The sequence below is a fragment of the Bifidobacterium biavatii DSM 23969 genome (assembly GCF_000741165.1).
In the GTDB taxonomy this organism is placed as follows: Bacteria; Actinomycetota; Actinomycetes; order Actinomycetales; family Bifidobacteriaceae; genus Bifidobacterium; species Bifidobacterium biavatii.
This window is the reverse complement of the sequence record NZ_JGYN01000040.1, coordinates 1-45,841: the sequence shown is the minus strand read 5'-3', so window position 1 is coordinate 45,841 and position 45,841 is coordinate 1. Positions and strand designations below refer to the sequence as shown.

Annotated in this window: 38 protein-coding genes; 19 read left to right on the top strand and 19 right to left on the bottom strand. The window is 61.1% G+C overall.

Going from position 1 to position 45,841, the window contains the following annotated elements; all coding sequences use genetic code 11:
* The first annotated feature begins 325 nt into the window (after positions 1–325).
* The 9 genes from BBIA_RS12225 (at position 326) to BBIA_RS12185 (ending at position 5,898) form a co-directional block, all read left to right on the top strand.
* On the top strand, positions 326–1,201 hold the full coding sequence (locus BBIA_RS12225) for a B-box zinc finger protein (RefSeq protein WP_193786510.1): 876 nt from the start codon (positions 326–328) through the stop codon (positions 1,199–1,201).
* The gene (locus BBIA_RS12220; protein WP_051924056.1) at positions 1,192–1,836 is read left to right on the top strand and encodes a class II glutamine amidotransferase; all 645 of its coding nucleotides are present in this window, start codon (positions 1,192–1,194) and stop codon (positions 1,834–1,836) included. Before BBIA_RS12225 ends, BBIA_RS12220 begins: the two co-directional genes overlap by 10 nt.
* 699 nt (positions 1,837–2,535) lie before the next feature.
* Entirely contained in the window at positions 2,536–2,829 is a 294-nt protein-coding gene (locus BBIA_RS12215) for a hypothetical protein (RefSeq protein ID WP_033496004.1), read from the top strand.
* Positions 2,830–2,865: 36 nt separating this feature from the next.
* The gene (locus BBIA_RS12210) at positions 2,866–3,171 is read left to right on the top strand and encodes a hypothetical protein (RefSeq protein ID WP_033496006.1); all 306 of its coding nucleotides are present in this window, start codon (positions 2,866–2,868) and stop codon (positions 3,169–3,171) included.
* Positions 3,172–3,186: 15 nt separating this feature from the next.
* Complete coding sequence (locus BBIA_RS12205) at positions 3,187–3,450, top strand: hypothetical protein (RefSeq protein WP_033496007.1); 264 nt, start codon at positions 3,187–3,189, stop codon at positions 3,448–3,450.
* A gap of 48 nt (positions 3,451–3,498) precedes the next feature.
* On the top strand, positions 3,499–3,705 hold the full coding sequence (locus BBIA_RS12200) for a hypothetical protein (RefSeq protein WP_033496009.1): 207 nt from the start codon (positions 3,499–3,501) through the stop codon (positions 3,703–3,705).
* Positions 3,706–4,138: 433 nt separating this feature from the next.
* Positions 4,139–4,744, top strand: a complete 606-nt coding sequence (locus BBIA_RS12195) for a hypothetical protein (RefSeq protein ID WP_033496010.1) — start codon at positions 4,139–4,141, stop codon at positions 4,742–4,744.
* An 84-nt stretch (positions 4,745–4,828) separates the two neighbouring features.
* On the top strand, positions 4,829–5,008 hold the full coding sequence (locus BBIA_RS12190) for a hypothetical protein (RefSeq protein ID WP_033496012.1): 180 nt from the start codon (positions 4,829–4,831) through the stop codon (positions 5,006–5,008).
* Positions 5,009–5,385: 377 nt separating this feature from the next.
* Positions 5,386–5,898: a hypothetical protein gene (locus BBIA_RS12185; RefSeq protein ID WP_051924053.1), complete on the top strand. Its 513-nt coding sequence runs from the start codon at positions 5,386–5,388 to the stop codon at positions 5,896–5,898.
* Positions 5,899–5,977: 79 nt separating this feature from the next.
* Here BBIA_RS12185 and BBIA_RS12180 read toward each other — a convergent pair whose 3' ends face one another.
* Both BBIA_RS12180 and BBIA_RS12175 read right to left on the bottom strand, forming a co-directional pair.
* Positions 5,978–6,286 (bottom strand): helix-turn-helix domain-containing protein, encoded by a 309-nt coding sequence (locus BBIA_RS12180; protein WP_033496014.1) that lies wholly within the window; start codon positions 6,284–6,286, stop codon positions 5,978–5,980.
* A gap of 18 nt (positions 6,287–6,304) precedes the next feature.
* A complete protein-coding gene (locus BBIA_RS12175) occupies positions 6,305–6,835 on the bottom strand; it encodes a hypothetical protein (protein ID WP_033496016.1) in 531 nt (176 codons plus the stop codon).
* Positions 6,836–7,263: 428 nt separating this feature from the next.
* Here BBIA_RS12175 and BBIA_RS12170 point away from each other — a divergent pair, with 428 nt between their 5' ends.
* The 9 genes from BBIA_RS12170 to BBIA_RS12130 are packed head-to-tail and all read left to right on the top strand — an operon-like array spanning position 7,264 to position 19,536.
* Entirely contained in the window at positions 7,264–7,659 is a 396-nt protein-coding gene (locus BBIA_RS12170; RefSeq protein WP_033496018.1) for a plasmid mobilization relaxosome protein MobC, read from the top strand.
* A complete protein-coding gene (locus BBIA_RS12165) occupies positions 7,641–9,107 on the top strand; it encodes a relaxase/mobilization nuclease domain-containing protein (RefSeq protein WP_033496020.1) in 1,467 nt (488 codons plus the stop codon). Before BBIA_RS12170 ends, BBIA_RS12165 begins: the two co-directional genes overlap by 19 nt.
* 45 nt (positions 9,108–9,152) lie before the next feature.
* Positions 9,153–10,427, top strand: coding sequence for a PcfB family protein (locus tag BBIA_RS12160; protein ID WP_033496022.1), 1,275 nt, complete (start codon positions 9,153–9,155; stop codon positions 10,425–10,427).
* 3 nt (positions 10,428–10,430) lie between these two features.
* Positions 10,431–14,573, top strand: coding sequence for a hypothetical protein (locus BBIA_RS13565; protein WP_051924052.1), 4,143 nt, complete (start codon positions 10,431–10,433; stop codon positions 14,571–14,573).
* Positions 14,573–14,809, top strand: a complete 237-nt coding sequence (locus tag BBIA_RS12150) for a thioredoxin domain-containing protein (protein ID WP_033496024.1) — start codon at positions 14,573–14,575, stop codon at positions 14,807–14,809. Before BBIA_RS13565 ends, BBIA_RS12150 begins: the two co-directional genes overlap by 1 nt.
* Positions 14,806–15,117: a hypothetical protein gene (locus BBIA_RS12145; RefSeq protein ID WP_152600646.1), complete on the top strand. Its 312-nt coding sequence runs from the start codon at positions 14,806–14,808 to the stop codon at positions 15,115–15,117. The genes BBIA_RS12150 and BBIA_RS12145 overlap by 4 nt, the downstream gene beginning before the upstream one ends.
* Positions 15,114–15,554 (top strand): hypothetical protein, encoded by a 441-nt coding sequence (locus BBIA_RS12140; RefSeq protein ID WP_033496029.1) that lies wholly within the window; start codon positions 15,114–15,116, stop codon positions 15,552–15,554. Before BBIA_RS12145 ends, BBIA_RS12140 begins: the two co-directional genes overlap by 4 nt.
* Positions 15,551–17,749 carry a type IA DNA topoisomerase gene (locus BBIA_RS12135; protein ID WP_033496031.1) on the top strand — a complete coding sequence of 733 codons (2,199 nt, stop codon included), beginning with the start codon at positions 15,551–15,553 and terminating at the stop codon, positions 17,747–17,749. The genes BBIA_RS12140 and BBIA_RS12135 overlap by 4 nt, the downstream gene beginning before the upstream one ends.
* Positions 17,746–19,536, top strand: a complete 1,791-nt coding sequence (locus tag BBIA_RS12130; protein ID WP_051924051.1) for a VirD4-like conjugal transfer protein, CD1115 family — start codon at positions 17,746–17,748, stop codon at positions 19,534–19,536. Before BBIA_RS12135 ends, BBIA_RS12130 begins: the two co-directional genes overlap by 4 nt.
* A 45-nt stretch (positions 19,537–19,581) precedes the next feature.
* Here BBIA_RS12130 and BBIA_RS12125 read toward each other — a convergent pair whose 3' ends face one another.
* The 13 genes from BBIA_RS12125 to BBIA_RS12065 form a co-directional block, all read right to left on the bottom strand.
* Positions 19,582–20,883, bottom strand: a complete 1,302-nt coding sequence (locus BBIA_RS12125) for a hypothetical protein (RefSeq protein ID WP_238548522.1) — start codon at positions 20,881–20,883, stop codon at positions 19,582–19,584.
* Positions 20,884–21,005: 122 nt separating this feature from the next.
* Positions 21,006–22,367: a hypothetical protein gene (locus BBIA_RS12120; protein WP_033496033.1), complete on the bottom strand. Its 1,362-nt coding sequence runs from the start codon at positions 22,365–22,367 to the stop codon at positions 21,006–21,008.
* On the bottom strand, positions 22,364–22,966 hold the full coding sequence (locus tag BBIA_RS12115; RefSeq protein ID WP_033496035.1) for a hypothetical protein: 603 nt from the start codon (positions 22,964–22,966) through the stop codon (positions 22,364–22,366). Before BBIA_RS12115 ends, BBIA_RS12120 begins: the two co-directional genes overlap by 4 nt.
* A gap of 18 nt (positions 22,967–22,984) precedes the next feature.
* Positions 22,985–25,015, bottom strand: coding sequence for a lytic transglycosylase domain-containing protein (locus BBIA_RS14485; RefSeq protein WP_160268266.1), 2,031 nt, complete (start codon positions 25,013–25,015; stop codon positions 22,985–22,987).
* 1,344 nt (positions 25,016–26,359) lie between these two features.
* Positions 26,360–28,810, bottom strand: coding sequence for a VirB4-like conjugal transfer ATPase, CD1110 family (locus tag BBIA_RS12105; RefSeq protein WP_081892398.1), 2,451 nt, complete (start codon positions 28,808–28,810; stop codon positions 26,360–26,362).
* Positions 28,811–28,815: 5 nt separating this feature from the next.
* A complete protein-coding gene (locus tag BBIA_RS12100; protein ID WP_033496037.1) occupies positions 28,816–29,163 on the bottom strand; it encodes a PrgI family protein in 348 nt (115 codons plus the stop codon).
* 22 nt (positions 29,164–29,185) lie between these two features.
* Entirely contained in the window at positions 29,186–30,034 is an 849-nt protein-coding gene (locus tag BBIA_RS12095) for a VirB6/TrbL-like conjugal transfer protein, CD1112 family (protein WP_152600647.1), read from the bottom strand.
* A gap of 13 nt (positions 30,035–30,047) precedes the next feature.
* The gene (locus BBIA_RS12090; protein WP_033496086.1) at positions 30,048–30,248 is read right to left on the bottom strand and encodes a hypothetical protein; all 201 of its coding nucleotides are present in this window, start codon (positions 30,246–30,248) and stop codon (positions 30,048–30,050) included.
* Positions 30,249–30,509: 261 nt separating this feature from the next.
* On the bottom strand, positions 30,510–33,254 hold the full coding sequence (locus tag BBIA_RS12085; protein WP_033496039.1) for an N-6 DNA methylase: 2,745 nt from the start codon (positions 33,252–33,254) through the stop codon (positions 30,510–30,512).
* 28 nt (positions 33,255–33,282) lie between these two features.
* Positions 33,283–33,468, bottom strand: a complete 186-nt coding sequence (locus tag BBIA_RS12080) for a type II toxin-antitoxin system RelB/DinJ family antitoxin (protein WP_033496041.1) — start codon at positions 33,466–33,468, stop codon at positions 33,283–33,285.
* Between the two features lie 54 nt (positions 33,469–33,522).
* A complete protein-coding gene (locus BBIA_RS13965; protein ID WP_033496043.1) occupies positions 33,523–34,581 on the bottom strand; it encodes an IS1595 family transposase in 1,059 nt (352 codons plus the stop codon).
* 120 nt (positions 34,582–34,701) lie between these two features.
* Positions 34,702–35,721, bottom strand: a complete 1,020-nt coding sequence (locus BBIA_RS12070; RefSeq protein ID WP_051924048.1) for a sortase — start codon at positions 35,719–35,721, stop codon at positions 34,702–34,704.
* A gap of 88 nt (positions 35,722–35,809) precedes the next feature.
* On the bottom strand, positions 35,810–36,109 hold the full coding sequence (locus BBIA_RS12065) for a type II toxin-antitoxin system RelB/DinJ family antitoxin (protein WP_033496045.1): 300 nt from the start codon (positions 36,107–36,109) through the stop codon (positions 35,810–35,812).
* Between the two features lie 211 nt (positions 36,110–36,320).
* Between BBIA_RS12065 and BBIA_RS12060 the strand changes: the two genes are divergently transcribed.
* Positions 36,321–39,560, top strand: coding sequence for a CAP domain-containing protein (locus BBIA_RS12060; protein WP_152600648.1), 3,240 nt, complete (start codon positions 36,321–36,323; stop codon positions 39,558–39,560).
* Positions 39,561–39,798: 238 nt separating this feature from the next.
* Here BBIA_RS12060 and BBIA_RS12055 read toward each other — a convergent pair whose 3' ends face one another.
* From BBIA_RS12055 to BBIA_RS12040, 4 genes are all read right to left on the bottom strand, one after another.
* The gene (locus BBIA_RS12055; RefSeq protein ID WP_033496049.1) at positions 39,799–41,448 is read right to left on the bottom strand and encodes a SpaA isopeptide-forming pilin-related protein; all 1,650 of its coding nucleotides are present in this window, start codon (positions 41,446–41,448) and stop codon (positions 39,799–39,801) included.
* 106 nt (positions 41,449–41,554) lie between these two features.
* The gene (locus tag BBIA_RS12050; RefSeq protein WP_152600649.1) at positions 41,555–44,347 is read right to left on the bottom strand and encodes an MSCRAMM family protein; all 2,793 of its coding nucleotides are present in this window, start codon (positions 44,345–44,347) and stop codon (positions 41,555–41,557) included.
* Complete coding sequence (locus BBIA_RS12045; protein WP_033496053.1) at positions 44,256–45,272, bottom strand: hypothetical protein; 1,017 nt, start codon at positions 45,270–45,272, stop codon at positions 44,256–44,258. Before BBIA_RS12045 ends, BBIA_RS12050 begins: the two co-directional genes overlap by 92 nt.
* Positions 45,273–45,563: 291 nt before the next feature.
* Positions 45,564–45,841, bottom strand: a 278-nt coding sequence (locus BBIA_RS12040; RefSeq protein ID WP_035138460.1) for an IS30 family transposase, incomplete at its 5' end; no start/stop codon positions are given.

Here is a 45,841-nt window from a genome sequence, read left to right as displayed (position 1 = left end):
GCCGGGCGGGCATGGGCCCGCGCGCCGTCGCCCCACGCGGGCGCTTGCGCCACGCCGGGTTTCCGCGCGCCTGCCGCGCCTCGTCCGGAGGAAACAACGACATAGGAGCGTGACAGCAATGACCGGAACACCAGAAAACCACGAAACCGAAAAACCGAACGCAGGCAGGTGCATCATCTGCGACCACCGGTTCGAGGGCGAAGCATGCCGCCATACGTGCTCGCAATGCCATTACGACATGTGCGACCGATGCAGTTTCACCTGCATGTGCGGGCGCGTCGTATGCGCGGACTGCGTCGAAACGTGCCGCGAATGCGGGCGCGACATGTGCCCCAACTGCACATGGCAGTGCCAGCAGTGCGACAACGTCCTGTGCGAGGACGACGTCCGGTACTGCGAACATTGCGACAACGTGTTCTGCACCGACTGCCTGAAAACATGCGACGACTGCGAATACCGGTACTGCGACGAATGCCTTGGCAACCACGGATGCGACACATGCGAACCCGACTACAAGAACCCCTACGAAGGCAACCCCCGAGTGCGCGAACCGTTCACATTCGGACTCGAGATCGAGATTGACGGGCCACACGACCGGAACATGATCAAGCAACACCCTCTCATTGCGGGCTGGTGTTCAGACGGAAGCCTCCACTTGGACGGCTCCATGGAATACCAGACCGAACCCATGACCATGCGTCAGCTCCCCCAGATCGTCCGTCTTGTCGCCGCCATCCGCCCTGACTCGCGCAACGACAACGCGGGAGGCCACATGCACGTCAGCCGCACCAGCCGACAGTGCGCAAGCCGCTGGTTCTGGGCGCTCGACGCGCTCACCAGCCAACAGGCCGTCGCACTCAACATGCGGCACACGACCAACGACCGATGGTGCCGACTCGAACACGGACACTACACCGGCAAGGACACCGCGATCAACGACACCCACTACCGGACGATCGAGTTCCGCACGTTCGGCCCATGGTGGCGTGAAACCGCCGACAAGCTCAAGCCCGCCGTCACCTACATGCACACCATGTGGCGGTTCTTCCAGCACTACCCGCTCGGCACGCTCCAAGTCGAAACCATCCAAACCATGAGCCGCGCGACCGCACGAACCGCCATCGACACCGACAATCCAGTCAGAACGGCGCGACTCGCCCGCATGACCGAACTCGGAATGGAGGCACCGGCATGTGCGTGATCATCACCGCCCAGGCCGGAGCCATGCCGACCATCAGCCAGCTTGCCGAAATGAGTGACACCAACCCCGACGGCGCGGGCATCGCATGGCACGACGGCACGCGGCTCCACCGCTACCGCCAGACCGACAACCGACTCGTGCTTGCCTACATCCTCACCCACTGGCGGGAACTCGAGGAACACCCGTTCCTCGCGCACTTCCGACTCGCCACCCACGGCGCCGTCATCCAAGAGAACACGCACCCGTTCGCCTACCGTCTGCCCGACGGCAACCACGGGTACATCGCGCACAACGGCGTCGCCACCCGTTTCACCCGCGGAAGGTATGCAAACGACAGCAGGAACGCAGTGCTCGCATGGCAGGACGGAAAAACCGACCTGAGCGACGGGAACCAAGGCCAGTTCGCCACCATTGACGCGACCGGCCGCATCACATGGCTCACCGGCCAGCACCAGCGCATCCGAGGCGGCATCGGCATGATCGACGTGAGCAACACACACTGGGAAACCAGCGGCCTTCTCGATCTCGACTCATGGTGGGACGACGGCTACGAGCAGGGATGGAGCGACGCGTGCGCCGAACACGGCATCACGCCCGACACACCACACAACACCTACCCGCCGCTCGGATACTGACCATCCCGCGTCGGCCCGCCCCAAGCGGGCCGACGGCCTCCGGCGGTCAGGGGAGCCCCAGCTCCCCTGAACCCCACGGGCGGCCCAAACCCCCGCCTCCACCCGACGACCGCCATCGCTATCGCGACGACGGCGACTAGAAAACGGAATCCGCATCCCATGCCGCGTCGACACACCACGCACGCCAAAGCCACTAACGTGGCCAATGATGGCGTGCATGGCGCATCGCCGCGCCGGATGCGGATACCATTCCCTCGTATTGCGCGCGTCGCGTTGCGACGCGCATCATATTTCCGGTCCTTGTCGTCGGAGCGAAGAATACCCGCGTGGAAGAACCTGTCAACACCGCCGCGCGACGCCGTCTACAACGGCGGCGCGTCGCCTTATGACCGAACCTTCCCCTCACGGGAAAGCAATCCCTCCGATGACAAGAAAAAGTCGGAGCGCCCGAGGCGCACCGCAGGAAACGGAGCGGCTTCGCCGCCATTCCACGCATTTTCTTTTGCCCGGTCGGCCTTCGGCCTTGGATCATACCGGCGTCGGACGGCCCGTCAACACCGCCGCGCAACGCCGTCTACGCCGGCGGCGCGTCGTCTTATGACCGCCCGTCCTTTGGCCGGTAACGCTTCGCTTGTCCAACCGGACAGAAGAAAAAATCCATTCAACCCACACCCATCATCCACCGTCGGGAGGCATGCCATGACCACCATCACCAGCTTGCGATTCAAGCTCGCCAACAGCGAAGCCGACGTGTTCGCACGCGACGACGCCGGCCACACCAGCAATGGGGAAACCGCCCCGTTCTACACGGCGCGACGCGTCACCCGTCACAGGCGCACCGTGATCGTCTGCGAGGGCATCAACACGGACGGCGCGCCCACCGACGAAAGGTTCACACTCGACGAACGAACGTTCGCCGCATGGACGAACGCCGACCGGCGAGCCGACTACCGGTTTGCACTCACCGCACTCACGCGACAGGCAATGCGATAAACAGTCCGACACGGACACGAGAAAGGAAACCACGCCATGAGTTCAACCATCTGCCTTGACTTGGAATCATATGACAACGCGGTTCGCCACGGAGCATGGGAGGAAACCGGCGTCATGCGCACATGGCTGTACCCCGAGAATACGGAGGAGTTCGCCGCCATGCTCGAAGACAGCGACGCGGTCGAACATGACGGTTCCGGCACGGACTCGGACACCTACACGGGTACGGAAGGCACTTACCGGCACATGCTCGAACGGCTTCCCGAACCGTTGAAAGCGATCTTTCCCAAGCCGCCGACCGGATGGGAAGACACGCAACCCACCATCACGATTCTTTGGTAAACGAAAGGAACAACAATGAGCAACACAACCATTCCCACGACGTTCCGTGAACTCAAGGAGGGCGACTGGTTGAACCACGGGTTCGAGCGCTACAGCATCGGTCATCATGCGAACGAAGATACGGTAACGCTGATCTGCGAGACCATTGGCCCATACGGCATGATCGAACAGGAAACCCGCATCCGTCCCATCCACCGCGACCGGTTCGGCGAATACGTGCGTTGGGGAGACGAAATCCCCGAAGACGACAAGCTGTCCGCACGATGGTTCCGCCACTGACACCAGTCACACCACCCATAACCCGCACTACACGAGGAGAAACAGACCATGAAGACCTTCACCATCGATTACGAGGAAACCTACAGCGGCACATTCGAAGTCACGCTTGACGACGACGCGACCGAACAGGACGCGATCGACGAACTATACGCCAATCCCGAATACTATCGACTCGGCGACGAAGTCGAATGCACCGACAGCAAAGCCATCGTCACCGACATCACCACGACAGGACGGGACGAGAAGGCCGACTAGCCCCGAACATGGCACGGCGCATGCCCTGCCATGCAACCGGACTCCCGCGTTTTGCTCAGCCGCGAAGAAGCGGCATCGAAAACGCGGGCGGGGAGCACCGATCGTTCTCCCCGCAACCCCTCTCGTTTTTTAGAGAAAGGAATAGGCACGCGCTCGTATTGCGCGCGCCACAGGAAACGGAGCGGCTTCGCCGCCGCCAATGGGTTTTCTTTTTGCCCGGGCGGCCTTTGGCCTTGGATCATACCGGCGTCGCGGAACCCGTCAACACCGCCGCGCAACGCCATCTACGACGGCGGCGCGTCGTCTTATGACGGAACCCGCTTTGGCCGGTAACGCTTCGCTTGCCCACTCGGGCAAAAAAGAAAAATCCAGGGACATGTTCACCAACCACACGGGTTTTTCTTTCACCGTTCAGACCAACAGGAGGGTCATTATGAACACCACTACTACCACCATCATGTCGATGGACACCATCGCCGAAGCGTACCGTACCGACCGTCTCGAGCTCGGTCCGACGAACGCTACCCGCCAGTGGGCGCGAGAGACGCTCGGCGCATGGCTCGACCAACTCACGGGCCGTCCGACCAAAGGCAACGGTTGGAAGCCGATGCTTGCCACGCTTATGCGCGAGTCGCTCCCCGTGCGTGACGCGATGATCTACAGCGTGCTTAGCCCGCTCACCTCGCGCGACACGATTATCCGTCTCGCCAGCGAAGCCCACACGCCAGACATGAAGCGGCTGTCGACAAGCATCCTTGACCATGCGTTGCGCGACCCGAAAACCGAGACGGATCATGCGCTTGTCAGCGCCGCCGTGTCCCAGTTGCGTGACATCGCCGCCACCGCGGACAGCGATCAGGATGCCAAGTACAAGGCGAACGTCCTCGCCACCATTGCCTACCTCGAATGGGTCGACGGACGACAGCACGATGCGATGCTCGACGCGCAAGACGCGGCCGACCATGACAAGGACAACACCCTCGCAGGCGTCGTCGGAGCACTGGTGGTCCGCGACGTTCACCCGGCTTACCTCGACTAGCAGAGGTGGGGCGCGTCGTCCACGCCGGACGTCGCGCCTTGTCCCATCCGCTCAATCATTCAATCCATCGTCAGGAGAGACACGATGAAAGACAACATCATCACCATGCTGTTCACCGTCATGCTGGTGCTCGGCGCGATCAACATGCACACGGCCGACACTATGCCCGCGGTCGCGTTCTGGAGCATCGCGTTCGCGTTGAGCGCGACCGTGCTGGTCATGCACGCGGTCACGCACCTCGACAACCATCAGCCGGAACAATAACGGCATCCCGGCCCCACTTTGGTGGGGCCGGAGCCTCCGGCGGCGCAGGGAAGACGCTTACGGCGCTCTCCCCTGCGAACCCCACTCGCCGCCCCCGAACGGGGGCAAACCCACACGCGTCACAAGGACCATCGATCATCATGCGCACACTCGCAGTCAGAACACCGATGCCGATCTCGCCTCCCGCATGGAACGAGCAACGTTGGCAACTCATCAACCAAGCATTCGACCAAGCGCTCGAAACGGCACGCCAACTCGACAGAACTCTCGCTGAACTGTCCAAACGCCACGACTGACACGACACGCCCAACAACGTAGACGGGCACCCCGGGCGCGACCATAAACGCAGGAGAAACCACCAAGAAAGGACGACGACCATGATCTTCCTCGGCATAGAAGCTATTTTCATCTGCGTCATGCTGATCATCGCCGCAGTGCTGGGATTGCTGTTGCTGTTGTGCATGTTCATCGCGCATCCGTTGAAAACGCTCGCGCTCATCGTCAGTCGTATCGCCGCGGTCGCGTGCATGCTCGCCATCATCCTAGCTCTGCTTTTGTGGTTCGGATACGATCACAGCAAGCCCGACTGGTTTTCCGGTTTCTGGGGTTCGGTTGGCGTAGCCGTCGCAACATTCTTCATTGGCGGAGCATGCGAAGTGTTTCGAACCTCGCCCACGCGCGCCGAACGACGTGAAATGGAACAGCAGCAAGCCGCCCAACGAGCATACGAAGAACAGCGTATCCAGGAACGAATCGCATGGGAACGCGAACAACAACGACAGCAGACCACACCGATAACCATTTCCGGGGTGCGTATCGTCGACGAACAGGGCAGAGTGAGATCCTATCGCGTGCAGCCCAAGCAGATCGACAATCACGTCGAACAATAGAACAGAACTTCCAGAAAACCTATTGTGACGGGAGGTTCCGCACGCTTCTAATGCGTGCGGAACCTCCCGTTTTTCGTCTTCATTCATCTTCGTCAACGTCGCCGAAATGGCTAGTCGTCTCGAAAGGATCATCCGACAGAAGCAAGAGCACATACGGACGCCACGGAAGTCTCATACACTCGAGCACCGCCTTCGCCTCGGTTAAACGCAGCGGCCGCTTGCCAAGCTCGACACGCGACAGCGTGACCTTAGTCCACCGGTAACCCTCGTCGGCCATCGCCGTCGCAACCTCGGACAATGACAGTCCCTGTCGCTCGCGTAACTGGCGCAGGCGCCGTCCGACCCACAGTGCGTCATGCTCGTCCAATCCGCTCAGGTTCGACCCCATGATCCATCACCCGACCAGTCAGTACGTCTTATCGAAACGATAACCGCTCGAATTTTGCGTGGTCGACCCGGAAGCCGAGTCAAACACGTATCCAGACTTGCCGTCATCGGCAGCGTCGACCGCAGGCGCGTCCTTCGCCTCCAAATCATCGGCAGGTTCATCCGATCGGCCGGCATCATCCGTCGAACCAACGTCCGACGCAGGCTCCTGTGTCTCATTGCCCGTGCCCGATGTCTCGGAAGCATTTTGATCGGATTCATCATCGGCAGAGTCGTCGAGTTGTCCGAGCACGTCGTCACCGAACACCATGCGCTTCTCGGCGTTGGTCAGTGACAGAACCTCACTGATTTCACTCACGCTCAGACGAGATTCCTTCATATATTCGCGCACAACCTTCTGCGCTTCGGCCGCTCCACCGCGCATCTCAGATACCGCACTGACCAGCTGGTTGTACAACTTCTTCTCTCGGGCCAGTCGTTCGTTGATCTTCCGGTTCGCGTCACGGACCATCTTCTTCTTCCATTCAGCTCCCATCGCGATGGACGCCATGATCGTCTCCCTTCAAAAAAGGCACGGTATTTTCCCGATCACGCACGGAACCCCCGTGCGATCGCGTGAGGATGAACCTCACAAAACCAGAGGATAAACAGGACGGGAGCGAGAAGCGTGCGTGATCAGAAAATTCACTTGGACGACATTGATCAAGGAGCACAGAAATATGCGGGACCGACGACGGTTCCCGATGCAAAGACACTAGTCAACCGTGTTTCCGGAACACTTGGTTTTTCGGAATCGCTCCCCGATTCCGAGGTTTTTCACCGCCAGGAATCTGGCGGAGCAAGCATAGCAAGTGTATATACACTCGCCGCTCGCCGCCTTCGGCGGACTTCGAGCGGGAGACCCGCACCCCATAGTCGGCAAAGCCTCCGACGCATCGAGGATGCGCACGCTCTCGTCGATCCGGAAAGGTCCGGACGATGAGTTGGAAAAGAAACAGGCAGCATGACGTCGCCAAGCTGTTCACGTTCACGAGCGATCAGTGGAACGCGCTCGAATCGACGTTCCGCTCGATCCGCGACCGCGGCGGCGTGCAAACCATGAGCGCGTTCGTCCGCGAAATCCTGATGAACGGATACGTCATCACCGTGAACGTGCCAGCGGACGCGCGGGAGACCATGAAACAGATCCGAGCCATCGGCCGGAATATCAACCAGGTCGCGTTCATCGCGAACGCGAGCCGCAGCGTCGACGAACACGACATCCGCATGATCCTCGACGAACAGAAACGAATCGAAACGATCGTCAAGGCATTCCAGTCGCAGATCACGATCGACGCGCGGACGGTGGCTGGGGAATGGCTGTCGTCAAAGTGATCCAGGTCAAAGCAAATCTCGCAAACGCCGTCGCCTACATCAGCAACGGGGCGAAAACCGAAGGCGGCACTCTCGTCACGACAAACTATGAAATCCACACCGACGATCCGCAGGAACTCGCCGCGTCCATGCACCAGAGCATCGACGAAAGCATCGGCGGACACGTCAAAGGCGGCGTGCTCGCACACCACGTCATCCAATCATTCGACCCGACGGACCACATCACGCCGGAGGAAGCGCATCGTCTCGGCGAGGAATTCGCCGAAGAAATTTCCGACGGCAACCACAAGTACGTGATCGCCACGCACGTCGACCGGCATCACATCCACAACCACATCCTGCTGTGCTCGGTCAACGATGAAACAAAAAGAAAGATGCGCGTGCAAAAAAACACGCTCCACCAATGGCGAGAGATCAGCGACCGCCTGTGCGAGGCACACAAGCTCAGCGTGATCCAATCAACTCCCGTCCGACGATACGGCAAGAGCATGGCCGAACTATACACGGGAGCGCGAGGCGAAGGCCGCAAGGACGAAATCCGCACGCTCATCGACGCGACAGCGACCCGCAGCAAGAACTTCGACGAATTCAAACAACTCCTCACCTCAAGCGGCGTCAACGTGACCGTGCGCGGCAAGCACCTGACCTACCAAGACCAGCAAACCGGATTCAAAATCAGGGACACGAAACTCGGCCTCGCCTACAACGAGGAAAACGTCATGGCCAAGATCAGCCGACGGGCACTCCACCGGATCACGTTCAACGAGAAGCAGATCGCGAAACGCACCGACGAAACCGTGAGCGTGTGGCTGCCCGGCACGAAACACCAGGAAAAAATCACGATCCCCCTCGACCGTATCGTGCGCGACGGAAAAACCCTGCACGCATGGCTCGGCGAAGACACGGAACAAGTCGTCACCGACCGACGAGGCAACTACGTGCGTCGTCTGCTGCCCGACCAGATCTACGACCATTTCAGCCCGCCCGACATGGATCTGACCGACATCGTCACCGAGAAACTCCCGATCACGGCCGGCATCAGCGACGCGCAACGACGGTACTACGCCGTCCAGGCCGTCAAGCTCGACCGTCTGCGCGACAGCGCGCGCGAACTCTCTGCCGCCCAACGGTGGATACGAGGATGGGAAACCGACCTCGACAAGGGCATCAGCCAGCTCACGGACCTGATCACCACGGAGCGTGCCGCTTTCCGCGCCGACGTTGCCGCCATCGCGGACGAAACCGAACGGGACGACCAAGAAGACCGCGCGACGGCAGCGAAGGACTGGAACGACGACGCGGAACTCGCCCACCTTGGCAAACGCGAACACCGGATCAACGAAATGCAAACCGATCTCAAGGCGCTCAAACGACTACGGGAACGCATGCTCGCCCAACAAGAGGAACGTTCCCGGGCACGCTCCAAGACCCGCGGCATCCGCCGATAGGCGAGCCGTATCAACAACCAACCAGTCAGAAGAAAGGAATACCGAATGGGCATCGAAGAACAAGTCGAGCAAACCGCGCAGCAGGCACTGCAGAGGGCGGGCGAGGCGACGGTAAAGGGAGGCGCGCGCCTCACCGTCAAAGTCAGCGTCGGAATCGTGAAAACGCTGCTGCGCATCGCAGGCTGGCCTCTCAAGACAACGAAGGAAACCATCAAGGAGAAAAGCAATACGGGGCGCATGAGCGTCAAAAAGCTACAGGCGAAAAACGGCGGAGACCTGCACGACATCCAACTCGATCCCGACAGCGTCAGGGAAGTCACCCGTCAGCTCAAAAAGAACGGCATCGACTACAGCATCACCAAGGAGGGAGACCAGTACAACCTCACCTTCGCAGGCAAGGACGCGGATCACATCAACCACATCGTCAAAACATGCCTGGACCGTCTCGGACTGACCATGACGGACGACCAGCCATCGCTCGACGACACCCGGCCCGAACAGGAACAGGCAAAAACCGAACCGAACCAAGAGGAAGCCACTCCGACCGCCGAACAGCCGGCGGTGCAAGCCGCCGCCGAACCCGAGCAACCCGTCACCGAGGAAATCCCGGCCATCGACCCGGAGCAAATCATCGAGCCAATCGGCCAGCCCGATGACGCAACACCGAATCCGCCATCCACGGATACTCCCATGCCGGCGGAGGACGTGTGGGCAAACACCGAACCGATGCCCGACCGAGACTGGCTGTCCACGGAAGCCATCCCCGTTCCGGAACAGACATTCGAACCGCCGACCATCGCGATCCCGACATCCGAACTGAAATTGCAGACGCTCGGCTACGGCGTGTTCCGAGACCCGTTCGCCAGCGAAACCCAGGAACACGCGATCATCGTGCCGGGAAACGACAACGGAATATCCCCCATGGTCAGCGTGCCGGCCGAATGGTCAAACGAACGACAGGAAGCGGAACTCACCAAGGCCGTCGAAACGATCGAACACGCCCGCACCGAACAGCACGAGCACACCGTCGACCATGACGAAACCATCCAGCAGAATCCGGACCGGAACGCGACGAAGAACCCCGCATCGGACGAGACGACGCGCAACACCCTGTCCGAGGGAGCGGCCACGGAAACCGATCCGCTCGAAGCGCCAACCGATCCCATGGAACAAACCACGCCGGCCAAGCCCAAGCAAGGCAAGCCTCGCAAGAAAGGCATGGACGACTTCAAGAACCTGCTCGACAAAAAAACGAAGGAGATCCTCGCGAAGGCCAACGGCGTCGCGGAACCGGTCAAGGACATCAAGAAGAGCCGGTAAGCGATGAACGACAACGACATCCAACGGCTCGCGATACTGCAGGACAGGATCAATGCCGCAGACCAGAACGGCCCCGACCGTCCTGCGATCGCATGGCTGACCGCAGGAAACCGTTTATGGACCGTGAGCGTGGCGCATGATATGGGCGTCGACAGGTTCGGCACCGTCCGCCGGCCTGGCGACGTGATCCTCGACGCGTACCAGTACCAAGCGAACGCAAACCCGTTCCTCGACCACGAATCATCCATGGTTATCGCAAACGAAGACCGATCGCCGGCCGGCCTGCTCGCAGTCGCGCGCCGTTCGATCCTCTCGACGAACCCCGATCTTGTCATCGACGGCATGCACACCATCCGCCAGCCCGGGCAGGCCCGGCTTGATATCGCGCACGACGAACGTCTTGACATGGGATGGCATGAAGCGACGCAACATGCGGCCGAACGACTCGCGCTCATGGATCCCGCCGGCACGCGCACGATGCTCCTGCAAGACCAGATCGGTACGACGGCGACAACCGCATGGTTCCTCGAAAGCAATGGCATAGACCTGCACCTGGTCGACTGGACGCGCGACCAGCAGGGACGCTACACGGGATTTGATTTCACGCACCTGCAATACCAGTCCGATCCCACGCATCCGACCATCAGCGTCATCGCGCACAACGAACACGTCACGAGCATCCAGCCAACCAGCATGGACGACGACGCTCTCATGCGGGAAAGCCGACGGATCGTCGGCCAATACCAGAAACAACGCGCGCGGGACGGCGGAGTCACCGAGTTTGGAATCCCTGACATTACCTACCAGCAGACGGGAATCGTCCATCCGGGAGAACGCCCGCGCATAACCGTCGCCGGCACCGGTCTGCCGGCACGCGAGTGGCACGACACGGTTCGGCAAACCGCGATCGGACTGCTCGACCCCCAGCCGGAGTCAACCATCAACCAACCACAGGAGAACACCATCATGGCATACACGTCTCAAGGAGACAGCCTGTACACTGACGTGATCCTCACGCAACCGCAACTGCGCGACCGGATCACCCACGCCGCGGACGACGTGCTCGAACACTACTCGCAGAACAACACGACTCGCATCGCGGAAGCGGCCCGCGGCATTGTTGGCGAGGCATTGCGCCAACAGCCGGACGGCCAAACGCCCGCGGACATCGCGTACGCGAACCAGCGAGTCGAGCAAGCCATCCGATCGTTCGCGGAAAGCCGCCGGATCGCACACAACCGCGAGGAGGCAAATCCGCCTCGACGCGAGGCGAAGCACACCGACTACGGTCAGGGACTCTTCTACCTGCAGGTGATGCGCAATTCAGATTCCCGTCGACAATTCAACGCGATCGCGGACCGTTGGGCAGCCCGAGGCATGGTCGACAGTGAGGAACTCCGACAGGACCTGCACGAGCTCGTCGTCAGCGCCGCAGACCGGGAAAAGGAACAAGCGCGCACTGCCGGCCAAACGGTCCCCGACTATCAGGAATACGACGACTACGCGTACGCGACGCAACTCTGCGCGGAACGAGCCGTCACACGAGAACAGGTCCTCGAACGAACCAAAACAATGAGTCCTGCCGAACGTCTGGAAACCATGTTGGCCGAACTCGCAGACGAAGGCAGCATCGAAGAAGCGAACAGATTGGAGGATCTCTGGGAGCTCAGCCACGACGATCCAATCAGAAACCATCCAGATCTGTATCAGGACATCGAAAAAGGTGCCGCCAACATCGTCCAACAGTTCGCGGACGAGCAACCCGAACAGTTCCCGACCGACGCGATCAGCACCGTGTCTCATCGTCTTCTGAACGACATTCTCAACGGGCAGTCATTCGCCACCGTCGGGCAAAAGCCCACCATCAACGAATCCCGCGACCACAGCCAGAGCAAAGAAGAACACACCATGAACGAAACAAAAGAAACACCATACGCGAAGAACGGCGACGACCTGTTCCGCGACTACATCAGCAACGACTACGAGATCTACCAGAAGGTCGAAAACCTCACCAGCAAATGGGTCGACTACGGCATGCCCGAAAACGGCAAGCTCGAACAGCAGGCCCGGCTCATCGTCGACAGCGCGATGCAGAAGGCCCGAATGGACGATTGGGACGGCAACGGCCCCGCCTACACGAGCGAGGACATCGCGTACGCCGTGCAGCGCACCGTGGAAACCGTCCGCGAAGGTGCCGCGTTCATGCAGGAGGCGCAGTCTAGGAATCCGCAGCAGAACACCCCGGAATCGACGGCGGACACGCCGGACCAGTCGAAAGACAAGACCCCCAGTTGGCCGAAGGTGAACGTGCCGAACAAGCTCGTCCATATCAAGGACTTCACGTCGAAGCTCGGCAAGCCGTTCCAAAAACTGGTCGTGAACATCCCATCAGGCACCAAGGTCAACGGAGTGCCGCTCGACGGATACAACGTCGACGTGTTTCCCCGCAAGGGCAACATCGAATCTAAAGTCAACGGACGCGATGTGACCGTGTATTTCAAACCGGGCGACCAGGTGCGACTGTGGCGGGGCAAGGGCGAGGAGAGGGAAACGCTCACCATCGAGAATCCGTGGGATCTCGTCAGAGGCATCAAGCAAGCGCGCGTCGAATTCCGCCAGCAGCTCGACGAAAAGCGGAATCAGTCCCGTATCGTCCCGCATGAGACCGGACCTTTGGAGAACGCGGCACCCGCGCACGACCGCAACGCGATGACGCCGGGTGCGCAGGAACTTGCCTTGTGTGCCAGCAACGACAGCAGGATCTATCCGCAGCTCGAGAAGGCGGCGGCACGGTTCGCCGCATATCGCGTCAACGGCCAGTACGAGCCCGACAAGGCCGTCAAAGCACTGGGATGGATCATCGATCAGGAGGCCATCAGCTATGAGCGGCAGTTCGGCGACAAGAACGCGACGCGCATCGGCGACGTGAAAAAATTCACGCACGAGGACCGAGTCCAGGCCGCGACGCTCGTGCTCGCCTCGCTCACCGAGCTGATCAACAATAACATCAACCGTCTCGCACAGCAGCACACCCAGCCGACACCGGACCGTACGCCGGTCACGCGCCTCGACCACGCGGCACCGCAACCTCAACCCGACATGACGCCGGGTGCGCGGGAGCTCGCGCTCTTTTTGGAGAACGACGCCCAATTCATGCAACCGGTCGAAGCGCAGGCGCAGAAGTTCGCCGCCTATGCGGCTCAGGGGCGCTATCAGCCCGATAAGGCGCTGGCGCGTATCCAGAACATCGTCGACCGGGCCGCCGTCCAGTACGAACGCCAGTTCGGAGCCACACCAAGCGCAGCCTCGGTCAGCCAGGTCAACGCGTTCAGTCAAGCGGACCGTGCGGCCGCAGCCAGTCTTGTGCTCGAGAACCAGCTTGACGCGATGAACGAACGGCTTCAGGAACTCATCGGACAGGATCAAACGCGAGACAGCCAAACGCAGGAGGCTCCCCAGCAAGAGACGCCGCAACAGGAACAGTCCGCGCAGACGCGCGAGGAGCCCACACAGACGATCCGACCGGAATACGATGCGGACGTCATGGAACTCGTTCAAGAATGGGGACGCAGCGGAGACGACGTAATGAAGTCCACCGACTCATATCGGATCGCAAACCGGATCTTGGAATCCAACGGCATTGACCCCGTTCAACGGGAGGATCTCGAGCACCGCGTCCAGTCAACGGTAGAACCGGTTCTGAACCGGCTTACCGGCGACCTGCCGGCCGGCAGCAGCACGTTCGCTCGCATGGTCGCAGACGATATGCGCCACCGTGACTATCCGCAGCCGGAGCAGCAAACGCCGCAGTTCGCACCCGACCCGTGGATCGGCCACGATGAGCCGACACAGGCAACGCCGGCACAGCCGGCTCAGGACTCCGCCCGTCAGACTCCGCCAGTAGCCCAGCCGGCAACCGTGCAGGCGTCTCCGCGTCAGGAAACCACGATCCAAGCCGGGCGCAACGCGCAGGACACCGTTCGGCAGACGTCCGAGCCAATCGAACCGTCCGGCGGAAAGAAAAGCGTGAAGGACTTCATGGGCGCGCTGACCGACAAGGCGCAGTCGCTCATGCAGCAGTCACGCCAAACGCCGGATGCGCCCGTCCAGGAGCAGAAGCAGGACATGAACCGGGGAGCCCACTGATGTTCGCGACGATCATCCTCGGCAAGGACCCGCAATCCGACGCGACCCTGCAGGACCTGTCCAAAGACGGTCGGAAGCCCCGCGTCGTCCCCGCGCACAGCGATGAGGCCGGCCGGCTGCTCGCCGCCCACGGGCTGACCGCGGTGCCCGCCGTGATCACCGACCACGGTGTGTGGATCGGATACCGTCCCGACCTGATCCAGGGACTATTGGACGACGCGAGAGGACGAGCATGAGCGAAGGGTTAACCGCCATGCTCGCCGGCGTCCTCGTCAAGGACCCGCAGACGCCCACAGCCGGCACCGTCGGCCGCGGGCGTCTGCTCGTGCGCACCATCAGCCCCATGGGCGAGACCGGCGAAACCGTGACGGTCATCGTCACGGCCAAACGCGAACTCGACTACCTCAGATACATGCAGCCACGCCAAGGCGACCGGGTGATCGCGGCGGGAATAATCCCCGACGAGGCAACGGACGAGCCGACCATCGAAGCGAACATGCTCGCGTTCGGCAGCAGTCTCGACATGAACGGGGACGCGTCGTGAACGGGCGGACAATCACGGTCATGGCCTGGGAGCCGGAAATGGTCGCCGGACTCCTGTGGGGAGCCGATACGACGGTCCTGCCACCCATCAGCCCGGACTCGCCGCAGGGACGCCTCGTCCGGCTCATGTGCGGTCGGGACGAGGCGGTCATCATCATCGAACGAGGATTCCAGACCATCACTCCCCTACCCGGCATGCTCCCGCCCGTCGCGTCCAGCGGACGCGTTATCGCCCAACCGCAGGCGTCCGGAGGAGGAACGGACGACGGGGACGATAAGCCGGCGGACGACGACCATACGCCGATCAGCCAAGTCAAGTCGGAGGATCGGCATCGCATCTCACGCCGCCAAGTCCTCGCGGACATCCAGCGTCTCGCCGCTGATTACCGCAGGAAATCAACCATGCAACAGCAAACAGGAAGGAACATCAGCGCATGAAACTCGTCATCGCGGAAAAACACAGCGTCGCCCAGGCCATTGCCAAGGCACTCGACCCGCATTCGACAGGCAAGGACGGATACATCCAAGCCGGGGACGCGATCGTCAGCTGGGCGCAGGGCCATCTCGTAGACCTCGCCACCCCGGACCAATACGAGGACGAACCCTGGCACGAGGCGAAATGGAGGTGGGAGGATCTGCCCATCAGCCCCATGACGTTCAAATGGCAGGTGTCCCAAGACAAGGGTGCCGGCACGCGTTACCGTCAGCTCGTCACGCTCATCAACCGCAACGACGTCGACACGCTCGTCAACGCATGCGACCCCGACCGGGAAGGCGAGGCGATCTTCCGCCGAATCATAGGGCACGCGCACGTCACGAAACCCGCATTGCGCCTATGGGTCGCCAGTCTGGAAGAGGATGCAATACAAGATGCGTGGGCACGCATGAAACCAGAATCGGAGTATGACGGTCTCGCCGCCGCGGCGGACTGCCGCGCGAAGGCCGACTGGCTGGTCGGGATGAACGCCACCAGAGTCCACACGCTCCTCTACCGGCGGCGTCTGACCATGGGACGAGTGCAGACGCCGACGCTCTCCATGATCGTCGAACGCGACAGGGCGATCAGCGGCCACAAACCCGAAAAATACTGGACCGTGCGCGCCCTCATGGACGGGTGGACGCTTGTCAGCGGCCACTACGACAACCCCGATCAGGCCGAAACCGTGGCTGGAAAAGCCAAAACCGGCGCGTTCACCGTCACGAAGGCGGAAAGAAAAACCGTCAACGACCGTCCACCGCACCTGTACGATCTGACCGGCTTGCAGAAGGACATGAGCCGGTTGCACGGCATGACCGCAGCGGCAACGCTCTCGGCCCTGCAGCATTTGTACGAGATGAAGCTGGCGACCTATCCGCGCACCGACAGCCAGTACATCACCCACGACGACCTCGACACGCTCCGCCGGCTCACCGAGGGAGACCGGCTCGTCGACGGATTCGTCGACCCGACAGTGCTGTCCGCCAAGCCGCGGCCGGAACTGACCGTCAACGACCAAAAAGTCGCCGGTCACACCGCGATCCTGCCCACCATGAGCCTTGACCGGTCGAAGCTCGACGAACTATCGCAGGACGAGCGACTGGTCGTCACTCGCATCGTGCGCCGCATGTGGGAAGCCATCGGCGACGACCACAAGCATCTGAAAACCACCGTCAAGGCCACGCTCGACGGCACGAGTGAGGAATTCACCGCAGGCACCGACGTGACGATCGAACCAGGCTGGAAGGGCATCGAACCCAAAAACCGGAAAACCGACAAACCGGAAGACCAGAAAACCGACAAACCGGAAGACCAGAAAACCGACGAGGAGGAGCCGGCCGGCACGATCCCCGACACACTCGCGCAGGGCGACCGGCTGCACGCCATCGACGCGCGGGTGAAGGAAGGCGAAACGAAACCGCCCGCACCGTTCACGGAGGCGACCCTGCTCGCGGCCATGGAGCATGCAAGCCGCTACGTGGACGACAAGGATCTCAAGGCCGCGCTCGACGACGACGTGTCGCACTCCGGCGGCATCGGCACGCCCGCCACGCGAGCGGACATCATCGAAAAGCTCGTGTCCTCGAAGTACGTGGAGCGCCGCGGCAAGCAGCTGCGTTCCACCGATGAGGGCCGGCTCCTCGTGCATGTGGCCGCACCCGAGCTCACCAATGTGGCCACCACCGCCGAATGGGAGCGGATGCTCTCGGACATGGAGCACGGGGACACCGACGCGGACATCTTCATGGGCATGATCCGCGGCATGATCGCAGATCTGCCCGCCCAGGCCAAGACGCGCTTCGACCCCCAGTGCAAGAACGACGGCACCGCTGCGGGCCGTGAATCGTTCGGCCCCTGTCCGCGCTGCGGGAAGCCCGTCGTCAAAACCGGGCATCTGTGGCAGTGTTCCACCAACCGGCACCGCAAGACCGAGGACGGCAAGTGGGAGCTCGCGTCCGGCTGCGGGTACACGATCCACGACACGATTTCCGGCAAGAAACTCACCGACCAGCTCATTCGTAAAATCCTCGCCGGCGGGAGCCCCAAGGTCACCGGGTTCGTGAGCAGGCGCACCGGCCGGGGCTTCGAGGCCAAGCTCGCCGCGGACAAGGAACGAGGTATCCGCATGATCTTCGATCAGGGAGGCAAGCGATGAATAACAACAGGATCAACCCGTTCGCGGTCGTGATCACCATGCTCGCAGGAGGGTGGGCCGCGAACCTGCTGTCCATGCAGGCGCGCATCGAACTCGCGGCCAAAACACCCATCGACCAGCTCGTGATGAAGACGATCCTCGTGCTCAACAATCCGTTCAGAATCAGCCTGGAGAAAACCGACCTGCTCGTCGCATTGGGCGGCATGACCGCGGTCGGACTCGCGTGGATGGTCAAATGGACGAACAGGAAGAACTACCGTATGGGCGAGGAGTACGGCACCGCCAGATGGGGCGACCAAGCTGATATGGCGCCGTTCACCGATTCGGATGTGCAGCAGAATCTGCAGATGACCGCGACCGAGGGTCTGAGCCTCGACGCGAAGGCCACCCATCGGAACATCAACGTGCTCGTGTCCGGCTCATCAGGTTCCGGCAAGACCCGCAGCTACGTGATGCCGAACATTCTGCGCGTGAATATGAGCATGGCCATCACCGATCCAAAGGGCGAAATCTACCGGACCACCAAGGAAAAGCTCGAGGAATCCGGATACAAGGTCAGAAAGCTCGACCTCGTGGACCTCAAGAAGTCCAGCCGGTTCAACCCCATGCACTACATCAACAAGGACAGTCCGGAGGCGTCGATTATGACGCTCACGGAAAACCTCATCGCGAACACTGACAATCCCGACAAGAAGGGCGGCGGAGGGGACGAATTCTGGACCAAGGCGGAACGCGCCCTCTACAATGCGCTCATCAGCTGGGTCTACTTCACGCACCTCGACGAGCCGGACAAGGCGTCCCTGAACGAGGTCGTCGACATGATCGGCAAGATGGAGGCGTCGGAGCAGAACGAGAACATGATGAGTGAAATCGACGCGACCATGGCCGCAGCCCGCGACATCGTCAACGAGGTCACGAAGAACAAGGACGAGTGGAGCGACGACGTGCAGGTCATGTGCCGCGGACTGTCGTTCGCATGCGGCCAGTACCGCGTGTTCACCCAAGGTGCCGGCGAGACCAAGAAATCGATCATCATCAGCGCCGGCGTGCGCCTCGCGCCCATGCAGATGATCGACATCCGAGACATCCTCGCCACCGACACCATCCAGCTCGACCACGCCGGAAAGGAGCGGACGGCGATCTTCCTGATCATGTCGGACACGTCGACCACGTTCAACTTTTTGGCCGCGATCTTCTACCAAGCCCTGTTCGAGGCGAACATCTACGAGGCCGACCACCAGGACACGGGAGAACTGCCCGTCCCCTTGCACTTCTACATGGACGAGTTCGCGAACATCGGACAGATCCCCGGTTTCGTGCAAAAGCTCGCGACCATCCGAAGCCGCAAGATCAGCTGTTCGATCATCATCCAGAACCTCGCGCAGCTCAAAAGCCGGTACAAGGACGATTGGGAAACCATCGTAGGCAACTGCGATTCGTTCCTGTTCTTGGGTGGCAAGGAGCAGACCACCACCGAATTCGTGTCGAAAACATTGGGCAAGGCGACCATCGACATGAAGGAGATATCACAAAACAAGGGTGCCAGCGGCAGTATGACGATCAGTAACCGAAGCCTGGGCCGTGAGCTTATGCTCCCCGACGAGCTCGCCCAAATGCCCGACGACCACTGCGTCTACCTGCTGCGCGGATGTCGACCGTTCTACAGTCGCAAGACCGTGCCCGGCAAGCCCACGCCCAAGCCGAAAAGCCGCCTGAAGCACTCCAAGGACTGGATGCCGCTGCGACCGATCAAGACCGATCACGCGAAGAACGGGCAAGACGACTGACCACCAATGGCAAGGCCCCGCATATCATGCGGGGCCTTCATCATGTCATCGCCCGCCATGACGTCGAGCGGCGTTCATGGCGGGCCCGGCGGAAGACTCCAAATCCCGGGTACGTGAATCCAGCAAGGAGCGAAACTCGTCCATGCCACGGCGTGCGGAAGGCGAGGGAATGACGGAACGGTCCCGGGCCTTGCGGATGAGTTCCGCACGCTTGCGGAGCGTGGAGCAGATCAGGCTGACGATGTCCGAGGGGATGCGCCGGTTCAGAGCCAGCTGGTCGTGAACGATGTCGGGGACCGAGTCGAGCAGGCCAAGATCGTAATGATCCCACTCGCGGATCAGGGACAGCTGCCAGTAGGCGTTCGGCCGGTCTCCCCCGTCGTCCAGGCGGAACGGTTTGGCCGCATAGTCGTCATTCGAGATCACGACGGGATCCAGGCCGTTCCACAGGCACATGCCGGTGTCGAAAATCGGGGCGGGACGCGCCCGCAATGTTTCGACGTCGCGGATGATTCCGAAGTTGTTGTAATGCCGGTCGGTGTTGCGCAGCAGGAAGTCCAGAAACAGGAAGTCGTCCGTCGCCCGCCGCGACGCGGCGCGGGGAACGCCGAGGCGTTCGCACGCGTCCTCCCAGATCGCCCTGCCCTCCCGGGGCGTGCCGTTGCGGAAGATCTTCATGATCTGGCCGCCGGGAATCAGTTCCTCGCGATCGGTGAGCATTTCATTGCAGGCGCAGACACGTCGATCCTGCAGGATCCCGACATGGTAGTCGACGTGATCCATGCCGAACAGGTCGCACACGAGGCCGGCGATGCGCTCGTTGTCCGGCTCCTGTCCGGTTCGTCCGCCCTTGATCAGGGTGCGGGTGCCGTCCGGTTGGATGATCCAGCGTTTCGGCAGGTCGCCGGCGCTGGTGATGTCCGGCGTGTTCACGTCGCCGACTTGCGACGAGCCGCCCGTGAACAATGCGCGGCCGATGCGTTCGTCGAAATCATGGTGGAAGAAATTCAAATCCTCCCATTTCAGATCGTCACGGTCGACGGGACGAACCCAATACTGGTCGGACAGGCTTAATCCTAGGGACCGGTCTAACAGGTCGGCTGGAGGTCGCATGCCCGTTCCGATCGCGGACCGCAGGCCGTCTCTGGTCGCGGGAATGCCGCGGGAACGCCACCATGCCGTAATGGATTCGCCATCCGGTTCGGGACGGCCATTCACGTACATGCCCAACGGCAGTCGCTTCTGATCAATGATCTCGGTCGGATACAACGCATAGCCGCCATAGGGGAAGAATTCGAATGTCATGACCGGAAACTCCCGGCACATCAGCATGCGGCGCTCGGTCATCGCGTTCTTCCTTTCATGCCCAGACATATTGGCATGAATCCCATTGTATGGGTGCCTGATATCGTCCGCATCGTCATCGCCGAGGCCAAAACAATCACGACGGAACGACGGAACGGGAACGTTCACAGACTCCCGTCGGAACCGGGCAGGGACGACGAGCCCGACGTCCGATCCGGGGCCACGTTCCAGGACGGTGCCGGCTGCGACGACTGGCTCGACGACGAGCCCGAACCGGGGGATCCGGTCGACGGGCTCGTCGTCTGCGGGACCGTGGTCTGCGACTGCTGCTGCGTCTGGGTTTGCGTCGGTGTGTAGGAGGGTGTCGAAGAGGTCTGGGATTGCTCCGCCTGTTGCTGCGCCGTCTCGGCCTCCGCCTTTTTTCTGGCCTCCTCGTCGGCCTTGCGTTTTGCCGCTTCGGTTTTTTCCCCTGCCTCTTTGTCGAACGCATTCTTCGCAGCTGTGATCGTCCCGGTCAATTCCTTGAGCCTGGCGGCGTCCTTGGCGGCGTCCGTAAGATTGTCCTCGTCCACGACCACGATCCGCCATTTGTTGGCCAGGTCGGTCATTTCGGTGCGGTCGGGATGGTCGAAGGTCTTCAGCGAGTCGGACTCGTCGACCAGACGGTCCAGTTCCGCGCCTACCGTTTTGGCTTTCGTCTTCATGGCCTTGTCCCATGCGTCCGACAGGGATTCGCGGGCCTTGTCGATGCGTTTCGCGAGGCCGGCCGGGTCCTCGTCGTCGCTTCGCGCAAGCGTTTCCAATGCGGCGGCTTTCCCGGCAACCTTCGCGTCGTCGGATACAGGGGATGCGGTAACGCGCTTCGTCATCCGTTCGGCGCGGTCGATCGCCTTGGCCAGGGCGGCGCGATCGCGTTTCTCGTTGCGCTGTCGCTCCTGTTCGATCGTCTGCTGCGCCTGCCATGACACGGCCGCATGCACAGCCATGCCGCCGCCGATCAAACACGCCAGGGCCAGCATCGCGACAGCCACGGGCATGATGCGTCGCACCCACCATGCGGCAGTGCGTTGCGGGGTGACGTCCTCGATCGAAGGAGTCACGGTTTTCCCCGACTCCGTCTCTTCCGCGTCCCCTGTGATACCCGGTTCATCCTGTTCCTTCGGTGCCGGCACGACCGAACTGGATGTAGACGGGTCGCTGACCGCCATGAGTTCGTCGGCCATGTCCGGCACGGGATCGGACTGTGGCTCCGGTTTCCCGGTTTTTGGCTGTTCCGGTTCGTCGGTTTGCGCGTATTTCGGCGGACGCTGGTTGTATCCGCGTTTCCACCCGTCCGGCGGCAGCGGCGGTTCCCCCGCGTTTTCAGGGCCGACATCGAGCGCATGGTCGATCCAATCCTGCAGTGCAGGCCAGGCGCTGGGATGGTCAGCGATCAGCGTGAGATCAGCCCAATGCTCGGGGTCTGCGCACATGCGGCTCAACTCGACAGGCTTGAGCCGCGGGGACAGACGTCGACGTTCGCTCATTGCGCGACTCCGGCGGTCTGCGGTCCGGTGCCCTTCGATTCGGAGAACGCGCCTTCGGCGGGTGGTTCGATTTTGGATACGACCCATCCTTGCTTCGGATCCTTGTGGTAGGTGAGGATCCATGGCCATGCGAGCCCCTTGGACACGTTGCACACGATCGTGTTCGTGCTCTGATCCTGGGTGACGAGGAATCCGGTGGCCGTCACGTTCGGCTGTTCGATGATGCGGTCGCGCCATTGCAGACCGTCCGCATCGGAATCGAACCATCCGTCCAGTTTCGCGGTCTTGTCGAGGTAACGGTCCACCGCCTGCGGGGCCAGTTCGGCGCACACTTGGTCGACGTTGACGTTCAGTCCCGGCAGGTCGGCCGTCGTCTCTTGGCCGGAGGGTTCATCCTTCGACCCGTCCGAGGGCGTGGCGGATGATTGCGGTTTCGGTTTGGCCTCTTTCGTCGAGGTCGTGCCCTGCACCGACGATGTTGCGGCCTGTCGTTCCCGTTCGTCCGCACGCCGGGCCGCGGCTACGGTGGAGAAGACGATCAGCGCGACAGCTACGAGACCGGCGACGACCATGATGATCAATCCCTTGCGATCCTTCATAATGATGCTCCTTGACGGTTAGTGGACGAATTCGACTCCCGCACCCGCGGCGGTGAGCTGGGCTTTGGTGATCGTGCGCATGGTTACGACGCCGAGACCACGAACGTTGGCTTCGCTGATCAGGATGCTGCCGTCCTCGTTCACGGATTCGACGACGCCGACATGCCCGTACGTGCCGTCCGCTCCCAGCACGCCCGGGTGGAAGCTGATCGCGTCGCCCGGAGACGGGCTGCCGCTGACCGAGTAGCCTTTGGCGCGCGCGTTCGCTCCCCATTCGCCGCCGTTGCCGAGGAAACCGTCGACGGGACGGCCGATCTGGGCGCGTCGGATCGCCGCCCACCACGTGCATTGACCGTACGCGTACGTGGATCCGGCGCTCGTGTCGATGCCGGTGATGTTCACCACGCCGGAATCGTTGACTGCGAGCTTGGGCGTCAGATCACCGACCGTACCCGGTCCGGCACCGCCCGCGGATCCGGAGTATTTGGCCATGAGGCTTTTGATCTTCGCGACATAGGCTTCGGTTTCCGCAAACGGGGGCACTCCACCATGCGACAGCACATTGCCGATGCCCGCATTGTAGGCGGCCAGGGTCAGGTCGACCACGCTGCCCGACAGGCGGCCGGCGTTCACGTACGAGCGGATCTGGGTGGCGAGGGCGCACATGTACACGCCTTGCGTGTAGATCGCATCGTGCGGGTTCATGATGTCCGCATGCCCGTCGCCGTCGCCGTCGCGGCCGACGCCCTCCCAGGTCGACGGCATGAACTGGGCAATGCCCTTCGCGCCAGCCGAGCTTTCCGCGTTGGGATCCCAGTTTGATTCGGCTTCGATCTGCGCGGCGATCAACGGGCCGGTCACGTCATCGCACAGGCTTCCGGCGCGCTGCACGTCGGATGTGTACGCGGAGGGCACGTTCGACAGCGAATCCGCGGAGCTTTGGCCGAAGATTGACAGGAGACTGCCGATGACGAGCACGACCGCCAGCACGATGCTGATGACCAGCACCGCCGGCGCGCCGAGACTCGCCACCGCCGCCGCGTACAAGCGTCCCGCCATAGCGGCGATTGCCCGTCCGGCACGCGAGGTAAATCGTGCCATGGTCGACAGTCCGCGGGACACGGTCTTCACGGTGTTCACGCCCGTTTTGACCACGGTTTTCCCGCCCTTCACGGCGTTCTTGCCGCCATGGTACAGGGCGCGTGAGGCTGCCGGCGTCTTGCGGACCGCGAACACGGCAACATCCTGCGCCTTCGCGCCGATCATGCCGACCTCGTCGGTATCGGAGTCCACGATTCTGCCGCGGACATCGTCCAAACGGTCCACGCCGAACCGGCCGATCGAGAACAGGCCCTTGCCGGCGCGCAGGCCCAATCGTTTCAACCGGCCTTTGCCCTTAGTGGAGATGATCTTGCCGGCTACCGCTTCGCCCGATCCGGCAGTGCGCAACGCTTTGGATGCAGCCGCTTCACGGATCGGTTTCGCGCCGATTCTGGACACGGCTGCGTGAGCGTTCGACTGTGCAACGGGTTTCCCCGTTTTGACGATCGGCTTCGCGAGCCGTTCCACGGCATCCAACGGCTCATCCTGGCCGATGGGCAGGGATCCCCGCGGTCTCACCCGATTCGTGCGACCATGCAGCACCGTGGACGGCAGCAGGTCCGTATCGTCGTCATCCGGTGCCGCGGCATGCAGCACACGGCCGGTTGAAGTTTTTTTCGGCTCATGGCCGATGATCGCGTCGGAAGCCTTGACCGGTTTGCTGCCGGTCATTGCCGACGACGGTTTGCTGGGAGAGGCTCCGACGAGATGCTCGGACGGTTTGGATGCGGTGCGGAAAACGTACCCGTTGGGATTCGTCCATACGCCGGACTGCAACGGCATCGCGCCGGACCTCGGGGAGACCGGAGACGGTACGGCCGCGGTGCGTGCCGCATGTGCCCCGGTTCCAGAGACGGGAGAAGGACTGGGTTTGGCCGGCGTGACGCCGTGCGAGGCGATCGTGGACGCAACGGCGGGCGCGTTTTGTGCGACCGGATCGACGCTCATGGGACGCGCATGACGACCATGCGGTCTGAATGACGCGGAGGCAGGCGTCATGGACGTGGCCGCGCCGGCATCCGGTGCGGCGGCGAGCACGCCGCCCCGGCGTACGCCCGTTCCAGTCGCATGCGGTTGCGCGGCATGGATCGGGGAAGGTCGGCTCGCAATCCCGCCGGTAGCGTTGGGGACCGTACCGTCGGATGCGGTGGATGCCGGTTCCGTGGCGACGCGTACCGTCACATTGGGCGCAACGGCGTTCGATCGGGTGGGAGCGTCCGACGCATGAGCGGCGGAGAACGCCGTACGAACCGGGATCGCACCACTAGATGCGCTCATGGTGCCGGTCGTATGCGGTGCCGCATGCGCACTGTGAACACCGGTTCGTCCGACCGGCGAGGCCGGCGCCATGCCGTTTGCCGTCACGGTTGAGGGAAGCGCCTGCGAAGCGAGGCGAACCGTCGGAATACGCGCAGGGAAGGATTGACGGACCGTTTGCTCGACCGGAGTCACGTACACGGGTTGCCGGCTGCGGGCGCGAGCCGCCGTCGCCTGGCGGAATACCGTCGGCAACGTGGCCGTGGCGGGAGCGTCCGGTGTTCCGCGGGTGTAGGAGGGCGCGTACGGGGATGTGATCCTGCGTCGTTCAAGCGGGGTGTCCGCTTCCATGGCAGCGTACCGGACGCCGCTCGAATACCGGCGAGGGCCCTGCGACGCCATTGTCCCCTGTTCGGCCGGCATCGTTCGGACCGGGGTCGAATAGCCCACTCCGCCACGAGCATAGGATGCGGAGGAAACGATGCGAGGAGTGCGGGGCGAACCCGTATCGGTTCGCCGCCAAGCCGCCCCAGCAGATCCAGGAACGGTAGTGGAATACCGGTCGGGCACGGTCGAGGACGCGCCCGCAAACCGAACCGGAGCCGAAGATGCAGGCGGATCCGCCGGCTGGCGGAAAACCGTTGACTCAGACCGGTATGAGCCGCGATAGCGCGACTCCGGGAGCGGAGCCCGCCGGGACGGCTGGTATGACGATGCGGCCGGAGTCTGCGATGACGAATATCGCGGACGGGACTCGTACTGCGGGTATGAATATGAAGGACGCGCGTACGAAGGTTGTCTACGCGGCTCGTACCGTTCCCCGATCGTGGACGCGGCGGAACGTACGCCGCTGCCCATGGCCGTGTATCCGGCGCGGGCGGCGCTGCCGATCGCATGCCCGGACGCGCGTACGCCGCTCGCCACACCCTTGGCACCGGTTTTGACAACGCTTCGCGCGACCGCGCCGGCCGTGGATATCTGGGCGTTTTCAACGCCCCGTTCGGCTCCTCCCCTCTCGACCGTCATCAGTCAGGATCACTTTCCGGAGAAGTTCGTGTCGTACAGGCGGAACAGGTCCGTGTCCGTGTCGATGCGCACGTCGAACGGGACAAACGCCGAACCAAACTTCATCAAACCCTGGCCGGGGAGCACGCCGGTGAAATACGCCCGCTCCTCGTCGGACAAGTGCAGCATGCCGCACAGGGTGTCCGCGTCGGTCGGCTGCTGGTTAAGCATGAGCAGATAATCGCTGTTGGACAGCATCAGGCTCGCATCCTGGTCCTCCAACAACTCCTCGATGTTCTGCGTGATACCCGTCACACCCAGACCGTACTTGCGGGCGCGCTTGTAGATGTCCTTGAACTGGCGGCTCGAATACTGGTTGCCGAAGAACCGGTGGAATTCGTCCACGTACAGCCAAGTGCGCCGGTTCATCTTCTGGTTGCGTCGCACGCGGTTCCAGATCTGGTCGAGGACGACCATCATGCCGAACGTGCGAATCTCGCCGTCCAAGCCGCTCACGTCGAACACGGTGAACCTGTTCGATAAATCCACGTTCGTCTGTCCGGAAAAACCCGACAGGCTGCCGGTCGCATAGGTTTCCAACGCGATCGCAAGATCATGGCCCGCGGGCTCGTCCGTATGTTCCAACGCGTCGCGCAGGTCACGCAAGGTCGGCTGGCCGATAGCCCCGTCCGTTTCGCGATACTGGCGGTACAGTTGCATGACCGACCTGTCCATGAGCGCGCGTTCGACCTTGTCCAAACCCTGGGAGCCACCCAAAAGAGACCCCATCATGTCGACCACGACCGACGTCTTCGCACGGATCGGATCCTCGTCATCCGACGATTCGTCCATGAGAATGTCCAAGGGGTTGATGCGCTGACTGCCGCCCGCGCTCACCTCGATGCGCGACCCGTGAAACGCCTCGCACAAGGGCAGGTATTCACGTTCCGGGTCAATGACGATGATGTCATCGTCGCGCGTCAGATACAGTGCGCCGATCTCCCACTTCACGGAGAACGACTTGCCACCACCGGACGTGGCGAGTACGAAACCATTCGAGTTCATACCCTTGCGACGGTCGGCGACGATCAGGTTGCCGCTTCGACGGTTCTGCCCGTACACGAGACCACCGGGCTGGTAGACCTCGCGGCTCGTGAACGGCACCAGAATGGCGGCACTATTAGTCGTCAGGGTACGCTTCATCGGCAAAGGATTGTTGCCCAAGGGAAGCACCGCAACCAGCCCCTCGGGCTGCATATACGCCAAAGACTCCACCTGACAGGACTGGCGCAGGGCGGCGGCCTTCACGTCCGCCGTACGCTGGTCCAGCTCCTCGACCGTGTCGGCGCTAATGCCGATCACGAGGATCGCGTTCACGAGCCTCTGGTTCGTGGACTGCAGTTCGGCGCGCAAACCCGCAACCTGCTCCTTCGCGTCGCGCAAGTCCTGCGGGATCGCGTCCGCGGGCAGCCCGGACTTGATGTTCTGCTTCGACTCCTCCAGAGTCTGCATGTCCAATTCCGCGTCGCGTCTTTTGACGATCTGCAAGCCCTCGCTCTTGTCATACGGGGCCAAGTGGATGCTCACGTCGATCTGCGCCTTGACAGCCGTAATCTCCGACACCAGCTGGTCGGACAGTTCCGGCGGGAAATCACTCAGCCACAGGGTGCGGTGGTATCGAGTCGCGTCTCCCGCGACGATGCGCAGATACGTCTGGTTTTTGGTATCGACCAGCCACGGTGCCACGTAGTCCTTCGTGTCCGGTTTGCCCAAGCCTCGCATCGCGTCGAACCGGTGCTCGTCGAACAGGAACTGCTGGCCATGCCGCGTGGTTTCGGCGATGAGGCGCAGCCGCTGCTCACGGTCCAAACGGGTCGCCTGGCAGCCGTCGATCGCGTTCAGCTGGGCCGTGACGCGCATGCACAGACGGTTCAGGCTCGCGATGGCGCGTTCCGTGTCCGAATCCTGCACGGTGACGGTCAGGGTCTTGACCTGGTCGGCGTTGCGGGTCGCCGTGTTCATCTTGTCCAAAATGTTCTGGTTGTAATCCTGACGCAACTGGTCGTATTCGTCGCCGCGCATCGGCAGGCTCACTTCGTCGACGACCTGGTCGACGCCGCGCATGCGCGTGTGGATGCCGATCTCAAGGCGTTCCCCACCATTGAATGAGTTCAGGAGTCCGGCCCAACGGTCAATGATCTCCATCTGATGCTGTTCGGTGCTGATTTCGTAATTGATGTCGGTGAACTCGAGGGTCACGCTCCATGTGTCGTCACCCAAATAGGCGACGCCGCTTTTGAGCATCGAATCATAGCCAAGCAGGTCCTTGACCGTGTTCGGCATGCGACGGCGACTCCCCTTCGCGAGCTTCTTATCCTTCGGCTCCGCCTCGACGGCCACGCCCACGGCGGGCGCGGAGCGTACCACGGTCGGCTTCGCTCGATGCGCGGTCTTCGGCTTCACCGTTTTCTTCGTAAACATCCTCTTTACCGTTCCTTCATGCTCGGCTTGTGCGCACGACGGACCGGCGTCGCCGGCCCGTCAAAGAACCACAGGTGACGGCCCATGTAGTGCCGCCACATGTATCCCACGTATTTCTCGGGCATCAGCCCCATCGGCCGCCACCATCCGTACGCGGCGAACGGGATCATCAATGGGACTTCCACGTACATGACCACGTTCGGATCCCATCCGGCCAAAAACCACAGGCATACGAATGATCCGCCACACAACACGCCCATCAGTGTCAAGGCGAGCAGTTGCCGCCAGGTCATGTGCAACCAGACTTTCGGCTCGATGGTTGAAATCTCCCGGTACACGGGCATCATCAACATGAGAAAACTCCCTATCTCTCCGTCAGGCTTCGGATCCGAGCCAACGCTTCGCGATCGCATTGGAAATGACGACCACGCCGATCAGCAGGATCGACGCGAGCAAAAGGTTCCCGAACTGGTCGACGATCCACCCCGACAGGGAATCGCCTTCCGTGTAGGAACCGGGCCGCATGACGTCACGAACGAGGTTGCGGTAGAACACGATCGACAGCCACAGGGTCACGCACTGCAATACGATCGAAGCATAGGATTTGAAATAGCCGATGCCCATCTGCTTGGTTTCCTCGCAGGCGATGAACGCAATCGGCAACGGGTTGAATGCGGTCATCAGATAAATCTGGATGAACCTGAGCATCACAACCACGGTGAACACGATCGCGGCCGCCTTGGAGGCGAGGAACGGGATGATCAGCAGCACCAGGCACGCGGCCTGACCGCCCCATCCGGCGTCCCTGACCGCGTCGGCCATTTGGTCGCCCAATCCGGTCGTTCCGGATGTGTCCGTGCTCGTGGCCACCGAGGAGACGCCGCCCATGATGCTCGTGCCCACCTCGTCGATGGCTTTGAGCATCAGGTCGGCGTTCTGTGCAGCCACGAGCACCAATGCGACCTTGACCATGAGCGTGCCGATCAGACGCACGCTCAATTCCCGGTCGCCGTCGGCCTTTTGAGATGCGCGGGCCAGTTCGAGCATGAACACGATCGACAGCACGATCGCGGCGATGGGCTTGACCGCGACCGTGGCGACCCTGAGCGACAAATCATACAAAGCCGGCGAGTATTCGGCCGGCGTCTGCAAGAGCTTGTCGACGATCGACTGGTCCACGCCCCCGCCGATCGAATTGAGCATGTCGATGACGAACTGGTCCACGCCCCGCCTCCGGTCAGCTCAGCGAAATGCTGCGGAACAGCTGGGCCGCGACGATGATCAGGCCGCCGCCCACGATCTGCCAGATACCAGACTGAATGCCGGGACCGTTCTGATCCTTCAAACCGCCAGCGAGGACGACCACGCCCCACACCAGCCAGATACCGCCGCCGATCGTCGCGAACTGCGTGATCAGTTCGAGCACGTTGGTCAGCATCGTCGTGTCGCCGTCGGCCAACGTCAGACGGGTTTCCGCCATCCGGTCCGCCAGCATGATTCCTGCAATCCCCATATCGTCTCCTTATGTTCGGAATTGGTTTGGTTTGTGACCAGCCCAATATGGGGACATGTTCTGGGGGGTTGCGTGCGTGATCAGGCAAAAACAGCAAGCAAAAAAGAAGGCTCTGTTAGACCAAGGTTGACTTAAGCAACGGGATCGTCACCCTGATTACCTCGGTGCATGACGATCCCGTTATGATTACCTGCCGGTGTTGGGGAGATCTATCTCCTTGTTGAGGAGAGCATTGAGTCTGCACTGGGCAAGGTCAAGTTGCTCAGCCAGTTTTTGAGCCTTACTCACGGTGTCGATAAGCTCCTGTTGCTCTTCCAAAGAGGGTATGTCAATCGTGACGTTTTCGAAGAATCCTGTCTTATTCCATGTCCCGTTGTCGGAATTGGAGGCGTAGGCCAGAAATTCAGACTTGTAGGCGATGGAGAACCATCTCAAATCCACTTTATAAGGGCAGTTGTCCTTGACCGAGAGGATATAGGCGTCATCGTTGATTGCGTAGTTTCCCTTAGAAAGGAATCGCGTTCCGCCGGCCTTGCCCTTGCGTACCACCAGCAATCCTTCTTTGCCGGAGAACGTCTTAAGAGGGCGTGTCTGACCGTTGCTTGAGGGTATGTTGCACTGGGGGATGAAGCCCATCGCCGTGTCGGCTTGAGTGGATGCGGTAAGAACCTCGTATCGAGGTCCGGGCATACCACTCATGTTGTAGATCAGTTCCTCGGTAAGCCCGGTGTTTCCACTCAAGCAGTCCAGAATGTCCTTTACCGGCTTGTTTCGAGCCTGATAGTCCTCCGCTTCGACGGAATCGTCCGGAGCTGCATCATTCGCACTCTGAGAGATATCGATGGTTTCCTTGATGACGCTCAGTTCATGCTGGAATTCCTCCGGCGTGACGAAGTGAGGGTCGTAGGGACGCAGATACCTTTCCGGAAGCAAGGTTAGATAGGGATCCTTGAGGACGAGGCTCATCGTGATGTTCCCGCCCTTGCGGCGTTTCACTTCACTGCCGTCCTCCGACTGCCATGTTGTCCCGGATGTGGCCTCATCGTCGTATCTGGTGTTCCAGCGTTCCTCCAGTTGCGAGACGTGTTCCATGCCGTCGCCGTCCACCCAGCCGGATACTTCGTCGTGGAGCCAATGCTGGTCATTGCCCCTGAGTCGGGTCGGGTACCGTTTGTCCGAGTTCGCGAAGCCGTCATTGTCCACGATGTACATCCATATCGGCGTGGTCTGGAATCTGCCGTTCTGCCGTCGTTCCTCGTAGGAGCTCTTCGATTGAACGGGGTCTGCAATGTGGAACCGTTCGTATCGTTTCTTCAGGAACAGCGCGTACGTCTTTTCCTTCGTATACGGGGCGAACGCGAACTTTGGCAGCGAGATTATGGCCTGAATCTCGCAAGTGAGCATCAGTTCCTCGCGGAACGATTGGAACGACGGGTTCTCCAACACGCCATCTGGTGTGACGATGCATGCCCGCCCGTCGATTTTGAGCAGGTCGATGGCGCGGCAGATTGCGGCCACCTCCATTCTCCTGCTGCTGAGGAAGACGGTGTCGGCCAGAATCGTGCCCTGTCCGTATGGCGGGTTGGTGATGACGTAATCGTAGGTGCCCGACTTGCCGGTGATGACTTCCTTCCCGTCCTTTTTAGCCGGAATCAGCGAATCGTCACTGTAGATGTGGTTGTGCCCGTCACCGACGAGGAACATGTTCAGTTTGGATCGCGAGGCGTTCTCGCTGCGAAGATCGATGCCGTAGAAGCATTTCGAGGAGAGGAATTCCTTGGCTTCGCAAGTCATGGTGTTGCTTTTCTCGAAATTGGAGCGCAGTACCTTGTAAGCCTCCGTAAGCATGCCTCCCGTGCCTACGAACGGGTCGATGATGGTGAATTCGGCATCCGGGTTATAACGGTCGCGATTCCCGAGCAGCAGTTTCGCGAAGATGTGCGTGTAGTGACGGCGGGTGAAGTACTCGCCGAAATCCTTCTTCTCCTTGGAGTTGGCGAACGCCTCGTACACCGCTCCGAACAGATCGAAGCCGGTTCCATGCAAGGGTCTCATGCTGTCCACGACATCATAGATCTCCCGCAACTGACTCGCCTTAACCAACGGGTTACTGCCGGAAATATGCGCTTTGACTACTTCGACAGGGGCGGAGAATTCCTTGAATTCGGAATCGTCGCCGGTCAGATCGTCGATGTATCCCACCAAAGCCGACGCAATGGTACTGTCCGGCAGTTCCTTCGCGGTGGACCACCATTGCCTCGACTCGTCGAAGTCTCCGTCGATTTTCGCCTTCTCCTCGTAGTACTCCATCGAGATAAGTCCAACGGTGAAATCGATCTTCTTCGTGTTGTTCTCGAAGTCAATGGCCCGGTAGATGTTCTTGAGCTGCCACAGTTTGCTGTTGAACACCGCCTCGCTCACGGCGGTGAGCGCATCGACGCCCATGTCAATGTCGGATGTTCCGGCATCGGTTTCCGTTTGCTTCTTGATGATGCGAAGCACGTCCATCGTCTGGAATTCGGAAATGGGATTTCCGTTCAACGACAATCGGTCGCCGTTGAGGTTGTAGAAGTATGTGATGTTGCAGTTGGTGACGCCGAAGTAGTGCAGTCCGAGTTTCGGCGCTTTCACCTTGCCCTGGGAGATGGCGTCTTTCCAGTCGGAGTCATTGATCTTGCAAGTGATGTCCTTGGCCTCCACATAGCAAATCAGGTTCCCTACGAATCGACTCTCATCATTCGGGTCATTCGGATCATTCGCGTAGGGCATGTTGGAAATCAGGATGTCCGGCCGTAGCGAACCAGTGTATTTCTGGAATGTGGCGTCGTTGACGACATTGTGGGCGGGAATGCCGAGATTCTGGACCAGTACCTCATTGATGAGTCTCTGCACCGACAGCGCCTCGCGCTTCTGCTTCTTCGTGGAAGCCATTCGTTGAACTCCTTCTCCGTATGCCGGTTCACTCTTCGCTATGACTATCCTGATTCAGCCGTACGTCGAACGGTAGCCCCTGTTCCCTGACGACGGCCTTGAGGAAGATCGTGACCGCGCCGGAGAGGGTGAGTCCGAGGTCTTCCAGCACTTGGCTGGATTCCTCCTTGAGCTGTGGGTCTATCCTCATGGTCGTGGTGGGTATACTCGCCATACGCGCCTCCTATGCTTTGTTTGGTTGTTCCGACTGTACATCGTATGCACGATGTCATGCGGCTTTCTTCCAGTAGTCCATGTATGGCGGTGTCATGCGCTGGTAGTCGCGACGGCGGATGCGGTACAGGCCGTTGCCGAGCTGACGGGCGAGTAGCCGGTTATCGTCGGTCTCGCCGAACCCGTCGGTGAATGCGCCGAGCCATTGGAACCAGTCCAAGTAGGCTTGCAGATACTTCGTGGATACGCCGTGGAAGCCGAACATGAAATCCTCCAACCGGGCATGCAATGTGTTCACCCGGTTGATCGCATGATCGCCGGCATCGGTTTGCGTGAGATTCGCGCCCAGTTCCGCCAATGGCTTCACATAGGCGGGCGCGCCGTCGGTCAGCACGTCGGTGCCGCGTCCGATATGGGGCTTCAATGCGCTCATGGCACGGTCCTTGGAGATGACGCCGCGCCCGCATACGGTCAGGAACGAACGGCCCGCATCGTCCACGCCGGTCGCCACGCATATCTGCTCCTTCGACAAGCCACGCTTACGTAGGGACTTGGTGCGCCGGTGGGCCTTGCGGGGCATGACGAACACGGCCGACTTCGTATGGTTGCCCTTGAAGCTCTCGCGGAAGTACGTCTCGTCCAACTGGACAGACATGCCCGCCTCGGAACGCAGAACGGGCGTGTACCGGCGTATGCACTCGATGACCCGCTGACGCATGAGGAACGCGGTCTTCAGGCACACGCCGCAACGCTGGGCGCACTTGCGCAGGCTCAGACAATCCACGAAGCATTCAAGGAATCGCATCCACACGCCCGCCTTGAGCTTGCTCATGCCCATCACCCGGTTCGTGCGCACACCGAACGTCCGTCCGCAGTCCATGCACTTCCAACGCTGGGAGCCGTCACGGCCATGCCCCTTGCGGATGATTCGGATGCTTCCGCAGCGCACGCACGCATCCATTTGCTTCGGGTCACTCGTCGCTGCATCCAATGCGGAACCCTCATACAAGGCATCGCGCAGCGCCTTGATGGCGAGAGTGCGCTCCTGCGGCGTCAGCTCGCCGAGTTCCTTCCTGACCCTATCGGCTATACGCGCCACCTTGCCCGTTCTCATACCTTCATTGTAGCTACTCGGTAACTACGACGCAAGTCAAAAAGTCAACCTCGGTCTAACAGAGCCAAAAAGAAAAGCACCCCACCAGTAGGGCGCTAAAGAGCAATGGGGAAACGGCTGTCAGCCCAAGCCCGGATACGGGGTGGACAGTATCGGAATCGTGCCGGCGACCCAAGGGCACGCCCACGCGAAACATGAGAAAACCATGCCGGTCCACATCACCAACGAAAGCAGCAGACGCACCGGCAACGGGCCCGCCTGTACGCGCCACAGGAGCACGATCACGTTCCACCATCCTTGACGGGCCAGTCTCGTCCACGACCGGTTACGGTCAATCAGCCAGAACAGCATATCCATGACAAGCCACGTGCCCAGGCAAACGATGGCCAAGGTCGGCGTGACCGGAGCGTCGTTCGTGACCGTGGCGATCCGGGTGCTTACGGTGGTAATGGTCGATTCGACCGTGCGTTTCGTATCCGCAGGACCAGTCAGTTCACGCACAGTACCGTCCGAGACGGGAGACCAATAGTCGAAAACAGCGTGGGCGATCAGACGGTTCTGCGGGTCAACGGCAACCCATTTCGGATCGCATGTCGACAAAACCAGCGTACGTTCCCCACTAACCGGGTCAAGAACGCTCGTGTCAGTCTTGTCTACGATCTCAAGCCTAGTTATCCGATACACATACCAGTAGTGTTCGGTACGAATGACGACCGCGTCCCCCTTAACGACGGTGTCGAGAGCCCATAAATTCACCGGCTGTCGATGCCCGGCAAACGCCGTCACGCCCAACTGCCCCGGCATGCTCGTGTTCTCGAAATGACCAAGCCCTAAGTTATTCAACACGTCAATGCCGGTCCCCTCCTGAATCAGCCGATCCCAATCGGATCCCAGACGTGGAATATAGATATGACCAATCACGTCCCCGTATTTCGGTTCCGCCTCCGCCGGCGGTTCCGAATAGCGCGGTTCGGCCACCCTGGTCGTCGAGGTGACCTTCACGGGCTTGCTCACCTTCCAGTGATGCTCGGTCTCGATCCGTTTCGTCGTGGACACCGTGTCGAACGACGCTCCCCAATACTGCCAGACAAATTGAGTGACGGTAAACAGGAACGTTAGGGCGATCACTCCGAGCAACACGTCAATAACACGTTCCGCCGGCCCTACACGGCGAACACGTCGATGCGAAGACGCTCCGACAGTCCTGTGCGCAACGGCATTCCTCGGCTCACTCGTCGCGTGACGAGCATTCCTCCCCACGATCGTCGTCCGGTCCATCATCCTCCGCATCCGGCGCGGACAACGCGCCCTGCTCGTTGAGGATCTTCAACATGGCTTCAACCACCGGCGAATACTCCTCGAGCGGCTTCACGCTCACCGAGAACGGGATGGCCTGATCGCGTACGACTGCCTTGTAAAACAAGGTAATCGCAGTATTCGCGGTCAAACCAAGCTGGTCAAACACCTCCTCGGCCTGACGCTTCAATTCAGGATCGAGACGGACCGATGTGGGAGTCGGAGCAGCCATGAGAATCCTCTTTCCATGTCGACGGGATACATGCTACCCAGCATACGACAGACCATCCGTGCGTGATCAGCGGAAAAACCAGAAAAAAGCCACCACACCGACGCGACACGCCCAAACCAAAAACAACATCATTTGTAGTCGGATTCGACTACAATAGTGGGTAGTTGGATGGAAGTTTGAGGAGCCATCCACGGGATGAAAGGATCCGATTATGAGCAGTATGAGCAGGAAGGTCGCGGCAGCGTTGTCTGCGACGGTCGCCGTTTCTATGATAACGCCGGCGGCCATGGCGGACGACGTCACGTCCAACAATCCGGACGTCCAGCCGCCGGCAGCGACGGTCGACGCACTGGGCGAGGCCGAGCAGAAGGTCGAGGACGCAAAGCAGGATGTCGCCGCCAAGCAGGAGGCGTATGACAAGGCCGTCGAAGCGGCGCCCAGTGACGAGGAGATCGAGGCCGCCAAGCAGGCGGTCGACCAGGCCGCACAGAACGTGCAGCAGTCGCAGTCGACCGTCGACCAAGCGCAGTCCGACAAGGATCAGGCGCAGGCCGCATATGATCAGGCGAAGACCGAGGCGGGCGGCGACTACACGCCCGAACTCGGCGAGGCGGTGGATCAGGAAGCAGCGAAGCAGGATGAGGCCGTCAAGGCCGAAACTCAGGCACAGCAGGCCGAAGCGGACCAGGCGAAGGCCGATCAGGCAGCGAAGCAGGCGCAGGCGACTGCGGACGCGAAGGCCGCAACCGCGGAAGCTGCGAAAACGCAGGCCGATCAGGCGCAGCAGTCGGCCGATCAGGCCGATCAGGCAGCGAAGCAGGCCGGCGCGACCGAAGAGGGCGTGACGGCGGCCGGGCAGGCCGTGGAGGATGCTAAGACAGCACAGTCCCAAGCGCAGGCGCAGGCCGAGCAGGCGGCAAAGGACGCGGAGACGGCGAAAACGCAGGCGAACGAGGCGAAAACGCAGGCCGATCAGGCCGCGAAGCAGGCGGAAGCAGCGAAGAGCGAGCAGCAGCAGGCCGAGAGCAAGGTGGATGATCTCGCCAAGCAGCTCGACGCGGCGCAGACTGCGAATGAGCGGGATCGGCTCGTCAAGGCGCTCGAAGAAGCCCAAGCTAAGGCCGATCAGGCCGCGAAGCAGGCGGAGACGGCGAAAACGCAGGCCGATCAGGCGCAGCAGTCGGCCGATCAGGCTGCCGCCGACGCGAAAAGCGCCCAAGATGCGGCGGACGCGGCCAAGAGCGATGCCGAAGGACGCAAGCAGGCCGCTGAACAGGCGCAGCAGCAGCTCGACAAAGGATATCTCGGTTATCTCGAAGCCAACGGTTCCGACGCGGCCAAGCAGCTGATCAACAGCGACGAGACGATCCGCCAGTGGATCAATGACGGGATCATCAACCCCGACAAGACGGACGATAGTTTCAACCTCGACAACATCCGCAAGGCGTTGTCCTACATCGACCAGTTCAACCAGTTGCGTCGCGCCGAAGGACTCGACGAGCTCAAGGTGTCCGATTATCTCATGGCGACCGCGGCCGGCGCGAATCAGGAAATCCAGGTCAACGGTTTCCAGCACACGGGTGCCGGCCGGTGGGATGCGAACGAGAACATCGCGTACGGTGCCACCGACGACTACAATCCGTTCGACGGCTGGTACACGCGTGAAAAGAAGCAGTTCGACGAGGCCGCGGCGAAGGATCCCGAGCTCGCCGCGCATCGTAACGACGCGTACTGGATCAGCACGCAACCCCAGTACAAGCAGCTGTGGCATGATACCGGCCACTATCTCAACATCGTCGACACGTCGATGACGAGCACCGGGTTCGGTGTCGGCGCGATGATCGACCCCAATGACGGCTGGTACACGCGGTACTTCACCCAGCAGTCCTCGTACAAGGATCAGGGCACGGTCACGGACACCAAGTCGTTCGCGAGCATGCTCGACCAGTACGAAAATCCGCTCAAAGCGCAGGTCGAGGCAGGCAAGACTGCGGACAAGACCGCCGCGGACGCGCAAGCCAAGGCCGATCAGGCGGCGCAGACCGCCGCCGACAAGGCGAAGGAACTCGCCGAACTGCAGGCCAAGCAGCAGCAGGCCGATCAGGCAGCCAAGGAGCTGAAGGCGGCGCAGGAAGCCGCGCAGAAGGCGTTGGACGAGTGGAAGGCACAGCATCCCGATACGGAAGGCATGCAGCCCGTCGATCAGGAAACCGTGGACCGTCTCCAGAGTGAATACGAGCAGGCCAAAGCGGACGCGAAGGAAGCCAAGGCCCAGACTGAGGCCAAGGCCAAGGAAGCGGAGCAGGCCGCTCAGACCGCCGCCGACAAGGCCGACCAGGCAGAGAAGGCGCAGACCGCCGCGAACATGGCCGCCGGCACTCTCAAGGACAAGACCACGCTGCTCACCAAGGCCGAACAGCACCTGTCTACGCTCACTGCTTTGCGCGAGACCGCAGACAAGGCCGCGCAGGCGTTGAAGACCGCACAAGACAGGCAACGTCAGGCGGAAGACGAGCTCGAGGCCGCGGCCAAGACGCTCCAGTCGGCGAACGTGACCGCAAGTCAGGCGCGCGAGACCGCGGCAACCGCCCGCAAGGCCGCCGACAAGGCCAGCAGCGAGCTCAAGGCCGCGCAATCCAAGCTGGATCAACTCGCCGAGCAGGCGGGCGTTAAACCGGGAATGATCGCCGCGTTGCGTCAGGCGCATGCCACGCTCTCCCAGAAGACCACTGCGCTCGATGCGGCTGCCGAAGCGTTGAAGGCCGCGCAGGCGCAGCTCGACCAGTCAAACCTGACCGTCGACCAGCAGACCGCATTGCTCAAGGCTGTGGACCAGGCCGCGCAGGCGTTGAAGGACGCGCAGGACGCGTTGAAGACCGCGCAGGCGGAATACGATGCGATCGCCGGACAAACCCCCAAGCCCGACCCGGATCCCACTCCGGATCCCGATCCCGATCCGACTCCGACACCGGACCCGGATCCCGAGCCGGATCCCGAGCCGGAACCAGAACCTGATCAGCCGGCCACCCCCCCGACTGACAACAACGGCGGCAACGACGGAGGAACCACGGATCAGCCGTCCACTCCCGAAACCCCCGATCAGCCGGATCAGCCCGGCGAGAACAAGCCGGCCGACCAGCCGAACACGAACGGGAGCGACAAGCCCTCCACCGGCAATCAGGGACAAGCCACTTCCAAGCCGTCCACCGGGCAGTCGTCCAGCAGTGGTTCCACTTCCACCGGGTCCAAGACGGACGTGACGATTCCGACAACCGGCAAGAAGAACTGGAATGACGCCGTGACCGTGGACACGCCGAAGATCGGCGCGGCTGCGAATGCGACCGGTCTGGCGTCCACCGGTTCCGACGCATTGGGCATGCTGATCGCGACGGTCGCACTGTCCATGGCGGGCGTAGGCGTCATGCTCACGCGCCGTCGCATCCAAGCCTAGGATCCAACATCCTATCCTCAACAAACGGAAGGGGGCGTGGAGTCCGGCATCTCCTGTGGCCGGGCTCCACGCCCCCTCTCCTTATAGCGTCCGTTGCCGGATGGCTCGTCTAGGCGAGCAGCCGCAGGACTTCAGTTCAAGACAACGAGAGGCGGGACTCCCCCTGTGACTCAGGGAGTTCCGCCTCTCGTCACCGCTTATCCGGCCGGAACAGTTTCCGGACGGACGATCGGATGGGTCAGGCCATGGTCAGGGCCATGCGGGTCCTGCGGGCGCGGACCGCGAGGATCGCGGCACCGGAGGCGAGGATCAGGGAGGCCACGCCGAACAGGATGATGCCCATGCCGCCGGTCAACGGCAGTTCGGTCACGGACTTCACGTTGGTAACCTTGGCACCGTTGCTATCGGTGGAGACGAGTCCCCACGTGTCCTTGCCGAACGCGACGGCACCGTCCTCGCTGATGGTGACGGTGAACGTAAGGTTGCCGGGCATGGCGAGGTAACCATCGGCGGGGCTGGTTTCGGTGACGGTGTAGGTGCCGGCCTTCAGACCGTTGAACGTCACCTTGCCATCCGACCCGGATTCAATGTTTTCGTAAGGGTAGTTCGTGGTGTCAGTAGGCAGCACGCCGGTCTGGCCGTCTTCGACGCTCAGTTTGAATTTCGCGCCCTGCAGGGCTTTGCCCTGTGCGTCGACCTTGGTGAACGAGAAGCCGAAGACCTTGGTCGTCACGTCCGTGATCGGGGTTCCATTGGCGTCGACCAGCTTGTTGTGAACCTCATGCCAGTCATGGCCGGAGGCAGTTTCAGCCTCGTTGTTGACGGTACCCTGATAGGTGACGGTGATCGTCTGGCCAGCGTACGTGACCGGCGTTGTGATCGCGATGTCGATGGTCTTGCTGCCGTCGCCCTTGTTGTCCGTGAGGTTGTTGGTCACGGTGTAATCGGTGTTGGCGGTCAGTTCGGTTGCGGTGCCGTTGGTGGGCGTGGCGGTGACCTTCAAGCTGTTGGGATCGTAGGTCAGACCCTTGCCGGGCTGATCCTTGAAAGTGAGGGTGAAGCCCTCGGGGACGGGGTTGGGGATCGTGTAGGTCAGCGTGTAGTTCAGGGTTTCGCCCACAGACGCGCTCGTCTTGTCGACCGTCTTTTGCTGTTCGCTGGCGGCCGAGTTCTTCATGTTGATGGTCGGCGCGGTGGTGACCAAGGTCAGCGTCCTGTTACCCTGAGTGTCGGCGTCGGACAGGGTGCCGGTGTTGACGATCATGGGGATCGCCTGGGTGACGGTGTTGGTGCTGGCCGCCTCGTCGAGGAACAGGTAGATGCCCGCGGGCAGGGTGACCGTCGCCGTATACTTGCCCTCTGCATTCTTGCCCGCTTGGACGGCGTATGCGGTCGTGGCCTTGGTTTCATAGAACGGGTTGTCCTCCTTGAGCGCGTCAGCGAACTTGCGGCTCACCGAGTCAGTGCCCACACCCCAAGGCTTGCCAGTGTCACCTTGATTGAATTCAACCTGAGTGACCGTGCCTTGATCGTTTTTGGTGGTTTTCTGTCCGAGGGACCATGCCATCAGATCGACGGAATTGTCGGTGGGAATGTTCTGGAATCCTGCGGTGGTCAGTGCGCTCGTGAGCTTGTCACGGTTGGCGTTGGCGGCGGTTTTCACGCCGTATGTCGGCTTGTCGGTGGTGCCGTAGTTGACGAAGTCGGCGATTTTATAGGCCTTCAGATCACGGTTTTCAAGCTGAGCCTTATTGTCAGCGGTGAACGTGAAGGTCACGTCCGTAGTGACCGTGGTGCCTTCGTCAGCGTGGGCGGTCGCGCCGAACGCGAGGCCTCCCAAAAGCGCGGCCATGGCGGTCAGCAAGGCCATTGGCTTTCTGATGTTCATATTGTGTTCTCTCCTCATTGATGGTTGGGATGATGGATTGTCTCAAAGGGTCATGGTTACGGTGCGGGAAAGGCTTTACCCGTAGCCGGTACTGGGTATCGTTTGGTCAGGCACGGCGGCGTCCTCCGATCATCCACACGACTGCGCCCGCACCGGCCAAGAGCAGGCCGTAAGCCAGCATGGACCGTTCGGTCATGCCGCCGGTGAACGGAAGAGCGGCCACGGTGCGCACGTTGGCGATAAGGTTGCCGCCTTCGTCCGGATGGGTTACGGGGATCATCCCGTTCGCGCCGGCGGACAGGTCGATCCGCACATCCGCGGTTTCCGTGTGACCGATGGTGAACTCGTAACTGACCTGGGCGAGAGTGTATCCGTCGGGGGCTTTGGTTTCGGTCAACTTGTACGTGCCGGGTTCGAGTCGTTCCAACGTGAACCCGCCGGCGGTGGTGTCTGAATCAGCCCAACGGTTCCCGGATGCGTCGGTTGGATGCTTATCGTCGGTCTGACCTGTGCATCCATTTTGGTCGGAACCGCAGTCGAGTACGGTCCACGCGGGCTGCTCGTCAGAGCCGATGGGCGTGCCGTCGACAGTCTTAATACGGACGAGTTTCCATTCCGCGCCGCCAATGGCGGTGTGAGAACCGGCGTCGACTTTCGTCCAGGACACTCTCGTGGGCGTGTTTTCAATTTCGCCACTCATGCCCATACCGGTGCCAGTCCACGTGGCGGTTATCGTACCGGATTCCGACTGGACCGTGAACGGGTATTCTTTGGTCGTGGGCTGCCAGTAGCCACTGGGGACCTTTGATTCGACGAGTTTGTAATCTCCCGGACCAAGCCCTTGAGTGCCGGTCGCGTCGAGTTTGATCTCGAACAGGCCAGCGGTCTTATTCTGATCCTTGCCTTGATAACCGTCGGCACCGGTATTGTCGGCGATCGATGCGTATCCGTTGACCGTCTTGCCGTTAGTGTCGGTGATCGTCCATTCGGAATCGTCAATTGTCTGTTTGGTTGTTGAACTGATCTTCTTCCACTGAAGTACGCCGGTGACAGGCTTGTCGCCGATCGTACGGCCATCCGAACCGACCAGCTGATCACTGCCGGTCTGAATCGACAGTTTGGGCTGTTCGGGCACCGTGTTGTCAGTGCCCGCAGCCTTGATCGTGAACACGTACTCAGTCGGGTTCAGCTCGTAACCGGTTGGAGGGACGGTCTCTTTGAGCGTGTACGTGCCGGGCGCGAGATTGTCGATGCTGATCGCACCGATCGTATTGTCGTTGTCGCGCGTCGGATCGTTGTCCGTGACCGTTACCGACCACGTCTTGTCGTCCTCGTCCTTCTGCCAGCAGGTTTTAGGCAACGTGCCTCCGGCCTGGCATTGCGCGGGGCGCATCGACGGGGCCATGTACGGGCTCTTCTCCTCCCCGTCGTCACGGTCCTCGAGCTGGGCGTTCGTGGTGGTGATCTTCCACGTGGACGACGACGTCACCAGATCCTTGGTATTCGCGTCGGCCTTGTTCCAGCTCATCGAATACGGGCTGTCGAATACGACCACGCCATTCGAACCAAAACCACCGCCCGACAGGCGCGCCCCGTTGCCGCTGATCAGGATCTGGCCGGTCGACTGCGCATTATCTTTTTCGGTCGCGTTCGTGACGTCGGCCTTCAATGCGAGTCCCTGATTGCCGAAACCATCCTGATAATAGCCCTTGCCAGTGCAGTCGGCCTGCGTGTTGATGTTGGTGGCATCAATCTGGCCATCGTTTCCTTGATCACGGCCATACGTGTAGTAGAGGCAGGTAGTCACCGAATGATTATCAGCGGTGGTGATGTCGATTTTCACGTTGTTCGTGGAATTTTCGTCGTAACGGTTCGCGTGGCCGTCTACCCCGTTGTACGTGGAGACGGACTGGTCGGCGTCGCCTCCAAGCCATTTGTCCTGATAGCCGCTGGCGTACAGAGAAGGAGTGCCGTCCCAATACCAGTCCACCGTACTCGAATCACGACTGGTGAACCAGGTATCCATCAACTGGAACGTATTCGAACGGATACGGTATCGGCTTTTGTGGTACGGGTTCATGATCGCAAGGTCGGAACCGGCGGTCTTGTTCTGCGTGCCCGCCGTGGACCGGTTGTCCGTGTTCGCGTCCAGCGTATCGTTCACCTTGTTGTCGAACAAGGCGATATTGCCGCCCTTGGACGCGGCAGAATTACCCGACGGGCAGAACCACAGACCGCCGCCGAAATGACCCGCCGTATTCTCCCATGCGACCGCACGCCCCACGTACGTGGTCGTGCTTTCCTCCGTGTAGATCGCGCCACCCAAGTATCCGGACGCGTTGTTCCGGTAGTCGCCGCCGGTGATGAACGCGGTTGAATTGTTCATCAGAAACACTGCTCCGCCCGCGCCGCCCGCAGTCACCTGCGTGGCTGGACCGGTCAGCATCGTCGGAATATCCTTATTGGTCGCAGGGGCAGTGGGTTGGCTGATCGAAGCCCAGTTGCCCTCGAACACCGGTTTGTTCGCGCTGGCGTCGGCGCTGTTGCGGATCCACAATTTGCCCTGCGCCCAGATCGCACCGCCGCCCGAACCGAAATTACGGGCCTTCGCGTAATTGCCCTTGAATGTGACGCCGCCCTGAATCGTCAGACTGCTGGCCGTGCCCGTCGAATAGATGGCGCCACCGCCGGCCGTGCCCCTCCAACAGGGTCCGTCGTTCGTTTCGAGACCGCACGACTGTCCGGGATCCGGATCCTGACTATTGCCGGTGAACAAGCCTCCGGTGACCGTCAGACTGCCGGCATCGCTATTGGACAGGGCACCGCCGCCATTGCCCTTCGCAACATTGCCCGTGAATGTGCCGTCGGAAACCGTCAAACTGCCGCCGGAATGGATCACGCCACCTTGGGTGTCCGACGAATGTGCCGCCGGTGACCTTGTATACACCCTCATACTTGCCGTCGGTCTTGCCCGTGTTGGTCAAATAGGCGACACCACCCGCATATGAAGTGTGGTTGCTCTCAAACGTGCCCCCGTTGATCGTCACGGTAGACGAATTAGCTCCGGTCACGTCCATGTCGGACAGGACGCTGCCGCGCACGCCCGTGTTGTTCTTGAATGTGCCGTCGTCGATCGTGACCGTGCCGCCGTTATTGGAGAACACGCCTGTCGCGCCGGCTGAGCCGGTGTCGATGTGGTCGAACGTACCGCCGCTCACGAGCAGCGTGCCGCCCATGTTCAACGCGACCGCAGCGGTTTCGTTCTGTTTACTGACGGTCTCCGGAAGATCATTCACCGTCAGATAGCGGAACGTGCCGCCGTTGACCTGCATGACGCCGTTCTCCTCGATGCGAGCGAACCGGCGGGTCGCTGTCTTGTCTTTCGTGCCGCCGTACGTGAACTTGTCGTTCGCGTCCGCGCCGACGATCAGCTTGCCGCCGGACTTGACGTCGAACAGCTGGCCGGTCGTGTCCCCGTCGGCCGAGGTCAGGACGGGCGTCGGCCCGTCGAGCTTGGTGGTCAGGCCGATCGTCTTCGTGACGTTCACCGTCGCATCCTTGTCGGCGACGATCGGCGCGGTGACCGTGACGATCGTGTCCTGCGCCGTGTTGCCCGCGCATTCGACCAGTTTTGCCCACGTCTGCACGTCATCGCATCCCGTCATCGTTTCTGTGGGGAACGCGACGGCCGAATCAGCCGCGGGCGTTCCGGCCACCGCATCGGCCGCAGGTTCCGCGATCGCGGTCGCTGGCGTGGCGAGGATCATGCCGCCGGCCAGCACGGCCGCGACCAGCTTGCCGCAACGTCGCGTGAATCGTGTCATATCCAAGCTCGCCTTTTCCACTTCTGGCTCGTTTGCTGTCGAAAATCTCATCTCGTTACCAAAACATACACCTCACCCCCGAGTTATAGGGGGGATTTTCCTCATTTTGTTTCGCAAGAGAGATGAAAATCGGTCAATATAGGGGCATTTACCGGTAAAATACCCTATAGTCAGCATGACGGCCTATGATCATCCCCTATATTCATGCGAGCAAGGGCGGATTTTAGTGGTGGTTGCAACACTTGGGGTGTTTGCCGCTCTTGATGGCGGTCTTGGAATGGTGTGATCGTATCATGCGGCGTTGATGAGTTCGAGGATTTTCTCGGATGGTTTTTGGAATCCGAGGGTTTTTCTTGGCCGGTCGTTGAGTTCTGCGGCTACTGTGTCGAGATACTGTTCGGGGTACTCGCTCAGGTCGGTGCCTTTTGGGAAGTACTGGCGCAGGAGTCCGTTCGTGTTCTCGTTCGTGCCGCGCTGCCATGGTGAGTGCGGGTCGCAGAAGTACACTTGCATGTCAAGGGCCGTGGAAACGCGTTGGTGCAGGGCGAGTTCGGATCCCTGGTCCCAGG

Coding starts and splice junctions, on each gene's coding strand:
- BBIA_RS12225 (WP_193786510.1), top strand. CDS start 326: ATGTGCCCCAACTGCACATGGCAGTGCCAGCAGTGCGACAACGTCCTG.
- BBIA_RS12220 (WP_051924056.1), top strand. CDS start 1,192: ATGTGCGTGATCATCACCGCCCAGGCCGGAGCCATGCCGACCATCAGC.
- BBIA_RS12215 (WP_033496004.1), top strand. CDS start 2,536: ATGACCACCATCACCAGCTTGCGATTCAAGCTCGCCAACAGCGAAGCC.
- BBIA_RS12210 (WP_033496006.1), top strand. CDS start 2,866: ATGAGTTCAACCATCTGCCTTGACTTGGAATCATATGACAACGCGGTT.
- BBIA_RS12205 (WP_033496007.1), top strand. CDS start 3,187: ATGAGCAACACAACCATTCCCACGACGTTCCGTGAACTCAAGGAGGGC.
- BBIA_RS12200 (WP_033496009.1), top strand. CDS start 3,499: ATGAAGACCTTCACCATCGATTACGAGGAAACCTACAGCGGCACATTC.
- BBIA_RS12195 (WP_033496010.1), top strand. CDS start 4,139: ATGAACACCACTACTACCACCATCATGTCGATGGACACCATCGCCGAA.
- BBIA_RS12190 (WP_033496012.1), top strand. CDS start 4,829: ATGAAAGACAACATCATCACCATGCTGTTCACCGTCATGCTGGTGCTC.
- BBIA_RS12185 (WP_051924053.1), top strand. CDS start 5,386: ATGATCTTCCTCGGCATAGAAGCTATTTTCATCTGCGTCATGCTGATC.
- BBIA_RS12180 (WP_033496014.1), bottom strand. CDS start 6,286: ATGGGGTCGAACCTGAGCGGATTGGACGAGCATGACGCACTGTGGGTC.
- BBIA_RS12175 (WP_033496016.1), bottom strand. CDS start 6,835: ATGGCGTCCATCGCGATGGGAGCTGAATGGAAGAAGAAGATGGTCCGT.
- BBIA_RS12170 (WP_033496018.1), top strand. CDS start 7,264: ATGAGTTGGAAAAGAAACAGGCAGCATGACGTCGCCAAGCTGTTCACG.
- BBIA_RS12165 (WP_033496020.1), top strand. CDS start 7,641: ATGGCTGTCGTCAAAGTGATCCAGGTCAAAGCAAATCTCGCAAACGCC.
- BBIA_RS12160 (WP_033496022.1), top strand. CDS start 9,153: ATGGGCATCGAAGAACAAGTCGAGCAAACCGCGCAGCAGGCACTGCAG.
- BBIA_RS13565 (WP_051924052.1), top strand. CDS start 10,431: ATGAACGACAACGACATCCAACGGCTCGCGATACTGCAGGACAGGATC.
- BBIA_RS12150 (WP_033496024.1), top strand. CDS start 14,573: ATGTTCGCGACGATCATCCTCGGCAAGGACCCGCAATCCGACGCGACC.
- BBIA_RS12145 (WP_152600646.1), top strand. CDS start 14,806: ATGAGCGAAGGGTTAACCGCCATGCTCGCCGGCGTCCTCGTCAAGGAC.
- BBIA_RS12135 (WP_033496031.1), top strand. CDS start 15,551: ATGAAACTCGTCATCGCGGAAAAACACAGCGTCGCCCAGGCCATTGCC.
- BBIA_RS12130 (WP_051924051.1), top strand. CDS start 17,746: ATGAATAACAACAGGATCAACCCGTTCGCGGTCGTGATCACCATGCTC.
- BBIA_RS12125 (WP_238548522.1), bottom strand. CDS start 20,883: ATGACCGAGCGCCGCATGCTGATGTGCCGGGAGTTTCCGGTCATGACA.
- BBIA_RS12120 (WP_033496033.1), bottom strand. CDS start 22,367: ATGAGCGAACGTCGACGTCTGTCCCCGCGGCTCAAGCCTGTCGAGTTG.
- BBIA_RS12115 (WP_033496035.1), bottom strand. CDS start 22,966: ATGAAGGATCGCAAGGGATTGATCATCATGGTCGTCGCCGGTCTCGTA.
- BBIA_RS14485 (WP_160268266.1), bottom strand. CDS start 25,015: ATGAGCGTCGATCCGGTCGCACAAAACGCGCCCGCCGTTGCGTCCACG.
- BBIA_RS12105 (WP_081892398.1), bottom strand. CDS start 28,810: ATGTTTACGAAGAAAACGGTGAAGCCGAAGACCGCGCATCGAGCGAAG.
- BBIA_RS12100 (WP_033496037.1), bottom strand. CDS start 29,163: ATGTTGATGATGCCCGTGTACCGGGAGATTTCAACCATCGAGCCGAAA.
- BBIA_RS12090 (WP_033496086.1), bottom strand. CDS start 30,248: ATGCTGACCAACGTGCTCGAACTGATCACGCAGTTCGCGACGATCGGC.
- BBIA_RS12085 (WP_033496039.1), bottom strand. CDS start 33,254: ATGGCTTCCACGAAGAAGCAGAAGCGCGAGGCGCTGTCGGTGCAGAGA.
- BBIA_RS12080 (WP_033496041.1), bottom strand. CDS start 33,468: ATGGCGAGTATACCCACCACGACCATGAGGATAGACCCACAGCTCAAG.
- BBIA_RS13965 (WP_033496043.1), bottom strand. CDS start 34,581: ATGAGAACGGGCAAGGTGGCGCGTATAGCCGATAGGGTCAGGAAGGAA.
- BBIA_RS12065 (WP_033496045.1), bottom strand. CDS start 36,109: ATGGCTGCTCCGACTCCCACATCGGTCCGTCTCGATCCTGAATTGAAG.
- BBIA_RS12060 (WP_152600648.1), top strand. CDS start 36,321: ATGAGCAGTATGAGCAGGAAGGTCGCGGCAGCGTTGTCTGCGACGGTC.
- BBIA_RS12055 (WP_033496049.1), bottom strand. CDS start 41,448: ATGAACATCAGAAAGCCAATGGCCTTGCTGACCGCCATGGCCGCGCTT.
- BBIA_RS12045 (WP_033496053.1), bottom strand. CDS start 45,272: ATGACACGATTCACGCGACGTTGCGGCAAGCTGGTCGCGGCCGTGCTG.